This window comes from Exiguobacterium sp., assembly GCF_020832205.1.
GTDB lineage: Bacteria > Bacillota > Bacilli > Exiguobacteriales > Exiguobacteriaceae > Exiguobacterium.
The window spans coordinates 1-57671 of the sequence record NZ_JAFIFD010000026.1; the positions used below are offsets into that span (position 1 = coordinate 1).

Here is a 57671-nt window from a genome sequence, read left to right on the forward strand (position 1 = left end):
GGGATGAACTTCATCAATCGAGCGATACCGAGATAGCCGAGGACGATCTGGATGATCCCCGTCAAAATACCGGCAGCGAGCAAATACTGGAGCCCGTGGTCCGCGACGAGCGAGACGATGACGAGCGCCATCGCACCGGTCGCGGCTGAAATCATCGCCGGTCGGCCACCCGCGATCGAAATGACCATCGCGATGATGAATGAAGCGTAAAGCCCGACCATCGGGTTGACACCAGCGATGAGTGAGAACGCGATCGCCTCAGGGATGAGGGCGAGCGCGACGACGAACCCCGCGAGGACGTCGGCCCGGACGTTGCCGAGCCAGTCTTGTTTAATCGTATTCAATTTTTCCAAAAGAACACACCTCTCTATATATTTTGACTTTGACCTCCGAGTCTCACGAAGATCAAACGCCACATTATATGAAGAAAGAGGTGAGACCGACATATGTTTTCACAACGTGTTTTATCATAGCGAACTTTTTCAGAAAAGACAATTGCAACTCGTTAAAAACTATGGTAATTTCATAACGTAAAGGTTATATAACGGTTTTGTTATACAATAGAGAAGGAGAATGACGATGCATAGCGCAGAAGAATTAAGCAAGGTGCTCAAAGTGCTCGCCGACCCGACCCGGTTGACGATGCTCAAACAGATGCAGGATGGGGAACAGTGTGCCTGCAGTTTCGTCGATTGTTTCGACATCTCACAGCCGGCGATCAGCCGTCATTTGAAGATGATGCGGCAAGCGGGACTGTTGCTCGAGCGCCGGGACAAACAGTGGATTCATTACCGGTTGAACGAGACGAGCCCGTTTTATTCGATTGTCGTCGAGTTGCTCAATCGCGTCGAGACGCTTGAGGCGAGTTGTGACTGTGACGCTGAGTGTGCCATTTAAGGAGGAACTAACGATGAAACTAGAAGTGTTTGAACCGGCCATGTGCTGTCCGACCGGACTGTGCGGCCCATCGATCGACCCAGAATTGACGCGCATCGCGACGGTCCATTACGTGTTGAAGCAACGCGGTTTTGACGTCGCCCGCTACAATCTCGCCTCTGAGCCGAACCGCTTCGTCGAGAACGCATACGTGCAAGCCGAGATCGTGAAAGGGCTCGAGACGCTCCCGCTCACGGTCATCGACGGCGAGATCGTCAAGCGCGGTGCCTATATGACGAACGAAGAGATCGCCGAACTGACGGGACTCCCGGTCGCGGCGTTCGCGAAACAAGATGGAGAGAAGCCGAAAGTGCGCATCACGCTTAAAAAATAAGGAGGACGCTTATGAATCGCTTTGATTTCCATACGATCGAGCCGACCCGATATGTGTTTTTGACAGGGAAAGGCGGCGTCGGCAAGACGTCGACCGCATCAAGTCTCGCCCTGACGCTCGCGGACCGCGGTAAACGTGTGCTGCTCGTCTCGACCGATCCGGCGAGCAATCTTCAAGACGTGTTCGAGATGGAGCTTGACGAAACACCGCGGCTTGTACCGGGCACCGCGCTCTCGATTGCGAACTTCGACCCGGAAGAAGCGGCGAAACAGTACATGGAGCGCATGGTCGGTCCGTATCGCGGCGTGCTCCCGGACGTCGCCATCCAGTCGATGGAAGAGCAGTTGTCCGGCGCCTGTACGGTCGAGATCGCAGCGTTCGACCAGTTCACCGAGCTGTTGACGTCAGTTGAGGCGCGGACGACGTACGACCATGTCATCTTCGACACGGCGCCGACCGGGCACACGCTTCGTTTGCTCACGCTCCCGAGTGCGTGGGATGAGTTTTTAGAGACGAATACGACCGGCGCGTCCTGTCTCGGTCCGCTCGCCGGACTATCCGACAAGCAGGACCAGTATAAACGAGCGGTCGCGACGCTGTCGGACGGAAGCGAGACGACGTTGCTCCTCGTCGCCCGCCCCGAGGCGTCGACACTCGTCGAGGCGGCTCGCGCCGCCGTCGAGCTTCACGCCATCGGCATCGAGCGGATGCAACTCGTCATCAACGGTGTCGTCGCGCTAGACGAAGGGACCGACCGCTATACGAGACGGTTCATCGAACGGCAACAAGAAGCGCTCAAGCAAATGCCGGAAGCCGTCGAGCGTCTCGAGACGTTCACGCTCCCGTATGCGTACGAGAACTTGGTCGGCGTGCCGGCGTTGCGGCGCTGGGTGAACGGGGAGACGGTCACAGTCCCTGATACGACATACGACGCGAGCCGTTACGGATCGATCGATGCGCTCGTCGACGAGATGGAAGCGGACGGACCGAGCGTCATCATGACGATGGGGAAAGGCGGTGTCGGCAAGACGACGCTCGCTTCGCTCATTGCCGTCGCCCTAAGCAATCGGGGCCATGCGGTCCACTTGACGACGACCGACCCGGCGGCGCACGTCGCCTTCACGATCGGGGAAGACGTACCATCGACGTTCACGGTCGACGCGATCGACCCGAAAGTCGAAATCGAGAACTACCGGGCCGACGTGTTCCGGGAAGCGGGCGAGATGACGGACGAGCAACGATTGATGCTCGAAGAAGATCTTCGTTCCCCGTGCACCGAAGAAATCGCCGTCTTCCGTGCGTTCGCCGCCCAAGTCGCGAAAGCGAAAGACCGTTTCGTCGTCATCGACACGGCGCCGACCGGACATACGCTTCTCCTCTTGGACGCGACCGAGAGCTATCACCGAGAGCTCGAACGCTCGACCGGGGTCGTCCCGGAAGCGGTGCGCGAGCTGTTGCCGAAGCTTCGTGATCCGAAACAGACGCACGTCGTCATCACGACGCTCCCCGAGGCGACACCGGTGTATGAAGCCGAACGTCTCGTCACCGACTTAGAGCGGGCCGAGATTCGTCCGTTCGCCTGGGTCGTCAACCAATCGTTCACGCCGCTCGACGTCGAGAGCAAACTGCTCACGGCAAAAGTTGCGAGCGAGTCCGCGTGGCTCGAACGCGTGAACCGCTATCCGCGCCCGACGCTGTTATCGTGGCAAGAACAATTGCCGGTCGGTTATCCGGCACTATCTCAACTACTCAAGGAGGAAGTCAAATGAACGTAACAAATGAAGCAATCGACTTTATGAAAGCAGCACTGATCGAGGAAGAAACGAAGTCGGTCCGCATCTGCACAGAAGCAGGGTGCTGTGGTCCGACAATCGGTCTTCATATCGCCGCTCCAGAAGCGACGGACGACGTGAAAGACTATGACGGCCTCACGTTCGCCGTCGCCAAAGACGCCGAAGCGATGGCTGAGAACGTTACGCTCGACGTCGAATCGACGGAAGACGGCGCGAGCCTCGTGCTCCGCGGTCTGCAACAGACTTGCTAAAAAAATAGAGAATTATTGGAGGAACTCATTGTGCAGTGGATTGCTAGTCTCATCTTTTTAGTGACGCTTTTCCTCATCATCAAGCAACCGAAAGGCCTCGGCATCGGTTACTCGGCGATGGGGATGGCGGCCATTGCCCTCATCACCGGGGTCGTCAATTTTGATGACGTCGGAACGGTGTGGGGCATCATTTGGAACGCGACGTTCACCTTTATCGCCATCATCCTCATCTCGCTCATTTTGGATGAGATCGGATTCTTCGAATGGGCCGCTCTACATATGGCTCGCATCGCGAAAGGCGGCGGCGTCAAGCTGTTCGTCTATATCACGCTACTCGGCGCACTCGTCGCGGCGCTGTTCGCCAATGACGGGGCGGCGCTCATCTTGACGCCGATCGTCCTCGCGATGGTACGGGCACTCAAGCTGCCGGACGCTGTCGTCTTGGCGTATGTCATCGCTTCCGGTTTCATCGCCGACACGGCGAGTTTGCCGTTCGTCGTCTCGAACCTCGTCAACATCGTCTCGGCTGACTTCTTCGGCATCGGTTTTGCCGAATATGCGGCCCGGATGGTGTTCGTCAACGTGTTCGCCGTCGCCGGAAGTCTGCTCGTCTTGTACTTGTACTTCAAGAAAGACATCCCGAAGCAGTACGACTTGTCAAAGCTCGCCGAGCCGGCCTCGGTCATTAAAGACCACCGGATGTTCCGCTTGTCATGGGTCGTGCTCGCGCTTCTCGTCATCGGGTACTTCACGAGCGACATCCTCGGCATCCCGGTCTCGCTCGTCGCTGGCGTCATCGCGTTTTTCTTCTTGATCATGGCGAACCGATCGCCGGCCGTGAAGACACAATCGGTCGTTCGCGGTGCACCGTGGGCGATCGTCTTCTTCTCGCTCGGCATGTACATCGTCGTCTACGGCTTGCAAAACGCAGGGCTCACGCAAGTGCTCGCCAACTTCATCGAATGGTTCTCTGTCGATGTGTTCACCGCGACGTTCGGGATGGGCTTCTTGGCCGCCATCTTGTCATCGGTCATGAACAACATGCCGACCGTCATGATTGACGCGCTCGCCATCGATTTGACGAATACGTCCGGGCAGATTCGGGAAGCACTCATCTATGCGAACGTCATCGGTTCCGACCTCGGGCCGAAGATCACGCCGATCGGGTCGCTCGCGACATTATTATGGCTCCATGTGCTCCGCACGAAAGGGCTCAAGATCGGTTGGGGTCAATACTTTAAAGTCGGGATCATCTTGACGGTTCCGACGCTCGCCATCACGTTGCTCGGTCTGTACATCAGTCTATTACTTTACTAAGGAGTGTACTTTTCATGAAACTAGTCATCATCGGTTCAGTCGCTGCCGGCACATCGGTCGCAGCGAAAGCACGTCGTAACAACGAAGACGCACAAATCACGATTTACGACCGCGATTACGACATCTCATACTCGGGTTGCGGCATCCCGTATTACGTCGGCGGTGAAGTCGAGTCGCGCGACGACTTGACGCCGCGTGACGCCGCGTTCTTCAAGAAGCGCTACAACATCGACGTCATGACGCGTCATAACGTCACGGCGATCGACAAAGACGCACAGACAGTGACGGTCGAGAACCTCGAGACGGGCGAATCGTTCACGGACAGCTATGACAAATTAGTCCTCGCGACGGGCGCTTCGAGCATCATCCCGCCGATTCCAGGTGTCGACTCGGACAACGTCTTCCCGATCCGAAACATCCAAAACGCGGAAGCGACGCGCAACTTCGTCGATGCGACGAACCCGAAACATGCGACGATCATCGGTGCCGGCTTCATCGGCCTCGAGATGGCCGAGCAACTCAAACTTCGCGGCATCGACGTCACAATTATCGAGCGCATCCCGCAAGTGATGCCGCCGCTCGATAAAGACATGGCATGCCGCGTCGAGGAGCACCTCGAGAAGAACGGCATCGAGCTCTTGCTCGGTGAGACGGTGACGGAACTTGTCGGGGACGGCCACGTCGAACGCGTCGTCACGGAAAGCGGGAAGACGGTCGATACCGACCTTGTCATCTTGTCAGTCGGCGTCCGGCCGAACACGGAACTCGCCAAGTCGATCGGTGTCACGATCGGCGAGACGGGCGCGATCGCGATCAACGAGCGGATGGAGACGAACGTCGAGAACGTCTACGCTGCCGGTGACGTCGCCGAGAGCTTCTCCATCGTGACAGGGAAACCAATTTGGCGTCCGCTCGGATCGACAGCGAACAAGATGGGCCGTTCACTCGGTGACCTCTTGACAGGCGGCGAGCTCGAACATCGCGGCATCCTCGGGACGGGCATCTTCAAAGTGTTCGGTCTCGCGGTCGCACAAACGGGTCTCTCGGAGCGTGAAGCGCGTGAAGACGGCTATGACGTGGAAGTGCTCCACAACACGAAGCCGGACAAGCCGGCCTACATGGGCGGGAAAGACATGACGATCAAAGCGGTCGCCGACCGCGCGACGCGTCAACTGCTCGGCGTCCAAATCGTCGGCTTCGAAGGTGTCGACAAGCGCATTGACGTGTTCGTCACGGCGATCACGCTCAAGGCGAAAGTGGACGATTTGTTCCACCTCGACCTCGCGTACGCACCGCCGTTCTCAACGACGAAAGACCCGGTCATGTATACGGGCATGGTGCTCGCCAACAGCATGAACAAAGCGGCGCGCCTGATCACACCGGACGAGTTGCAAAAACGGATCGACGCGGGCGAGGACATGCAAATCATCGACACGCGGAAAGCGGCACAGTTCGAGAAGGCGTGCGTCGACTGCGCGGTCAACGTCCCGCTCGGCGACTTGCGCGCGGCGTCAAACGACATGGACAAAGACAAGCCGACCGTCGTCTACTGCAACGGCGGCGTGACGGGGAACGCGGCACAGAACGTGCTCCGCAACCTCGGTTTCACGGACGTCTACAACTTGTCAGGCGGCAACAAGAACTATCAGTTGTTCAAAAAATACGGGAACTAAGAAGAACGGCGTCCGAGCAAATCGGGCGCCGTTTTTTGGTATGCTGGTATATGAGGTGAAGCAAATGAACCACAAAGTACTCCACGAGAAGTTCGAGCGTCGGAAGCAGTGGCTCGTCTTCGAGAAAGAAGAAGTCGTTCGCCGTCTGCTCGTCCGTTACAAGGCGCGTACCATTCCGAAGACGGATATTATGGACCTCGTGAACGACGATCAGCTGTCGTATCCGCACATCTTCTGTTGCATTACGATTGACGATCCGGCCGTCCTCGTGAAGATTTTCAATGCGAAAGAGCGAGCGGACTTCGAGTGGGAACGTGACGACAACGCGCGGCGGGGCACGGTTTATCGGCACAAGGACGAAGCACATCGGCGCTATAACCAATTGATTCTCGACGAGCAAGAGGGTCGCCGTCTCGACATCGTCCTTGAGAGCCAGGACGGGGTTCACGTAACCCGTTTTTTGACGCGAAGTATGTGTGAACAAGTCGGGTCTTATATTTTGTCGCATGTGGGTGGTGCGCAGTTCACCGGGCGTATCCCACGGGCGCTCTGGGCAAATGATTGGACGGACGAAGAAATCAAGTTAGGCTATCGTTGGTATTTAGAAGCTTTGCACGAGTTCAATAAGCTATAACTAAACCCCGGTGCGCGGCACCGGGGTTTAGTTCGCTTTCAATTCGTTCCATTTGCCGAGCCGGTTGCGGCCGCTCCGTTTGGCGACATACAAACCGACGTCCGCTTTTTTAATCAGTTGCGTCGATGTGACGACTTTCGCCTCTGACGTGCTCGCAATCCCGATCGAGACGGTGACGTCAATCGCTGAGCCGTCCGGCAAAGCGAACGGGGTCTCGGCGATTTGCCGTAAGTAACGCTTGCCGATCACGAACCCTTGCGACAAGTTGCAGTCGGACAAGAGCACGGAGAACTCTTCGCCGCCGTTTCGGCATACCATGTCGTCGGTGCGGGCCGTTTGCGTCAGACGAGCACCGATTTCGACTAAGATGGCATCCCCGGCGTCGTGGCCGTACGCATCGTTGATTGATTTGAAATGGTCGATGTCGAGGAAGAGTAGCGCGACGTCTTGCGGACCGATGAACACTTCTTCGTCGACCCGCCTCATCTCTTCCTCGAAACGACGGCGGTTGCCGAGCCCGGTGAGCGCGTCGGTGAAGGCGGCTTCTTTATATTTCGTGATGAGCCGCTCCGACCGTTGCATCTTGCGCATTCCGCCGTAAACGATATGGAGGACGAAGCCGGCCGAATAGCCGATGACGATGAACGCGCTCAACGATAAGAAGTATGTCGTTGGGTGGTCATAATTATTAAAATTTAACATCGATAATCCACTAATGAACACGAGGCTGATCGCGTTCACGATACGAATGTCACGTGTCGGTTTGATGCGTTCCCGGACATGCATGTAGACAATCGAACCGCCGGCAGCGAGCGTGTAGTCGAGGAACGTGATCAACAGCAGCGTCTCCGACAAGATGAACGGCAAGACGAGAATGCTGGCGACGTATGTGATGCGCACTCCGGGCAGTCCGAAGTAAAGCGCCGCGATGATGAGCGGGACGAAGCCGTATTGGAAGTCAGCTTGGACGTTCCAGAGCACACCGTGCAGCGTGATCAAGATGGACAGTCCGGCCAACAAAAAGGAAATCGTCACTTGGCGCCGGACCGGCAGTTTCGTCGTGAATCCGAGTTTCGTGACGCGGGAGATGATATAGAGGCCGACGAGCAGAAGGCTCGCGTTGGCGATCAAGTTGTTGATGAGATTCGTGAATGACATTAGATAAAAAATCCTCCTCTAACTTCTATATACAGTCCGTAACGATGAAAATGCAATCGTTTTCTAATTGGAAAATGAAGGAGGTCTCCCAACGGTTTCCGTGAAGTGGGAGTTGCTAGGTGTTTGTTTAGAAAAACATTGAATTCCCAAAAGGAAACGTTTACAATTTTTGTGTAAGCGTTTTCTCAAATTTATGCTACAAGGAGGGACCCACATGGTCAACAAACAATGGAAACCCGTATGGGCAGTTGTGCTAACGTTTGCACTAATTCTGTCGATGTTTCCGATGTCAGCGTCTGCCCTCGATAAAGGGAAGTCGACGTTAGTCGTCGTCCACTATCAAGAGGCGCCTGGCAACCAGACGGATTGGAACTTATGGCTTTGGGCGAATAACCCAGATTATTTCCCGAACAAAGGCTTCGCCTTCAACGGTGAAGACGACTTCGGCAAGGTGGCGGCCTATGAATTCCCGGTCGACTCACCGGAACGACTCGGTCTCATCGTCCGCACGGACAATTGGGACAAAGACAAAGGGTCGGAAAACGATCGCTTCATCACGAGCGACATGATCAAAGACGGCGTCGCCGAAGTATGGATCAAGTCGGGTGACTCGAAAATTTACACGTCGAACCCTGACGGCGAGACAGAAGCGACAGACGTCGACATGAAAGTGCATTACTTCCGCTATGACAATACATACACGGACTGGGGTCTTTGGACTTGGCCGGACGGCGGAGACGGGCAGAGCATCGCTTTCGATGAGACGGACGCTTTCGGCGGCGTCGCGAACGTGAAGTTCGCGAACCCTGACGCGAAAAAGCTGATCGGCCTCATCACGAAAAAAGGGGAGTGGACGGAGAAAGACGGTGAAGACCGCTTCGCGCTCAGCACGGCGAAAGAGATTTGGCTCGTCGAGGGCGACTCGACGATCTACTACTCGGAGCCTGAAATCGACCGTTCACCAAAAATCGTCGCGTTCGAAGCGACGACGTTCCGTACGGCGAAGCTCACGCTCAACCGTGCCATCGATGCCTCATTCGCAAGCGAATTGACAATCGACGGAGCTGCTGTGAAATCGGTTGAGGTGACAGGCGACAAGTCGGTCACGATCCACTTCAATGAAGATATCGATTTGACGAAAGTCATCACGGCGACGCACCCGACGTTCGGAGAGCGTGTGCTCCAAGCAGGCGACGTGCTCCGTTCACCGGAGTTCGACGCGAAGTATGCGTATGACGGCAAGCTCGGCATCACGTACCAAAAGTCGAAGACGAACTTCGTCTTGTGGGCCCCGACGGCTCAAGACGTCAAACTCGAGCTTTGGAACATGCCGAAAGACCGTCCGGCGAACGACAAAGACGTGAAGAAGACGATTCAAATGAAGCGTGGCGACCGCGGCACGTGGGTCGCTGAAGTACGCGGTGACCTCGACGGCATCGGATACACGTATAACGTCACGCACGCCTCAGGCAGCATCCGCGCGGTCGACCCGTATGCGACAGCGGTCGGCGTGAACGGGGACCAAGGGGTCATCGTCGACTTGAAAGAGACGAACCCGAAACGCTGGAACAGCATGAAACCAAAACTTCAAAACTCGACGGACGCGATTATCTACGAGACGCACGTCCGTGACTTCTCAATCTTCGACGTCACGTCGAACACGTATGACTCAGGCATTCGCCATAAAGGTAAATACCTCGGTGTCGTTCAACCAGGCACGCGTTTGATCGAGAACGGCAAGAAAACGAACACGAAGACAGGTCTTGACCACGTCAAAGACCTCGGCGTGACGCACGTCCAGTTCATCCCGGTGTACGACTACAACACGGCCTCGGTCGACGAGACGAACCCGGACGCGAAATACAACTGGGGTTACGACCCGAAAAACTACAACGCGCCGGAAGGGTCGTACTCGACGAACCCGTATGACGCGAAAGTCCGCATCACACAGTTGAAAGAGATGATTCAAGGGCTCCACGACCATAACTTGCGTGCGGTCATGGACGTCGTCTACAACCACATGTTCGACGCCCAAGCCTCGAACCTTCATAAGATCGTACCAGGTTACTATTACCGCTACACAGCGGGCGGCGACTTCGCGAACGGAACCGGCGTCGGCAACGACACGGCCTCTGAGCGCAAGATGATGCAAAAACTCATCGTCGACTCGACCGTCTACTGGGCAACCGAGTACAACTGGGACGGGTTCCGCTTCGACCTCATGGGGATCCATGACGTCGACACGATGAACAAAGTCCGTCAAGCGCTCGACAAAGTCGACAAGTCGATCCTCGTCTTCGGCGAAGGATGGGACCTCGGCACACCGCTCGACCCGGCCTTGAAGGCGAACCAAAAGAACGCCTACAAGATGCCAGGTGTCGCACACTTCAACGACAACATCCGGGATGGCTTGAAAGGTAGTGTTTTCATCGATACGGACAACGGCTTCATCAACGGAAAAGATGGGCTCGAGAACCGCATCAAGACCGGCATCGTCGGTGAGATCGACTACAACGCAGAGATCAAAGGCTTTGCGAAAGACCCGACCCAAGCGATTACGTACGTTGAAGCACACGACAACCATACGCTTTGGGACAAACTCGAATTGACGAACCCAGAGACGGCCGAAGCAGACCGGACGAAGATGCACCGTCTCGCCTCAAGCATCCTCTTGACGAGCCAAGGCACGACGTTCATCCACGCAGGCCAAGAGTTCATGCGGACGAAAGAAGGCGACCACAACTCGTACAAGTCGCCAGACCGCATCAACCAGATGGACTGGAAACGCGCCGCCGACCGTCAAGCGGACGTCCAGTACATGAAAGGCTTGATCGAGATGCGTAAAGCCAACCCAGGCCTTCGCATGACGGACGCGAAAGACGTCAAGAAGAACGTCAAGTTCTATCGCTCGGAACCGAACGTCATCACGTACTTAATCGATGACAAGGCACCAGGACAGAAGAAAGATTTGTTCATCACGCATAACGCCAACGCGGAAACGGTCAAAGTGAAACTCCCGACTGGGCAGTGGAACGTGATCGTCGACGGCAACCAGGCAGGGACGAAGACGCTCAAACGCGTCTCGGGCTATGTCGAAGTGCCATCGTACGCGACGGTCGTCGTGAAACAACCGTAACGAGTGAGACCATGGGACGAACGTCCCGTGGTCTTTTTGCATGGATTAATGTGTCGGAATTGTGAACTTGGCTTTGGCGGTCAAATTGGGTTACACGTTGAAATCATGACATTTTATTGAAAATATGTACATAAAAGAGATTATTCACCTTATTTTCAAAAGAATCGGCTAAAATCGCCCGTGCCGTCTTATATAATGAGAGAGAAAAGTATTATGTGTGACATTTATCACACCGGGGAGTGGTGAACATGGGCTTCTTCCGAAACTGGAAGCATGCATTGGAATCGAACGTTGAACAACTAGAGCGCGGTGAACGGATCAATCTTGACCCGTTGCTGTTGGATCAGTATCCGGACGCCGTGTACGTGCTCGATCGGGAATTGAAACTGATTGATTCGAACGAAAAGCTGTCGCTATTGTTCAACGGGGAGGAAGAGCGTTTCCTGCAGACGAAGTCGTGGTTGACCCGAACGGAAAGTGAGCGCGTGTGCGCGTTCCATGGCCGGGCGCTCCAAGGGGAGACGGTCCATTATGAGATCAAAGTGAGTGTGAACGGGAAACAAGCGCACTTCTCGGTGACGAACACGCCGCTTTACGCCGGACGCATCATCACCGGACTATACGGGGTCGTCAAAGACTTGACGACCCAGACCGAGCTCCGAGAAAACTACAACCGCTTGAAAGTGAGCCGGACGTTGTTCGAGCGTATCCCGGGCCTCATCTTGGTCGAGATGAACCTTGAGACGGGGGAGTTTTACCACTCGCCGCAGACGGGGAAACTGCTCGGACTGACGAAGCGGCAGCTCGGCGAGATGAAACGGGAGCATTTCCGGAACTTGATTCACGAGGACGACCGCGGCTCGTTCGCCGCCGCGCTCGAAGTGCTGTTGCACGACCCCGAACAGTTCGAATACGAGACGCAACTGCGCGCCTTCAACCCGAAAGCGAAAAAATATTTGGACCTCATCGTTAAAGTCGGGGTGTCGAAAGACCGGAAAGCGGTCACGTGGGCGATGTTTGACGTGACGAACTTGACGAAAGTGGAAGAAGAGCTGACGAAAGAGCGGTCGAAAGTGAAACAGTTGTGTGAAATCGTCGATTCGGTCATCTTTGAACGGTACTTCGACACGAAACGGTTCAACTTTTTGACGCCTGGTTTCTCGCTCATCTTCGGCTATACGGAAGACCAGTTCAACACGCATCCGGACTATTGGCAAAAAGTCGTCGTCCCGGACGACGTCCCGAAAGTGAATCAAGCACGGGAAGTGACGCTCAGCGGCAAACCGTCGACGTTCTCCTACCGCATCTTCGCCAAGGGCGAGGTCAAATGGATCGAAGAGAACCGCGAACCGATCTTTTCTGAGCACGGGGACGTCGTCGGTTTCCGGACGCTCGTCAAAGACATCACCCAGTTGAAGCAACAGCAAGAAGAGATTTGGCGCCTCGCCTCGCTCGACCCGATTACGAACATGCCGAACACCGAATCAGTCTACCATTTGACGAGGAAGCGCGACCCGTTCACGTTGTTCTCCTTGTCGTTCAACCGGATCGGCGAGATCAACCATACGTTCGGCTACGAGTTCGGTGACAAATGGCGCATCGCGACAGTGAACCAGTTGATCCGCCTGTTGCCGAAAGACGCACTGCTCGGCCATCTCGACGCGGACAACGTGTTAATCGTCTTGCCGCGACGGATGGAGGACCCGGAAGTGCTCGCGCTCGGACAGACGCTCGGGTCGCTATCGAAATACCGCTTCCGCATCGACGTGTACGACTTGTTCGCCCGCGTCTCGATCGGCGTGAGCCGCTATCCGGAAGACGGGGAACAGGCGAGCGAGCTCATCAAGCACGCCTGCATCGCCATGAACCGGGTCGATAAGAAAGTCGGGACGAAACTCGAACTGTACTCGTCGCAGATGGACATCGAGTCGCTCAAGCGGTACGAGTTGCTTCGCGATATGCGCGACGCGCTGAAGAACAAAGAGTTTTATCTCATGTACCAGCCGAAAGTGAACGCCTGGACCGGTCAAATCGTCGGGGCCGAGGCGCTCATGCGTTGGACGCACCCGACGTGGGGGTCGATTTCCCCGGCCGAATTCATCCCGCTCGCCGAGGAGAGCAGTCTTCACCTCGAGCTGACGAACTGGCTGATCGAGGAAGTGTGTCGCTATGTGACGTCGCTCGAGCGGAAAGTGCCGATCTCAATCAACGTGTCGGCCAAATATTTGTACCAAGAACATTTCGAACGCGTCCTCGAGGATATGCTCGACCGCTTCAACGTACCACCAGGCTATCTTGAGGTCGAAATCTCAGAGACGTCGCTGTTAGAGGATGCCCAACAGATCACCGAAGCGTTCAAACGGTTGAACGACCTCGGTGTGCCGATCGCGTTCGACGACTTCGGGAAAGGGTATTCGTCGCTCGCCTATTTGCAGGCGTACAGCGCCCAGACGATCAAGATCGACCGTGTGTTCGCCCATAACGTCAACCAAAGCCGGAAAGCCCAAGGCATCATTCGGAGCCTGCTCCTCATCGCCGAAGAGTTCGGCATGAACGTCGTCGTCGAAGGCGTCGAGATGATGGACGATTTGCTTCGGCTCCGGGAGTTCGGCTGTCACGTCATCCAAGGTTACATCTTCAGCCGTCCGTTAAAAACGGACGAGTTCGAACAGGCGCTCCGACTCGGGACGCTCCCGCCGATCGAAGAGTACGTCGAGACCGTGCAGACGGCGAGCCGTTTGATTCACGCCGGCATCACCATCACCCGACTCCGGAACCAAGATGTCGCCGTCGGAACGTCCCCGATCGTCATCATGCGGCGCGGCTTCAAGACGATCGCCTTTTACGGCTCGATCCGCTTGCCGGTCGACAGTGACATCACGCTCGTCCTCTTGCTCGACGACGGCCACCCGCCGTTCCCGATTCAAGTGAAGCGATTGACCGAGCTCGCGAACGGACTGTATCAATACGAGGCGACGTATGAACAGACTGTCGAGCTCGAGAAGCGGTTGACCGCTCTAGAGAGCGAGAAACCGCGGGGCTTCACGATCCAACAACCGAGAGACTTGGTCGAAGAGACCGAGTGATTCGAGCGAGCCGGCACATCGGCTCGCTTTTTTGTATTGCGTGCGGGTAGAAAAGCGGGACGGGTTTCACTTAAGATGGAATGGACAGACACGAAGAGGAGACAGACATGATGGTACAGGAAGCCCGACACTTTTTTTCACAACTGACAGGTGACCAGACCGAGCGGCTGCGCGCAGTCGAGGCGGAGATCGAACGGACGGGCACGTATACGCTCACGACCGAAGAATTGACGGAAGGAGCGAAACTCGCTTGGCGCAACTCGAACCGATGTATCGGCCGCTTGTTCTGGCAGACGCTCACCGTCCGTGACGCCCGGCATGTGACGACGTTTGACGGCGTGTTCGATCAGCTCGTCGCCCATCTACGTTTCGCCACGAACGGCGGGAAAATCCGTTCGACGATGACGGTGCTCCCGAACGAGTTTCGCCTGTTGAACAGCCAGCTCGTCCGCTATGCGGCGTATGAGACCGAGGACGGCATCCTTGGGGACCCGTTGTCGCTCGCGATCACGCGCCAAGCCGAACGCCTCGGGTGGCGCGGGGCGGGGACGGCGTTTGACGTCTTGCCGCTCCTCATCACGGACGGCCGTGACGTCCGGCTATATGAACTGCCAGAGGACGCGGTGCTCGAAGTGGAGATCACGCACGACGACTACGACTTGTTTGACGGACGGCTCGTCAAGTGGCACGCCGTCCCGGCCATCGCCGATATGGAGCTCGAGATTGGCGGGGTGCGTTTCACCTCGGTCCCGTTCAACGGCTGGTATATGGAGACGGAGATCGGTGCCCGTAACTTGGCTGATGCGGACCGCTACAACTTGTTGCCGCTCGTCGGCGCCTCGCTCGGGCTCGATACGACGAAAGAGCGGACATTGTGGCGTGACCGGGCGCTCGTCGAGCTGAACGTCGCCGTCTTGCAGTCGTTCGAGCGAGCCGGCGTGACAATCGTCGACCACCACACGGCGGCCAAACAGTTCAAGCGGTTCGAGAAGAACGAGACGGAGGCCGGGCGCGCCGTGACCGGGCAATGGAGCTGGCTCATCCCGCCGCTCTCGCCGGCCGCGACGCACGTCTTCCATCAACATTACGACAACGAGATTGTCACACCGAACTTGTTCGCCCGCTCCGGTTGCCCGTTTTCGGCGTTTCAAGCGAAGCCAAAAGAGGAATTGAAAGGCTAGAACCGAAACGAAAGGATGATGAACGTGGCAGTCCCAATTTGGAAACGCGCCGTCGCCAGTCAAATCGACCAACTGATCTTTCAAACCCCGGCCAAACTCGTCGAGAAGGCGATCCGTAAAAAACTTCGGCCTGGTAAAGAAGTGAAGCGGTATTACTTACCAACGCTCGTCATGATCGCCGGAGAAGTGTACTTCCTCTTGAACAAGAACGGGCAGACGATCGGCGACCAAGTCGTCGGCATCAAAGTCGTGAGCCAAGACGGGCGCCCGCTCTCGCTCGAACAAGTCGTGAAACGGACGCTGTATAAAGACGTCGTCTATCCGGCGACGCTCGGCCTTCCGCTCCTCCGGGCGCTCCAACAGATGAAGTCGAACAAAGACGTCGAGCTCCCACACGACGAGTTCGCGCACACGAAGCTCATATCGACGAAGTGACGACAGGCAGGGCGATTCTTATCGCGCTGCTTTTTTCATCGGGGAAGTGACAGGAGAAATAAGGTATAATGAGAGTGGACAAAAACGAACGATTAACGGAGGATTTGTACTTATGACAAAAATCGCATGGATCACAGATAGTATGGCCAACTTTTCAAAAGAGGAAGCGGCCAAGCTTGGGGTCGAGATCGTCCCGATTCAACTGATCGTCGACGGGAGCGGCTACAGCGAGGTCGACTTGTCGCTCGAAGACTTGCATCGTTACATGATCGACCAAAAGAAAGAAGCGAAGACGTCACAACCGATCTTCGGTGATTTCATCGCGCGATATGAGCGTTTGAAAGAAGACGGATATGACTGCGCCATTGCCGTCCACTGTTCGAATGGGCTGAGCTCGACGGTGAAAAATTCGAGCGCTGCCGCCGAAGCGGCCGGCTTCACTGTTCATACGGTCGACTCGCACGCTGCGCTCGAAGCGCAACAAGAACTCGTCCGTCTCGGGCTCGAAGCCGAGAAAGAAGGGAAGACGCCGGAAGAAATCGTCGCGCTCCTTGAAGCGTGGCGCGACAAGAAAAACTTCTTCATGATCATCGGCAATATGGAGACGATGCGCCGTGGCGGCCGCGTCTCGTCCGGCGAGCTATTCCTCGCCAACATTTTGAACATCAAGCCGATCATCACGCTCGACGAGACCGGGAAAGTCATCCCGTTCAAAAAAGCGCGTTCGCTCAAAAAAGCGTACGTGGAGATGGTAAGCGAGCTTGAACGTCGCCATGCGGCGAACGGCGTCCGCGACAACCGCGTCTTCGTCCAGACGGCGCTCGCCCCAAACATGCAAGCAGACCTCGTCGCGCTCATCGAATCGAAACTGCCGGACCTTGAAGTCGTGAAGACGCGCTTCTGCCCGTCAATCGCGGTCCACGCCGGCTTTGAGACGGTCGGGGTACTCTGGCTCGACGCGTGAACGTAAAGGAGGGAACGACATGGAAGCAGTGATGACACTAGACGCCTTGGACGAGCGGGTCGCGAACACGGAGCAGCTGCTCGTCTACGTCTCGCACCCGGGTTGCAGCGTCTGTCATGCGCTCAAACCGCAAGTCGAGGAGATGCTGACGGCGTTTCCTCACATCGCGTCCGTCGCGGTCGATTCGGATGAGGTGCCGGACATCGCCGGTGCCTATTCGATTTTCACGGTACCGGTCGTCCTGTACTTCATCGACGGAAAAGAGATGCTCCGCCGGGCCCGGTTCGTCCCGATCGGCGAATTGACGCACCAGCTCGAGCGTCTTGAACAGATGTGCGAATGATCCACAGACAACCGTCTGTGGATTTTTTGATTGTGGGGGACGGGCACGGGGAATCAGGAAAGTAGCCGCATCACTTTTTCGAATGGAGAAACGAGGGAAACACTGATGGAAATCATCCGTCACTCCGAATGGGAGGATACGAAGCTCACTTTGCATCTGCTGTCGCAAATTTTAGGGAAGCTCAAGCTTGGCTTCGCCCCGCAAGAACCGCAATGGGCACATGTCACGTTGCCGCTCACCGTGACCGGATTTTCGACTGGGCCGCTTTGGAGCGGGGAGATGTTGTTCGAAATCGATGTCGATGTGGCGGCTTCGGTGATCACAGTGCGAATCGACACCGAAACGACCGCCATCCCGCTTACGGCCGGGACGTCGATCAAGTCGTACTATGAGGCAATCGTTGGTGCGCTTCGGGCGTCTGGCGTCGCGATCAGCATCAACCCGGAGTCTCAAGAAATGCCCGACACGTGGTGGCTCGACCGGGACGAGTCCCCGCTCGCCTATGACACCGCCGCTGCGAAAAAAGGCATGCGCTTGTTCCAATACGCAGCCCGAGAGCAAACGGCGTTTCTTGCCCCGCTCCGGTGCCGTAAAGTGAAGCCGGCGTTGTTTTGGGGCACGTTCGACGTCTCGTCGCTCATCGTCTACAACAAACACGAGCCGTTCCCGAAAGACTTGGTCATCGAGAAGGCCGCTTTCGACGAGCCGATGATCGAGTTCGGATTTTGGCTCGGGGATGCGTCTGTCGATGTGCCGACGTTTTTCGTCTTGCCGTATCCGTTCCAATACACGGAACTCCCCTCGGAGCGTATCCAACCGGCGGATGCCTACTACGACGCCGCGATGAGCGAATGTTTCTTGTCGCTCGAATATGTGACGGACCGGGACGTTCAGTCCTTCTTCCGCACGTCGTTCGATCTGTTGAGCGAGCAGTTAGGGTGGGAAGGGTGCGACCATTATTTCTTACCGCTCAAGATGCCCGCACAACCGAAACAAGAGCCCATGGACGAAAGTCCGTGAGCTCTTGTTTTGTTCTAATCTATTATTTGAACCGATTAATAATAATCGATTATAATCGATTATTTTACTCAGCCTTCAGTTGTTTGCGGAACGAGGTAAATCAAACCGAACGGATTGTGGAGCAAGTTATCGATCGACGTCCGCTCGTCTTCGCCCATCTCGACCGTGAACGATTTGCCGTCCTCGAACGCGAAGCTGTCGCCGTCGCCGAACATCGAGCCGCCTGAGATCAAGTGGAAGTTGAACGAGTGGATGACGTGAATCGCATCCTCGACTTCAAGTGTCGACGGGACGGCGACGTCGGCTTGGCCGAACGCTTTCATGCCCCATGACATGTACGACGTCTCTTCTTCCGTGATCGCCGTAAGGAGCGAATAGTCGAGGGCGAGGTCTTCTTCTTTTGATTCTTGCCACTCGTCTTTCGAGTAGGCGACGCCTGCCGTCTCGACCATGACGCCAAGTCCGCCGGCGTTCAAGAGGGCATTCGCTGCACGGCGGGCCGCCGCGATGTCGGACACGTCGTTGACGTCGACGATCAAGTAGACGATGTGCGTGTGACGGGCGAGTCCTTTGGCGACTTTCGGTGTGAAGCCGCTCGTGCTCGCGTGGATCATCGCCTCGGCGAGCGCCGGGTCACGTTCGATGACTTCGACCGTGAACGCCTTGCCGGTCTCGTCTTCTAAGAGCAGCAGACCTGCCATCGTGTAGCCTTCGCTATGTAAGCTGATTTGTTCGTTGACTGCCTCGGCCGATGACCAGTTCCCTGGAATGGCGAGCAACACTTGTGTACGGTTCATATGAATCATCCTCTTCTAAATAGTTGGGCCTCTCTTGAGAGAGGCCCGGTCTCTTCTCTTATTATGCCCTATTTCAAGGCAAATTATTCTTGATACGTCTTCAATACTTCTTGAAGCGGGATTTGGTCGATTTTTCTGCGGCTGACGAACGTGCTCGCGAAGAAGAGCAAGACGACGACACCGACCGTATACAGGACGTAAATCCAGTCAAACTCGAGCGGGAGGACGAAGCCATAATCCTCGGCGAAAATGATGACGATGAGCCGCAGCGTCACGATGGCGATTGGGATGCTGAGGAGCGCCGAGACGAGGGCGTAGACGAAATAGCTGTTGAGGATCATCGAGCGGACCTCGCGGCGATCGTAGCCCATCACTTTCAAGAGCGAGATGACGTAATAGTTCTTCTCGACCGTGAGCGCCGTCAAGACGAACAAGATACTGAACGCGATCAAGGCGGAGGCACCGATCATGACGTTCATCATCAAGTTCATATATTCGTTAAGCGACTGCGACTGCTCGATCAAGCCGTCGCGTGACAAGATCGTCGGATAGTCCGCCTCGTTCGGCCGCTCGTTCGCATATACCCCGTTGAACAAGTCGCTGGAAGCCCCGTCCGACAATTGTTCGCTCAGCGTCGTCCGCGGCAAATAGACGATGTCGCCTGTGAAGTCGTCGGCGACCCCGAGGATCTCATAAGACAACGAGTCACCGTCGAGGGAGACGTCGAGCGTGTCACCGGGCGTGAGCCGTTGCTTCAACGCGAGCGGCTCAGAGATGATGACGCCGTCCGGAGCAGGCCGCAGCTCGTTGCCGTCCCCGTCACGCAATCGATAGAGCGTGTTGTCGTCATCGAGCCCTTTGAGTGTGACGAGCTTGTCGTTGACGAATGCGAACGGATAGGTGAGGAACGGTTCTTGCCCGTCGACGAGTGTCGGGGTCGTCGCTCCGGTATACGCCTCATACGCGTAGTCGACGTCGTTCAACCCGCCGACCGTCATCCGGTCGACGGCACCGTTCATCATGAGAGCGAAGACGATGAGGAGCGTCGAGAACAAAATACCGAAAAAGAAGATGACGAAGCTGCCCGTGCTCTTGACGGCGTACAAATATTTGAACTTCGTCTTGCCGCGGGCGCGGCGCAGCAAGCGGCTGACGATGCGGCTGAGCCGATTGAGGGAGACGTTGTCCCGCGGCGAGAGAAGCGCGAGCGCACTTTCTCCCATCAATTTAAAGATGACGGCGCCGGCGACGAGTGCGAAGAACAAGAGCGGGGCGAACACGGCCGTGAGGAAGACGACCGGACTTTGGGCGATGGTGATGGACGGCAGTAAATAAAAGTCGAGGTACAAGTTTTTAAGCGGTTCGGCGAAATAGAGGCCGAGGAAGTAGCCGATGACGAGCATGACCGTCGCGAAGACGAGGATGAGCACCAAATACGGCGCGGCGATTTGCCGGCGGCTATACCCGATCGCTTTCAGCAGCCCGATTTGTCCGCGCTCGGCTTCGAGCATGTTCGAAATCAAGATGCCGACGATGATGACGGCGATCGAGACGATGAAGAGGCTCAACCCGAGCGCCATCGCCTTGCCGGACGAGATCTCGCTGTAGATGGCGCCGCTGCGCATAATGTTCTCGGTCTCCATGACCGTGATGACGAACGGGAGGTCGACGTCTGCGACCGGTCCGTCCGTCACGCCGGCGATGCGAAACGTCTCTTGGGCCACGGTCGCTTCATACGCCGCGTCCGTCATGAGCAGGAGCGTCTGCGTGCCGGCGTCGAGGTTGAAGAAGTTGTCATCGAAGAGCGGCAGCGTATAGTCCGGGAACAAGACGAAGCCGCTCACGGTGAACGGCGTCCCGAAATCGAGCGTGTCGCCGATCTCGATGCCGTTCTTTTCGGCATACTTCGCATTGATGGCGACTTCATCGTCCGCGTTCGGGCGCTGGCCGGCCTCGAGGTACGACACGTTGATCGTGTCCGCTTCTTTTAAGATGAGCCCGCGATGGTCGGTGCCTTCGAACGAATAGGAGATGAGTTTCGATTCCCGGAGCTCGAGACGGGCGTCCGGCATTTCGGCCTCGAGCGCGTCGATCCGGTCCGAGATCAAGTCATCGAACGTGGCCCGGTCGACTTGCTTCAAGTCCGACAACGTGTACGTGCCCGCGGCGGCGAGCGCACCGATGGCGGGGTCCGCCGCTTCTTGTTCGGTGACGCGGTTCAGCATCTCGACGGCGAAATCCTCTTGGTTGGAAGATCGTAAATAGTCTTCGGTCGGGACTTCGATGCCGCTGATGCCATAGAACATCATCGTGTACGTGAGCGAGCTCATGACGATGATGACGGCGATGGCGACGAGCTGCATCCATTTGCCGGCGAGCGTTTTCCAGACGTTTTTATAAAGCATCGGTCTCACCCCCAGTGGATGTCGCGAGCGGCTTGTCGGACCGGGTTATGCTTCAGCTCGACGATGCGCCCGGAGTTCATTTTAATGACGTCGTCGGCCATCGCCCCGATCCCGGTGTTGTGGGTGATGACGACGATCGTCTTGCCGTACTTCTCGTTCAACCGTTCGAGCAGCTCGAGCACACGCTTCGAGTTATCTTCGTCGAGTGATCCGGTCGGTTCGTCACAAAAGACGATGGACGGATTTTTCGCGAGGCTCCTGGCGACGGAGACGCGCTGTTGTTCTCCACCGGACAATTGATACGGATACTTGTCGCGAGCCGATGCGAGGCCGACCTGCTCGAGCAACTCGTCGATTGATAACGGTTTACTCGACAAGTCGGCGCCGATTTGAATGTTCTCATAGACGGTCAAATTTTGAAGCAAGTTGTATTGTTGAAAGATGAAGCCGAGATGGTCACGCCGAAACGCGGTCATCTGTTCCGGGGTGAGGTCGGTCAGGACGGTCGAATCGAACGTGATGACCCCGGACGTCACCGTGTCGAGCCCGCTGATGACGTTCAAGAGCGTGCTTTTGCCGCTGCCGCTCGGACCTAAGATGACGACGAACGCTCCGTCTTGAATCGTCAAATTGATCTCTTTTAACGCCGCGGTCTCGACGTCTCCTGTCTTGTACACTTTATGGACGTTCTCGAGTCGGATCATGAGAAAAACCTCCTTTGGCCGTTGCTAATTATGTACCCGTTTCCGATCGTTTCCCGTCGGCTACGTTTGAACATTTCTGGAAGACGGGTACATTTTTCAAAAAATAGTGAAACCGTTTCAACTGTGATAAAATAATATTACCAGGTACTAATTTCGATTGAAGGAGAGTCATACTATGAAAATTGCTTACATTACGGACAGTACGGTCGTCCTTCCGGATTCGATCAAACAACATCCCGACATCCACATCGTCCCGCTCTACGTCGTCAAAGGGGATACGCCTTACAAGGACGGCATCGAAGTCGACGCCGAGACGGTATACGAATGGATCGACGCAGGGGAGCGCGTCTCGACGAGCCAGCCGGCGATTGGGGACTTCGTCACTCTCTACGAGGAGTTGAAGCAGACGTACGACATGGGCATCGCCGTCCATTTGTCGTCGGATTTGAGCGGCACGTATTCGGCATCGGTGCAAGGCGCTGAGATCGCCGAGTTCAAATTGCTCGCCATCGACTCGCGAGCGGGCATTTATACGATGGGGCTGTTGCTCGAGGAATTAATCGAGCGCGTCGAGCGCGGTGACGCGTTAGAAGACGTCGAAGCGTATATGAAAGAACGCGTCAAAGACGTCCGCATCGAGTTGACGATTCAAAACTTGACGCAAATGCAAAAGGGCGGCCGCATCTCGAAGTCGAAGGCGCTCATCGGCAACATGCTCCAACTGAAGCCGGTACTCCGCTTCGAAGACGGGCTCATCGTCCCGTATCAGACGGTACGGACGTACAAGAAGGCGCAAGCGCACTTGTTTGAAGTGATTCGCGCCGCCATCGAGTCAGGGGAATGTAAAGACGTCTCGATCTTCCACGGCAACGTGCCGGAACTGGCCGAGTCATGGAAACAGCAGCTCGGCGGCGACGTGCCAATCCGCGTCGACACGCTCGCACCGCTCCTCGGGGCCCATACCGGCTCTGGATCGATCGGCATCTCGTACTTGAAAGCGAAATAAGCTCTTGGCCGTGGCATATGCCACGGTCTTTTCATTGTCACAACTTTCAAACAACGGCTGGAATCTTTCACCAAAACCCTTCATACTGTTAAGGAATGCTAACGAAAAAGGAGGGAAGGCGATGCGATTCCGCAAGTATCTCGTACGCAGTTGGTTGTTGTGGTCGCTCGTCTTTGCCGGAATCATCTATTCCACATGGCAGAGTATGGGAGCGTTCGAATGGACGCTGTTCTGGTTCATCTACACGCTCGGCGCCTTGTTCGTGATGAACCCGCTCAAGCGCCGGCATCTTCACTTCACGTTCCACGAGATGTTCGTCTTCATGACGTTCTTCTTTTACGGGCTCGTCCCGGCGCTCGTCATGGGACAGTTGCTGCTGTTGACGTTTCAGGCGAGATCGTTCACGAAACGGGTCGGGCGAAGGCGGTTCCTCCATTTCTATCCGCTGAACACGCTCATCGAGGCGATGATTCTCCTCGTTCCGGGACTCGTCTATTTGCGGCTCGGCGGACAGATCGGCCCGTCCGTTCACTTGCTTGAACAAGGGACGGCGCTGCTTTCCTTCTTCGCCGTCCTCTATCTCGTCCTCAGTTTCAGTTTCGTCTTGTCCCGCTTTTTGATCGGGGAGCGCATCCCGCTGCCGATCATGTGGCGTTTACTCCGGTTCGACTGGCTCGTCGTCTCGCTCGAGCTGTTGTTCACGATGGTGGCGATCGAGGCGTATCAACTGTTCGGCTACGTCGGCTTGATGGGGACGTTCCTGTTGTTGTCGCTCTTGAAGATGAGTTTGTCGAAAGCGACGGAGACCGAGGAGACGCAGACGAAAATCGACCAGATCGAACGATTGAAAGAACAGCTGTATCGTGTTGACAGCGAACCGCTCCTCATCGAGAAGTTTTGGAACGGGTTGCGGGAAGTCGTCGAAGTAGAACGGGGCTGGCTCCAAGTGAACCGCGGCGGCAACCGGACGTTTTACGATATGACCGGCCGCGTCGACCGCGCCGTCCCCGACGCGTACACACTCGAACGGCATCGTGACGCCGGGGAGACGTATTTTCTTTATGACTCGCTCCACGAGTGGCATCCGGAGCTATTGGCGCACCAGACCGAGCTCCATCAGTCGGCGCTCGTCATCCAGCCGGTCCGCAGTACGACGAACGCCGTCAGCTGCATGATTTCGACGACGGCGAACGGCGCCTATGAAGAAGCGCTCGCGGTCGAGATTCATCGTCTGTTGAAGACGTTGTCCTGGTCACTCGAGCGAATCGACGAGCGTGACCGGTTGCAACATGAGAGTTTGACCGACCCGCTCACCGGTCTCCCGAACCAACGGGCGCTCAGGCGCTGGACGAAAGAACGGATGAACGACGTCGCTTCTTACCCGCTGTCGGTCTTCCTCGTCGACCTCGACCACTTCAAGTCGGTGAACGATACGTACGGCCACGCGTTCGGGGACGAAGTGCTGATCGAGGCGGGGGCGTTGTTCACGCGGCTCGTCCGGACAGGGGACCTCGTCACCCGGTACGGCGGGGAAGAGTTCGTCTTCGTCTTCCCGCGTACGAACGAACAAGCGGCCATCTTGACCGGAGAGAAAATCCGACAGGCGCTGCGGGCCCATCCATTCGGGACGGAAGGGGTGCGCATCCAAGTGACGGCGAGCATCGGCGTCGAGACGATCCATGAATATGAAGAACTCGACACGGTACTCAGGAACGCCGACCGGGCGATGTACGTCGGGGCGAAGTTCAACGGCCGCGACCGGGTCGCCCATTATCGCGATACGTCGACCGAGCGTATCCAATGAAAAAAGGAGAATCCGCTGTGGATTCTCCTTTTCGTATGATGGATTATAATTTCGAACTAAAAATTTCTGATTCGACCGCATGAATCGCGGCCGACCAAGAACCGTAGCGATGCAAGATCGCTTTCGTCGATGGCTTGTTATTGCGTTTCGCCCATTCACGATACGCCTCGAATGAAAGAGAGAAGCCCATCTCATGAATCGCCTCTCGAAGCGCGTTCGAGAGCTCCGACTTCGAATACGTCACGCTCGCTTCAAGTCCGGCTTCAGCGCAGGCATCGTGCCACGAACCGAATGTCTTGACGATATGGTAATGGCTCGGTGCTTTCGGATGAAGCTTCCGCCATTCCTGATACTTCTTGAGCGTGATAATCGATCCCATGTCACGCGAATAGAGTGCGAGCGTCTCGATGATGTCGTCACGTGTGTACTTCGGCATCTTATCCGGAAGCTCGACTGTCGTTTCCCCGTGCCATTCATAGCCGGCAATGGCAAGCGCCTCGGCCCATGATCCGAACTGACGGATAATCGACTCCGGAGACGGCCAGTTCTGTTCCATCGCGAAACGGCGATAGACGGAGCGGCGTGGACGTTCCTTCAGCAAGTCACCGAGGAGGCGAATGCAGTGGACCATCCTCTGCTGTTCGGTGGACAAGTGGTGGGATTTAGTGGGTAGCGTTTGACTCAATGATGGTTCCTCCTTCCATGGACTCATATCTGAACCGACAATGATGAAGAAATTGCTTCTACAATCATACTATCGGCCAATTTTTACAAATCATAAGCCGAATTTTGAAGTTTTTTTAAGTGCGAAATGAAATGGGATAGGACCAAAGACTTATCCATAATTTGAAAAAATGGTAACAGTTCTATTACAAATTAAATATTATTTAATTCCAAATGTAAACAAAAAGTTTTTAAAATGGATTAAATGTAATATTATTGCACAAAAAAGTACCCAACTGGGCGATGGGGTCATCACCGTCGCGTCAGTTGAGTACTCTTCTATAATAAATTTAATTTTCAGACTAATCAATAAAAGTTTTTAAAATATATGATTTTTTTAAAGAGTGGTCAGCACCAGACCGAGTCTGCTAAAATAACCGCATTGAGTGAAAAAAAGAAAAGAGGATAATATGATATGACAATATGGTTATTTTACTTGTTGCTCGGGATGATCCAAGGGTTTACCGAACCGATTCCGATCTCGTCGAGCGGTCACTTGGTTATCTTCCAGGAGCTGCTCAACATTCAATTGCCGGGGTTGTCGTTCGAGATCTTCGTCAACTTCGCCTCGCTTCTCGCCGTCTTGACGGTATATCGGAAAGATGTTGTCCGTCTCGTCGTGAGTCTATGGACGTTTCTCTTTAAGAAAGACCGGAGCGATGACACGATGGTCGACATCAAATTCATCGGGCTCTTGCTCGTCGCGACTGTGCCGGCAGGCGTGCTCGGCGTCTTGTTCGGCGACTGGATCGGCGAGAAGCTGAGCGGCGTCGCGACGGTCGGGTACACGTTGATCATCACAGGTCTCGCGCTCTGGTTCATCCGTAACATGCGCGGGAGCAAAGGCGACGGAGGCATCACGCTCCGTGACGCCATCTTGATCGGTCTCGCCCAGGCGGCCGCGCTCATCCCAGGGATCAGCCGCTCGGGGGCGACGATCGTCATGGCGCTCCTCCTCGGGATCAAACAAGAGACGGCGCTTCGCTTCTCGTTCTTCATGTTCATCCCGGTCAGTCTCGGGACGATTCTTTTGGACGGACCGGTGCTCTTCACCGACCCGGAGACGCGTGATCTGTTCGGACCGCTCATCTTGGCGTTCATCGCCTCGTACGTATTGACGGCCGTGTCGCTCAAATGGTTCCAACATATCATGGCCAAAGGCGAACTCAAGTATTTCTCGTTCTATTGCTGGGCTGTCGGGATTCTCGTCGTCCTCTTCTTGGCTTGATGGAAAGCGCTGCTCCTCGGAGCGGCGTTTTTTTTTTGCACATTTTGTTTTGCCATCGACATATTTTTGCGCTAAAGTAGGTGCGTACAAACAAATATTCCTTCGGGGTCGGGTGAAAGTCCCAACCGGCGGTGATAGGCGAACGCCTTAAGTCCGTGACCCGGGCGCACGTGTGCGAACGGTGGATCTAGTGAGACTCTAGAGCCGACAGTATAGTCTGGATGGGAGAAGGAAAATCGACAGGTCCACGCGACCTGTAGTTTGTCGTCCGTTTTTCTGTAAAGAAAACGCTTATTTGGTCTGCCCAAATGACGACTGACAACTCCCACCGAGACCTTGAGGACATGTCCTTAAGGTCTTTTTGTTTGTACGAAACAAGGAGGGAGACTATGAAACAGTACATGCAACATGCCATTCAATTGGCGGGATTCGCCTCGTCGACCGGCGTCAATCCGCACGTCGGGGCCGTCGTCGTCAAAGACGGCCGCATCGTCGGGTTCGGCGCGCATTTGAAGGCGGGGGAACCACATGCCGAAGTCCACGCCATCCGCATGGCCGGCGCAGCAGCATACGGTTCGACCGTATACGTCACGCTCGAGCCGTGCTCGCACCACGGCAAGACACCGCCGTGCGCCGATTTGCTCATCGAGTCAGGCGTGAGACGGGTCGTCATCGCGATGGAAGACCCGAACCCGCTCGTCGCGGGGCGTGGCATCAAGCGTTTGAAGGCGGCCGGGATCGACGTCGAAGTCGGTCTGCTCGCGGAAGAGGCACGTGCGCTCAATCCGGCGTTCTTGCGCTCACTCGAGACGAAACGCCCATACGTCGTCTTGAAGACGGCGACGAGCCTCGACGGAAAAGTCGCACTCGACTCAGGTGACAGCAAATGGGTGACCGGTACCGAGGCAAGACGCGACGTCCACGAGTTGCGCGCGACGGTCGATGCCATCCTAACCGGCGTCGGCACGGTCATAGCCGACAATCCGGCGCTCACCGTCCGGCTCGACCGTGAAACGACGCAACCGCTTCGGATTGTACTCGACCGTGATTTGCGCACACCGCTCTCGAGTCAGCTCGTCCGGACAGCCACGGACAGTCCGGTACTCATTTACACGACGTCCGACGATCAAGTGAAGCGCGACGCGTTCATAGAACGCGGTGTCGAACTCGCTGACTACACGACGCTCGATGGCGTCTTGAAAGACGTGTACGGTCGCGGCGTCGGTCGCATCCTCATCGAAGCCGGCCCGACGCTCGTGACGTCGTTCCTCGACGGACGATTCGTCGACGAGTGGGTCATGTATCAGTCGCCGCGCGTATTCGGTGGAAGCGGCGGGGTGTATCGGTCGAGTCAAACAGGACTGCTCGACGCGATCGATGCGTTCACCGTGCAAACTGTCGAGACGGTCGGAGCCGATGTGAAGCTCGTCATGCGAAAGGGGGAGACCGATGTTCACGGGAATCGTTGAAGAGATTGGCAGTGTGAAAGCGGTGAAACGGAACGGCCCGTCGCTGCGGCTCACGCTCAGCGGAAAGGTCGTGTTAGAAGACGTGAAGCTCGGCGACAGCATCTCCGTCAACGGCATCTGCCTCACCGTGACGACGTTCGACCGTGACAGCTTCTCGGTCGACGTCATGCCGGAAACGCTCAAAGCGTCGAGTCTTGACGGGGTCCGTCCCGGAACGAGTGTGAACTTGGAGCGGGCGATGCCGGCGAATGGACGCTTCGGCGGTCATTTCGTATCCGGTCACGTCGACGGGGTCGGGCGAATCGTGAAGAAACGGTCGCTCGCGAACGCCGTCTACGTCGACATCAGCTGCGAGCCGTCACTCCTCCGTTACATCGTCCCGAAAGGTTCGATCTCGGTCGATGGGACGAGCTTGACGGTGTTCGAGGTGACCGAACGTGGCTTCACGTTGTCGCTCATCCCCCATACGTACAGTGAGACGGTGCTCGGGATGAAGCAGGCAGGCGATCCAGTCAATTTAGAATGTGACATGTTGGCTAAATATATGGAAAAACTAGTGAATCAAAAACCGATGACGCTCGAATCATTGGCGTCGCAAGGATATGGAAAGGCGGGATGGTGATGTTCCACACGATTGAAGAAGCGGTAGAAGACTTGAAGATGGGTCGTCCGGTCATCGTCGTCGATGATGAGGACCGGGAGAACGAAGGCGACTTCGTCGTCCTCGCCGACAAGATGACGGGCGAGACGATGAACTTCCTCATCACGGAAGGAAAAGGGCTCGTCTGTGCGGCACTCGCTGAAGAAGTCGCCGTCCGGCTCGATTTACAGCCGATGGTCGTAAACAGCACCGACCCACACGGAACGGCGTTCACCGTCAGTGTCGATCACGTCGACTCGACGACGGGCATCTCGGCAAGCGAGCGGGCCCACACGGTGCGCGAACTCGCGAACGGTAACGCCCGACCGGCCGATTTTCAACGACCGGGGCACATCTTCCCGCTCATTGCCAAAAAAGGCGGCGTCTCGGTACGGCGCGGGCATACGGAAGCGTCGGTCGACTTGGCCCGTCTCTCCGGCAGTGAGCCGGTCGCCGTCATTTGCGAGATCATCCGCGAAGACGGGGAGATGGCCCGAGTGCCAGATCTCGAACGCGTCGCGGAACGTCACGATTTGAAATTCATCACAATCGAGGCGCTCGTCCGTTATATGGAGATGGATCTCGTCAGTCGAGAGGCGGACGTCTCTCTCCCCTCGGTGAAAGGGGACTTTCGATTGATCGGTTATCGGAACGTCCTCGACCAGGAAGAGCACGTCGCTTTACTAAAAGGTGAACTCGGCAACGTCCCGCTCGTCCGCATCCATTCGGAATGCTTGACCGGTGACGTGTTCGGCTCGTACCGCTGTGATTGTGGGCCGCAACTCGACACGGCGATGGCAACGATTGAAGCCGAGGGCGGTGTCGTCTTGTACATGCGTCAAGAAGGCCGCGGTATCGGTCTGTTGAATAAATTAAAGGCTTATGAATTGCAGGAAAGCGGGCTCGACACGGTCGAGGCGAACGTCGCACTCGGCCTGCATGCCGATTTGCGTGATTACCGTGTCAGCGCGGCGATGCTCCGTGACCTCGGTGTCACGAACGTCCGGCTCATGACGAACAACCCGGAGAAAGTCGATGCCCTTGAAGCGTGCGGCATCACCGTCATCGAACGGGTACCGATTATCGTCGGGGAGCATGCGGCGAATGAGAAATACCGGTTAACGAAACAACAAAAAATGAACCATTTTGGAGGAGAAGTCAAATGATGCATACAATTGAAGGTAACTTGGTCGGTAAAGGATTAAAAGTCGGAATCGTCGTCGGACGGTTCAATGATCTTATCACGATGCGCTTATTAGACGGGGCGAAAGACGCGCTCAAGCGCCACGGCGTCGAACAAGAAGACGTCGCGCTCGCCTTCGTGCCGGGTGCGTTCGAGCTTCCGCTCGTCGCGAAGAAGATGGCGATGAGCAAAAAATATGACGCCGTCATCACACTCGGCGCCGTCATCCGCGGAGCGACGCCGCACTTTGACTACGTCTGTAACGAGGCGGCGAAAGGCATCGCCCAGGCGAGCTATCAGTCGGAAGTGCCGGTCATCTTCGGCGTGTTGACGACCGAGACGATCGAGCAGGCGATCGAACGGGCCGGGACGAAAGCCGGGAACAAAGGCTGGGAAGCGGCGACATCGGCCATCGAGATGGCGAACATGATGAAACAATTTTAAAAAGAAAGGAGCGCATGTCGCTCCTTTTTAAATTGATTCTTTATACCTATACATAAATAGGATAATAGACTCAATTAATCCTCTCATATAGCCGATACTTATGTATATAAGAATGGTGGAGGGATCCGGATGAGGAAAATCGTTATCGCCCTGGAAGAAGAGCTACGAAAACAAGAAGAATTGCATCATCTAGTCTCGCTTCTGTTGAACCGCTTTTTGACGACTTCGCTGGAAGACTTCTCGGACCGGGTGAATCATTCATTGGAGGAGCTCGGACGTTATTTTCAGACGGACCGCGTCTATGTGTTTGATTATGATTTCGACGAGGGACTTTGCCACAACACGTTTGAATGGTGTGCGCCAGGGGTTTCGGCCGAGTTGGAAAATTTGCAAAATGTCCCTTTGGAGGCATTGCCTGAATGGGTGGAGACGCACATGAAAGGGGAGCCGATGTATATTCCTCAAGTTCATGCGTTGCCGATCGACAGCGGGATTCGGCAAATTCTTGAGCCCCAGCATATCCAAAGTCTTTTAGCGGTCCCGATGATGAGCGGCAACGCGTGCCATGGTTTCGTTGGATTTGATTCGGTGATTCAGGAACGGACGTATTCGACCCATGAACAACGGGTACTAAAAGATTTTAGTAACGCTCTTCTCGGAGCGGTCGAACGACACCGGATCGAAGCGCAGCGCGAAACGATTTATCAACAACTTATCGCGGCAAAACAAGAGGCGGAGCGGGCGAACATCGCCAAAAGCGAATTTCTTTCAAACATGAGCCACGAGATTCGGACTCCGCTGAATGCGATTCTTGGTTTTTCCCATTTACTGAAACGTAGTGGATTCGATCAAAATAGTGAGCGGCGAATCGATGACATTCTTCAGAACGGCGAACATTTGTTGACGCTCATCAATGAAATTTTAGACATGTCCAAAATCGAATCCGGTTATGTACGAGTGGTGAAGCAAACCTTCTCCCTCCCGGTGATGATGCGAGAGGTTTATCGTATGTTTGATATGATGGCACAGCAAAAAGGTGTCGCGTTGACCGTCGAGATGGAACAACAAGTTCCCGAACACGTCACGAGCGATCCGACGAAAGTAAAACAAATTTTGATCAATCTGATGCAGAACGCGTTGAAGTTTACCGAGCAAGGGACGGTCCGGCTCGAGCTTTCCGTTTCTGCAGGTGAACTTCGCTTTGCGGTCACTGATACGGGACGAGGCGTGGATGGACAAGAACTCGAACTGTTATTCGAACCGTTTTACCAAAAAAAATATACCGACCAGCATCAAGGAACGGGGTTAGGGTTGCCGATTAGCAAGCAATACGCGACGTTGCTCGGCGGGGACCTTCAAGTAGAGAGCGAACTTGGACGCGGCAGTCGCTTCGTCTTTACCTTGCCGGTGGAGATAGAGGAAGGGGTGGCACAAGGCGTTCGCGATTTTGAAGAGTGGACGGATGTGCGATTTGCCGACATGCACGTCCTTGTCGTAGAAGACACGCCTGCGCAACAAGACATTATACGGGAACTGCTCGAAGCGGCCGGTTGTAGCGTCAGTATGACTGCTTCTGGTAAACATGCACTCGAACGGACGGCGACTGAGCGGTACGATATGATTTTATTAGATATGAGATTGCCAGATGGGAACGGGGCAGATGTGGCTGCGGAACTCAAACAGCGTGATGATTGTCCGCCGATCATCTTCATCTCGGCGAACGCTTTCGAAGAGGACCGTCAACGAGCGTTTGCTTCAGGGGCGTGCGCGTTCGTCTCGAAGCCGTTTCATCCAAAGCAATTGTTTGATGCGATGTATCGTCATAGAGGGGATATTGTCGTCGATTCCCACGACATGTTGCGAAACGTCCACAACGCGGTTCAAGAGGGAGACGTTGAAACGATTGAGCGATTCATACAAACCTATCAACAAAAGGCCCCTCACCTACAGGTCATTTGGGATGCACTCGATCGGTTCGACTATGAGGCGGCGAGTCGTCATTTGCAACGAGAATTAGGAGCTGATCGTGCTGAGTGAAACAAAAAAGAGAACAATTTTTGTCGTCGATGATACGCCTGCCAACTTGCGTTTGCTCTATGATATTTTAAGCCAAGCCGATTACCATGTGCGCGTCTATCCAAATGGCAAGTTTATGCTACAGGCGATGGAACAAATAGAGCCTGATTTGATTTTATTAGATATTATGATGCCTGACATGGATGGCTATGAAGTATGTGAGACACTCCGGAGACGATATAATCCGAACATCCCTGTTATATTTTTAAGTGCACTGACCGAGTCATACGATAAAGTACGAGCATTCGAAGCCGGTGGGCAAGATTACATTACAAAACCGATTCACCCAGAAGAAGTATTATTACGTCTAAGCGCTCAATTAAAAAATGTGAATGAACGTGAACAATTCTCTTACAATCTCGAAGAAAAAGAAAAACAGTTACAGGAGTATCAAGAAGGCCTAGTTAAAACATTGCTTCGACTATCTGGATTGCGTGACAACGACACGGGTAATCATATCGAAAGAGTCCAAGCGCTTGCGACAAGTTTGGCTGGGATTGTTCAAAAGGAACCGGGGTCACAAGTGAATTCGATGTTTGTCGAAGCGATCCGCTTGGCTGCACCGCTACATGATATTGGAAAGATTGCCGTCCCTGATGCGATCTTGTTGAAGGAGGGCAAGCTGACCGAAGACGAATGGCTGCTTATGAAAGAACATGTTCGAGTAGGGGGAGAAGTGCTTGGTGAGCTACATCACCAGTTTCCGGAAAACTCCTTTATCCAGATGGCTATGGATATCGCATTGTACCATCACGAGACATGGGATGGACAAGGCTATGTCCATGGTTTATCGAAAGAAGCAATTCCGCTTGCGGCGAGAATTGTAAGTATCGTCGATGTGTATGATGCCCTTAGGACTTTACGGCCGTACAAACCAGCGTACACACACCTGGAGACATTGGAGATGATGCGCCAAATGAAAGGCACGTTTGATCCATATTTGTTTGATCTATTCTTGACTCACGATCGGCTTTTCTCTACCGTCTTTGATTCAATCTACGAAGCGGGGCAAGTAGATCGTAACGCTCAACCTCTCCTTATCATTTAATAGAGGCAAACAAGGTTCGGCTCCTCACGAGGTGCCGAACCTTGTTAGTTTATCTTGTCGATCGCTCAAGTCCGCCAAAATGATGTCTGGTCGGCTTTGTCTTGTATATTGAAGGCGATAATGTCGTTCAATAAACCATAGTCGACGGCTTGCCCCCACTTGATGCGAAATAACTGTTTCGTCTGTGTGTAGCCGGCGTCTTTGATGCGCCCGGCGAAATGTTCGAGCGCGACCGCTTCCGGAGCGACGGCGATATGCGCTTTGGCGACGCTAAAGGCGATAATGAACGTTCCGTGATCGGTGAACATCGGTTGGTTCCAGGCGATGCGTTCGTCGAGTTCTGGGAATTTCTCTCTGATCTGATTGAACACGTCGTCAAGTTTCGCCCGTTGCTCCGGGTCGTCAATCGTTGCTAAAAAATCGTCAAATGTCTCCATTATTATTCCTCCTAACGATGAGAAAACCCGGCTCATGTGAGCCGGGCTGTTCGATTAAAATGTCTCAGAAGTCGTTTTCGCTTGCATGTGGAGCTGGATGTAATCCGGTCCGCCTGCTTTCGAGTCGGTGCCTGACATGTTGAAGCCGCCGAACGGTTGGTAACCGACGATGGCGCCTGTGCAGCCACGGTTGAAGTACAAGTTTCCGACGTGGAAGTTTTGACGTGCGTACTCTTGGTTCGAGCGGTCGCGCGTGAGGACGGCACCTGTCAAGCCGTACTCGGTATTGTTGGCGATGTCGATCGCTTCTTTGAAGTCTTTCGCTTTTGTGAAGGCGACGATTGGTCCGAAGATCTCTTCTTGCATGAGACGTGCTTTCGGGTCAACGTCCGCGACGACCGTCGGCTCGATGAAGTAGCCTGTCGAATCGTCGGCTTTCCCGCCGGCGACGATCTTGCCTTCTTCTTTGGCGACGTCGAAGTATGACGTGATTTTCTTGAACGCGGCCGCATCGATGACCGGTCCCATGAAGTGTTCGTTCTTCTCTGTGTTGCCGACCGACAATTCGTTCGTTAATTCGACGACGCGATCGAGCACTGTGTCGTAGACGCTGTCGACGATGACGGCACGTGAACACGCTGAACATTTTTGACCTGAGAAACCGAACGACGATTTGACAATCGATTGGGCCGCGAGCTCGAGGTCCGCTGACTCATCGACGACGATCGTGTCTTTTCCGCCCATCTCGGCGATGACACGCTTGAGCCAGATTTGGCCATCGTTCAACTTCGAAGCGCGTTCGTTGATGCGGAGGCCCACGTCACGTGAACCAGTAAAGCTGATGAAGCGTGTCTTCGGATGGTCGACGAGGTAGTCACCGACTTCTGCACCCGGTCCCGGGATGAAGTTGAGGACGCCTTTCGGGAGACCTGCTTCTTCCATCACTTCGACGAATTTCGCAGCGACGATCGGTGTCGTCGATGCCGGTTTCAAGAGGATCGTGTTTCCGGCAACGATGGCCGCGACGGCCGTCCCTGCCATGATCGCGAACGGGAAGTTCCAAGGGCTGATGACGATCCCGACCCCGAGTGGGATGTAGTCATAGCGATTGTATTCGCCCGGACGGCTCTCGACTTTTTTACCAGGTTTGAGCTCGAGCATTTGACGCGCATAGTATTCCATGAAGTCGATCGCTTCTGCCGTATCCGCGTCCGCCTCGTTCCAAGGCTTGCCCGCTTCTTTCACGAGATAAGCCGAGAACTCGTGCTTCCGTTTGCGGACGATGTTCGCCGCTTTGAACAAGACGTCGGCACGGACGGCCGGGTCGACGTGGCGCCACGTGTCAAACGCTGTGAGTGCTTCTTGCATCGCGCGTTCTGCGAGTTCTTGGTTCGCTTTCGAGACGCGGCCGATGACTTCCTCTTTGTTTGCCGGGTTATAAGACGTGATCTTATCGTCCGTCGTCACTTTTTCCCCACCGATGACGAGCGGATAGTCTTTTCCGAGCTCACCGTTCACTTTCTCGATCGCCGCTTGGATGGCTGAGGCGTTCTCTTTGTTTGTAAAGTCTGTGAATGGTTCATGTTTGTATGGAATCATTCTCGTTCCCCCTTAAAAAGTGATTATGCAGTTAAGCGCTTACGTCTGTATTGTATCGGAAAATTAGCGGAAATCCTAGTGAAACAATTTTCCAGAAAAGCATGTCGTTGTCCCTCGAAATCGAGTCGTGATACGATGAAACCAAGATTGTGTACGGGAAAGGACGGATGGCATGAAAAAATGGATGATCCCGCTCGCGCTCGTGTTCGTACTTGGCGCCTGCGGCAACGGGGAAGAACTACCAACCGAGGAAACGAAACGACCGCTCCCGGAAGCGGTCGAGACAGTCTATACATCGTATCAACAGGCGCTTGAAATAGGAGACGCTGAGGCGCTCGCCGAGGTCGACTACGCGGGCGAACGGACCGACATTCCGGCGACAGGTGCGGTGGCACGCGACCTGGCGCCCGGTGACATCTACGAAGGCTGGGTGAACGAGGCGGGCGACGTCGCCTATATCGTGCATGAGATGGAAGACGGGGATGGGAACGAGCTGCCGAACCGGTTGGCGAAAGTCGCCATTAAAGACGGTGAAGATTGGAAACTCGTCGTCACCCCGGCCGTACTCTCGGCCGATGTGATCGGCGAGGTCGGTGAGCTGTTGACAGGTATCGAGGCGAATGAATACGGTGTCAACACAGAGGCGAACGCCCGGTTGGCCGACGTACCGGAAGACGAGGCCGGACCGATATATGACCGCGTCAACGCCCAGACCGACTACGTCGCGCTCGAAGCCGACAACAACGTGTTCTTGCTGTTGTCGGAGACGCTCACCGTCCCTGAGAACCAACAAGTGATGGTCGAGTACTTCGAAGCGTATGTGAAGTGGTATGATGAACAAGAAGACGGCTTGCGCGAAGCGGCCGCGACCGAAGATCCGGTCGAATATTTGGAAGTGCTCGAACCGCTCAAACAAAAACTAGAACAAGCGATCGACGGCTACGACGAGCGACTCGTCGACCCGTCGTTCGGCTGAGGAGGCATTCACATGTTAGCACCGACCTTCACGTTACCGAACCAAAACGGCGAGATGATCTCACTTGAACAGTACCGCGGCCAAAAAGTCGTGTTGTACTTCTATCCGAAAGACGCGACACCAGGCTGTACGACCGAGGCGTGCGATTTCCGCGACGCGATGCCGAAACTCGAAGGGGCCGTCGTCATCGGCATCTCGGCCGACAGTCAGAAGAAACATCAAAACTTCATCGCCAAGCATGAACTCCCGTTCGACTTGCTCGTCGATGAAGAGCATGAGGTGTCGGAGCTGTACGGCGTCTGGCAGTTGAAGAAGAACTACGGCAAAGAGTACTACGGCATCGTCCGTTCGACGTTCCTCATCAACGAGGACGGCTATATCGAACAAGAGTGGCGGAGCGTCAAAGTGAAAGGCCACGTCGACGAAGTCATCGCAGCCCTCACGTCATAAGTCCGGCCGGTCTCCTGAACAGGAGGCCGTTTTTTTGTAGGTGACGTTTACAGTTTGATGTCAATTCAGCAACGGATAAGCCCATGCGTACGAACGCCTGAGGTGGTTTATGACAACTTGTTTACGCGCCAATCGGCCGATTTGACGGCCGGACGACCTTGACGAGTATGCGAATCTTCTGAAAAATGGGAAAGGCAACGGTACTACATAGGGGGAACGAACAGATGGCACAATTTGAGAACTGGTTAACCACGCTATCGGACCTTGTCTGGGGTCCGCACTTACTTATTTTATTGATCGGAACAGGCATCTTTTTAACTGTCCGACTCGGCTTTATCCAAGTGACAAGACTTGGGTTCGGTTTGAGAGAAGCATTCATCCCAAAAGCAAAAGATGAACAAAAGAAGCATCGCGGGGACATCACGCATTTCCAGGCGCTCATGACCGCGCTCGCCGCGACGGTCGGGACCGGGAACATGGTCGGGGTCGCCACAGCGGTCGTGCTCGGTGGACCGGGCGCCATCGTCTGGATGTGGTTGTCTGGTTTCATCGGCATGGCGACGAAATATGCCGAGGCGATTCTTGCCGTCAAATACCGCGTCGTCGATGAGCGGGGCGAGATTGCCGGCGGACCGATGTATTACTTAGAACACGGCTTGAAAAAACGCTGGCTCGGCATGACGTTCGCCTTGTTCGCGGCCGTCGCCGCTTTCGGGATCGGAAACGGCGTCCAAACGAATTCCATTAGTCTCGCGCTCAACACGTCGTTCGGCGTCCCGTTGTTCGTGACGGGGATCGTTCTCATGGTGCTGACGGCGTTCGTCATTCTCGGCGGCGTCAAGGCGATCGGGAAAGTCGTCGGCGTCTTCGTGCCGGTCATGATTTTTGCTTACGTCGGCGGGGGGGTCACCATCCTCGTCATGAACGCGGAGTTGATCCCGTCCGCTTTCGCGACGATCTTCTCGAGCACGTTCAGCGCGGAAGCGATCGGCGGCGGGGCACTCGGTGCCGCGATTCGATACGGTGTCGCCCGCGGCGTATTCTCGAACGAGGCCGGCCTCGGCTCGGCACCGATCGCGGCGGCTGCCGCCAAGACCGATTTCCCGGGACGGCAAGCGCTCGTCTCGATGACCCAAGTGTTGATCGATACACTCATCGTCTGTTCCATCACGGGGCTGACAATCGTCATGAGCGGTCAGTACGCGAGTGGTCTGCAAGGAATCGAACTGACACAAGCATCATTCGCTTATTTCCTCGGACCGGTCGGGGAACTGATCGTCACGATCTCGCTCGTCTTCTTCGCTTTCTCGACGGTGATCGGCTGGTGTTACTACGGGGAACGGTCGATTTATTACTTGTTTGGCGAGCGGTCGATCGTCCCTTACCGAATCATGTACATCGTTGTCGCCGGACTCGGCGCCATGACGACGAACTTGAATTTGATTTGGGCCGTCTCAGACGTCTTCAATGGCCTGATGGCCATCCCGAACTTGATCGGATTGCTGTTCTTGTCCGGGGTCGTCGTCGCGGAGACGAAGCGATTCGAGCTCGAAATGAAAAAAGAAAGACAACAAGCCGCATGACAAAAGGACGCATTCCCGTGTTGGGAGTGCGTCCTTGTCGTTACACTTTGAACTGGCCGATCAACTCGTTCAATTCATCCATCTTCTGTTGCGACATCTCCGTCGCTCGGTTCAGCTCACCGAACCGGTCGACCGAAAGCGTCACTTTCTCAGCGATGTCTTGCGTGCCGAGGGCGCCGTTGTTCACCGTGACGGCGACGTCTTGGATGACGGAAATCATGTTCGACGTCAACTGTTCGAGCTCGGCGGCGGCGTCCGCGAACTCGGAAGCGGTCGTCTCGAAACGTCCCGCATCCTCGCTGTACTGTTCAGCCGCTTCCTCGAGTTGGTCGTAGTCTTTGACGACGTTCGTGTCGAGGAAAGTGAGCATCTCGCTCGACGTCTCGTTCAAATGGTCGACCGAGTGAAGCACGGTCGTCGAGATCGCTTGGATGCGTTCGACGGTCGTCCGGCTCGTCTCGGCGAGCTTACGGATTTCGTCGGCGACGACGGCGAATCCGCGTCCTGCTTCTCCGGCCCGGGCCGCTTCGATTGAGGCGTTTAACGACAACAAGTTCGTCTGGGCGGCGATATCTAAAATGTCGTTCGTGAGCGTTGCGATCTCACGCACCGCCTTGGCGTCTTGCATCGCCCGTTCGAGCTTGTGCCGCGTCGAATCGAGCACGTCGAGGGCGGACGATTTCGCTTCGACGGCGTGGCCGCGCAAGGCGACCGCACGGGCGTCGACCCGTTTCGCTTCGTCTTTTCGTTCGGCTGCCATCGAGACGATGTGATGGAGCGTGCGTTCCATGTCCGAAGCTGACGCGTTCATCTCTTGAGCGCTCGCGGCCGTCTGTTGCATGCCCGCTGTCAAGTCCTCGGTCGTCGCGGCGGTCGTCGTCATGTACGTGTCAAGCGCTTTCAATTCTTCATACGTGTTGGCAGACTGAGCCGCGACGCCGCGGGAGACGTCGTTCACTTGCAAGATGAGCTGTCGCAAGTTGGCGATGAATTGGTTGAAGTCACGTGCGAGCCCTGAGAACTCGTCGCGGCGTTTCACCGGGATCGCCGTCGTCAAATCGCCTTGGCTCGTCGCGAGTTCGCGCATTTTCACTTTGAACTCGTTCAACGGCTCGAAGATCGAGCGGAAGATGAACAGCATCATGAGCACGGTGAAGATGGCGGCGGCCGCCATGATGACGATGAGTGTGAGCTGGACTTGTTCGAACAGCGCCTCCCCATGGTCGGTGTCGGCGATAATCGCGTCCCGGTTCAAGTTGACGAGGAGGCCGAGCGTGTTCGACAGCGCATCCGCACTCGGCGTCGCCGTGTCGCGGATGTAGCCTTCGGCCGCTGCCGGTCCTTCTTCGTTTGAGATGCGAAGCAACTCCGCGATGTTCGTCTGAAACGTCGACCATTGCGTCATCGCCTGGTCGAACAGTTCACGGTCAGCCTCGGTGATGATCGTCGACTCGTAGCCGCTCATCCGTTGTTCTAAAATCGTGACGCCTGTCTCGACGTCGCGCTCGACGTTTAGTTTCGTCACTTCGTCTTCGACGAGTGCGTGCCGAATCAGATGGCGCCGAATCTCGAGCAACTGTTTATCGACTTGATGAATCTGGTCCATGCCGGGCACCCACGACACGGTCATGTCTTCTTGTGCGGCTTTTGAGGCGTTCAAAGCGTATAACGCATAACCGCTCACGCCGAGCAATAAGACGAGCAAGACGGTGAACGCGGCAATCAGTTTATTCCGGATTGACATAGTGATCCTCCCCATGTATACAGTCTTCTCTATAAGCATAAGGAGATTGGGCCGCTCACCGAATAGCTCTTTTAGGAAACGAGTCAATGTTCGTGTCAGATTTCCCATGTTTGTAAAAAATGAAGCCGATTTTTGCCGGATTGGATTTTCTTTTTTGTCTTATGAAATAGTGGTATGATAAGGAGCGATGTATGAAAACATGTTGGAGGTGTGAAGATTGACTCGAATCACAGAAGATGAAGTACGGCACGTCGCCGGGCTCGCCCGACTTGCGATCACTGATGATGAAGTGACGCACTTCACGGAGCAATTGACAAAAATTCTCGAGTTCGCTGAGCAACTCGATGAGCTTGATACGACGGGCGTCATTCCGACGACCCATGCCCTAGATTTGAAAAACGTAATGCGCAAAGACGAGGTCCGCCCGTCGCTTCCACGCGAGGAAGTCGAACGGATGGCGCCTGATTGGGAAAACGGTCAAGTCCGTGTCCCAGCCGTCTTTGAATAAGGAGGCCCCACATGAGTTTATTCGACCACGGTGTAGCGAAGCTACATACCTTATTAAAAGAAGGCGAGGTCACGGTGACGGACCTCGTCAAAGAATCGTTCGACCAAATCGAGCGCACAGATGAAAAAGTTGGTGCGTTTTTGACGCTCAACGAAGATGCGTTCGAGCAGGCGAAACGGATGGACGACCTTGCCAAGACAGCGGACAATCCGCTCTTTGGATTGCCGATCGGCGTCAAAGATAACATCGTCACGAAAGGGACACGCACGACGTGTGCCTCTAAATTCCTCGAGAACTTCGTACCGGCCCATGACGCGACGGTCGTCGAGCGTCTTCACGACGCCGGAGCCGTCACAATCGGAAAGCTCAACATGGACGAGTTCGCGATGGGTTCGTCGAACGAGAACTCGGCGTTCAAAGTCGTCCGTAACCCGTGGGACACAAACCGCGTCCCAGGCGGTTCGTCAGGCGGTTCGGCGGCGACGGTCGCAGCCGGACAAGTGCTCTTCAGCCTTGGTTCGGATACGGGCGGCTCGATTCGCCAACCGGCCGCATACTGCGGTGTCGTCGGCATGAAGCCGACGTACGGTCTCGTCTCACGTTACGGTCTCGTCGCGTTCGCTTCGTCGCTTGACCAGATCGGCCCGCTCACGCGCACGGTCGAGGACAACGCCTACTTGTTGAACGCGATCGCCGGACATTGTGACATGGACTCGACGTCGTCGACGGTCGACCTTCCGGACTACACGAAGACGCTTCACGGCGATATCCGCGGCATGAAGCTTGCTTTGCCTAAAGAGTTCATGAGTGAAGGTGTTTCTGACGGTGTCCGCAAACAAATCGAACAAGCAATCGAGACGCTCAAATCGCTCGGTGCGACCGTTGAAACGGTATCGCTCCCGACTGTGAAATACGCGCTCCCGACGTACTACTTGCTCGCTTCATCTGAAGCGTCTTCGAACCTCGCCCGTTTCGACGGTATCCGTTACGGACGCCGGGCCGAAGCCGACGCGCTCGAAGAAGTGTTCACGTATTCGCGTGAACAAGGGTTCGGCGAGGAAGTGAAGCGCCGCATCATGCTCGGGACGTACGCCTTAAGCTCTGGTTATTACGACGCGTTCTATAAGAAGTCGCAACAGGTGCGCACGCTCATGAAGCAAGACTTCGCGAAAGTGTTCGAGAACTATGACGCGATCATCGGACCGACAGCGCCGACTGTCGCGTTCAAACTCGGCGACCAGCTCGAAGATCCGCTCACGATGTACGCCAACGACATCATGACGATCCCGGTCAACTTGGCCGGCGTCCCGGCCATCTCGGTCCCGGCCGGTCTGTCAGAAGGACTCCCGGTCGGTCTTCAAATCATCGGGAACCATTACAGCGAACCAACACTCTACCGCGTGGCCCATGCTTTCGAACAAGCAAACGGCGGTTTCAAAATGCCACAGCTTTAAGGAGGACAACGATGAACTTTGAAACGATCATCGGGATCGAGGTGCACGCTGAGCTGAGCACGAAGTCGAAGATTTGGTGTGGCTGCTCGCGCACGTACGGTGCCGAAACGAATACACAGACGTGTCCGATTTGCCTCGGACACCCGGGCGTCTTGCCTAAATTGAACGAAGAGGCGGTCAATCTCGCCATCAAGGCCGCGATGGCACTGAACTGTGAAGTCGCGACCGATACGAAATTTGACCGGAAGAACTACTTCTATCCGGATACGCCGAAAGCGTACCAAATCTCGCAGTTCGACCAGCCGATCGGTTTTAACGGCCATGTCGACGTCGAAGTCGACGGCGAGATGAAACGGTTCCGCATCGAGCGCGTCCACTTAGAAGAAGATGCCGGGAAGATGAACCATACGGGCGAGAAACACTCGGTCGTCGACTTCAACCGGACGGGTTCACCGCTCATCGAGATCGTCAGTGAAGCCGACATGCGCTCGCCGAAAGACGCGGTCGCGTACCTCGAGCGCTTGAAAGAAGTGCTCTCGTTCGCCGGCGTCTCAGACGTCAAGATGGAAGAAGGGTCGCTTCGTTGCGACTGCAACATCTCGGTCCGTCCGTTCGGGCAAGAGCCGTTCGGCACGAAGACGGAGCTCAAAAACTTGAACTCGTTCTCGAACGTGTTGAAGGCGCTCGAGTATGAGGAAGAACGTCATCGTAAACTGCTCATCACGGGCGGCGTCATGCGTCAAGAGACGCTCCGCTTCGATGAGGCGGCGAAGAAGACGATCCTCATGCGTGTCAAAGAAGGCGCGGCCGACTACCGCTACTTCCCAGAGCCGGACCTCGTCCGTCTTGAAATCGATGAGGAATGGAAGGAGCGCATTCGCGCCACGCTTCCGGAACTCCCGGTCGCACGCCGTGAACGTTACATGAACAACTATGGCTTGTCTGCGTATGACGCGAAGGCACTCACGTCGACACGTGAGTTCTCAGACTTCTTCGAGGCGACGACAGCCGCAGGTGCCGAGCCGAAAGCCGCAGCCAACTGGCTCATGGGCGAAGTGCTCGGACATTTGAACAAATCGGATGAGACGATCGAGACGATGAAGCTGACGCCGGGCGCGCTCGCGGAGTTGATTCGTTTGATCGGAGACGGTACAATTTCTTCGAAGATCGCCAAACGTGTGTTCACAGCGATGATCGAGGAAGGCGCCGAACCGAAAGCGTATGTCGAAGCGAACGGACTCGCCCAAATCTCGGACGAGAACTTGCTTCGCGGCTACATCGTGGACTTGTTCGAAGCGCATCCGCAAATGATTGAAGACTTTAAGAACGGGAAAGACCGGGCTAAAGGCTTCATCATCGGTCAGATCATGAAACAGACGAAAGGGATGGCGAACCCGGCACTCCTCGATGGCTTGTTCCACGAAGAGATTGCCAAACGCTAACGAAGCGGCGAGGCACTTGTGTCTCGCTTTTCGCTCGACATGAGCAAAGGGAGAGAATCAGTATGCAACGGAAACGTGCGCGGGTCATCTATAACCCGACATCAGGAAAAGAAGTGATCAAACGGGAACTCCCGTATATCTTGAACCGCCTCGAGGATGCGGGTTATGAGACGTCGACGTACGCGACGAAAGCAATCGGTGACGCGACGCTAGAAGCCGTCCGCGCCGCCGCGGCCGAGTTCGATTTAATCGTCGCAGCCGGTGGGGACGGTACGCTGAACGAGGTCATCTCTGGACTCGCGCCGCTCGAAACGCGTCCGACGATCGGACTCATTCCGGTCGGGACGACGAACGACTTCGCCCGGGCGATGCGAATCCCGCTCAGCGTCGTCGGCGCGCTCGACGTCATCTGCGACGGGTTCGAGATGCCGGTCGACCTCGGAGAGATCGAAGGCGAGAAAGGTGACATCCACTACTTCATCAACATCGCCGGCGGCGGCATCATGACGGAGCTGTCGTACGAAGTGCCGTCGAAACTGAAGACGGCGCTCGGTCAGCTCGCTTATTACGTCAAAGGGATGGAGAAACTGCCGCTCATCAAACCGACGTATATCGAGCTCGAGCACGACGAAGGGACGTTCAGCGGCGAAGTAATGATTTTCCTCACGTCGAACTCGAACTCGGTCGGCGGATTTGAGAAGATCTCACCGCACGCGTCATTGAACGACGGCTTGTTCGACTTGTTCATCTTACGGAAATGTAACTTGTTCGAGTTCATCCACGTCGTCCGTCTGCTCTTGCGCGGCGAACACTTGTCGAGCCCGCTCGTCGAACATTTCAAGACGAGCCACGTCAAGATGAAGACGACGGAGCCGATGAGCCTCAACATCGACGGCGAGTACGGCGGGGAATGTACCGGCGAGATGCGCAACTTGTTCCGTCACTTGACGGTGCTCGCGCCGAACGCCCGTATTCGCGAGATGGAAGAGTTGAACGCCCAATATGAGCGCGAACAGATGATCAAACAGCTGTTCAACGTGTCAATCGAGAAAGCAGAATGAGTCGGCTCGGCGTGGCGCACACGTCGAGCTTTTCGTTCGCCTCGAACGGGTAAACGATCTATACAGGAATCTTTGAATCGAGAAAGGAGAGGCATATGCTACCAGTGAAAAAGAATGACCGTCTTGACGTCGACATCCACGACCTCACCCACGAAGGGGCTGGCGTGGCGCGCGTCGACGGCTATACGTTGTTCGTGCCGAACGCGCTCCCCGGTGAGACGGTCGAGATCGTCGTCACGAAGACGAACAAACAGTACGGGTTCGCCCGATTGATTGATGTGAAACAAGCGAGCGCGGACCGCGTCGAACCGCCGTGCCCGATCTTTTATCAGTGCGGAGGCTGTCAGCTTCAGCACTTCAGCTATGACGGACAACTCCGTCAAAAACGCGCCCGCGTCGTCGACGCGCTGCAGCGGCTCGGCCAGTTCGACGTCCCGGTCCACGAGACGATCGGCATGCCGGAACCGTGGCGCTATCGCAATAAGGCACAAGTGCCGTTCAAAGACGAAGCGGGACGCCTTGTCGCCGGCTTCTATCGTCCGCGTTCCCACGACATCGTCGAGATGAAGGAATGCCTCATCCAAGACGAGCGCAACGACGAGGCCGTCCAAGTCGTCCGTGACGTGCTCGCGGCGCATGATGTGCCCGCATACGATGAGAAGACAGGCCGTGGCGTCATCCGCCACGTCATGGCTCGCTATGGATACCATTCAGGAGAGTTGATGATCGTCCTCATCACGAAGACGACGAAAATCAAAGGCGTGAACGAGATCGTCGCTGACATTTTGAAACGTCTCCCGGACGTGACATCGATCATGCAAAACGTTAACCCTGACAAGACGAACGTCATCTTAGGATCGACGAACAAACTCTTGTACGGTCATGAGACAATCGAGGACAAGATCGGCGGACTGACGTTCACGATTTCCCCGCACTCGTTCTTCCAGGTCAACCCGGTCCAAACGGAAAAACTTTACGGCAAGGCGCTTGAGTATGCGCAGTTGACCGGGACCGAGCAAGTCGTCGACGCCTATTGCGGCATCGGGACGATCAGTCTGTTTCTCGCGCGGAAAGCGGCGCACGTGTACGGCGTCGAAGTCGTACCGGAAGCGATCGAGGACGCGAAACAGAACGCGCTCGTCAATGAGATCGATAACGTGACGTACGCGTGTGGTGCGGCGGAAGATGTGTTGCCACAGTGGAAGAAAGATGGCATCAACCCGGACGTCATCGTCGTCGACCCACCGCGGAAAGGCTGTGCCGAGTCGTTCCTCGAGACGATGGTCGAGATGAGTCCGAAGCGGATCGTCTACGTGTCGTGTAACGTCGCGACGCAAGCGCGCGATATGCGTTACCTCGCAGACCGTGGCTACCGCCTCGTCGAAGTGACACCAGTCGACATGTTCCCGCATACGGCGCATGTCGAGACGGTGGCGTGGATGGAAAAAGTATAATAAAAACCCTTAGCTTTTCCGTTTTCATACGGTTCAGCTAAGGGTTCTTTTATACTTCTAAATTGAAGTATCCTTATTTATTTTGAATGGGAGCTTAAGGTTTATCGTAATCCGTAGAGAAGGGCTTTTCTTCATAGCAAAATAGACTCTAAGTTTGTTCGAATATGCCAAGGATTACTATAAATCGTAGACAAGTCGCTCAGGATTCGCTCATGTTTATAAATATTGGATGAGCTGTGCTTCAACAGTAATCAATTGTTGTTCGTCAGTAATCTCAAGCTTATTTGAGGATCCATTAGGATTGACGTGCTTTCGTGTACTGCTCCATAATGGCTTGCTTAAACTGGGATGAAGTGATTTCGCCATCTTCATATCGCTCCAGCAATTTTTGTGTAAAAGGACTTGGTTTTCCCCCATCGATTGCGGCCATACCAACTGCAAATTTTACTTGTTTTTGACGTTCGATATATGAGTTCTGATCCATTTTTTTCACCCTTTTCACTTCGATTAACTTATTAGTAATTATATCATACACGACGAACTATAAAATCGTGTGCAACTTCTCGCGATTAGTATGAACTCGAAGGCAGCGGACGAGGCTTTGTGAAGAAAGTGCTGTGTTTCAATTGACGAATGTCTGAAAAGAATAACAATCATTCAGCGTGAACAAGGGAATAAGATAACGATTGAACGTCATATGGAGAAGGGGGCGGGTTATAAAATTGATCAGCGAAGGAGGGCACTCGGTTTGAAACCATTGACTGAGTTGATTCAAGCATATACGTCGACCGTCAAACAAGGAGACATGCCGCTCGCGTATCGAGGTATCCTTGAATTTCTAGGGCACCTGCGATCTCGTTTCATGAAGAGTGGATACGAGGTGAGCGGTCTGTACCCAGGCTATATGGATATGTCTTACGTATCGGTAAACACATCGTCTTTGAAAGAGAGAGGGCTTAAAATCGCAGTTGTCTATCTCCATGGTACAGGGTGCTTTGAGGTGTGGTTGTCCGCTCGCAATAGGACACTGTCGGAACAGTACGCGACCACGTTTCAAACAGTACAAGGCTTCCATAACGATGAAAATCTAGATGCCATTCTTGAGCGCACATTGACATCTTCTCCCGATTTTGATGAGCCGGAGCAGTTGGCTGAATTGATTGAGCGGGAAGTCGAACGGTTCATTCAAGATGTGGAAACAATACTCGAGGGAGGGCGCTGATGGATTGGATGGCCGAAGTAGAAATGAGACTGAAGCGAGGTAATCAACTTCTGTGTGCGAAAGACAATACGTTTTTGGAAACATCCGGCAGACGGGTATTTGATTCCTATAGGAGCGACAAATCTCTATAACCTGGTTTTGTCGCACGCTGTCAGTCAACGTAAGGCGCACCAGTAGAAGCAGCAAGGAAGGGTTGGTCAAAAACAGGATATGAGGAGATCGTGTAAATGATGAAACAGACTAAAATGACAACTGTAGATGAATACATTTTACAATTTCCTGTTGAGGTTCAAGCAATCCTCCAGACGCTGAGGAAGTTAGTAAAAGACATCTCCCCTGAGGCAGAAGAAAAGATGAGTTACCAAATGCCCACGTATTATTTAAAAGGTAATTTGGTGCACTTTGCAGCATATAAAAATCATATTGGATTTTATCCAACTCCAGCAGGCATCGACGCTTTCAAAGATGAGTTATCCGACTACAAAAGTGCAAAAGGTTCTGTTCAGTTTCCGATTGATAAACCGATTCCTTTCGAATTAATAAAGAGGATAGTTGAGTTTAGAGTGAGTGAGATGAACGGTGACGCCGTAAAAAATAAAGAGTGACCGAGATATCGGCTTTATTTCCTGCCCACGAGATCGAAGTCGGTTGAAGTTACTAGAGAACTACGCGAAAACATGCAAAAAGACGGGCATTGAGGCCCGTCTTTTGTTTACAACACTTTACCGATCGCGGTTTCCCGTTCAGGAACTGCATCTTCACGCATCGCGTTGATTTCTTTATACTCGTTCGTATCTTTCCACAACTCGTCTTTCAACGGATTGAGTTTGTATTTGACGATCCGTGTCACTTGCCAGACGGCGAGGACGACGTTCAGTGCTAGACTAACAAGGGCAAGGGTCCAGTTCGCTGCCGGATTATACGACACGCTGACGTTAAACGTGCTGCCGACGGCGAAGAAGTAAGGGAACGTCATGACCCACATCATCCAAAACGATAGCGTTTGGGCACGGTTTTGCATCCATGTCCCTTTCGCCCAAAGAAGGACAGGGACCGTCGCGGCGATGTTCAAAGCGAAGCCTGAGTAGAACGCGTTGCCCGGTGCGCATGAATAGACGTAAGCGATATTCCAAATGCCGTACGCGACAATCCAAAGTTTCGTCTGATCCGGCCAAAGCATGTCTTTCTTCTTACCTGATGTGGCGAAGATGCCGACCCAGCCACAGATGAGGAGCAAGTTCAAAATTCCGGCGACGGCGTTCACGTAATTCCAACCGCCTGAGATGTAATACATCCCATCGACCATACCTTCAAATCCCATGATGCCGACTTGGAACTCTCGGAGAACGGCCTCGGCAATGTTAAGTGCCAAAATACCTGGGACGAGGATCAAGTACCATGGATGTTTCTTATGGTAGTCGGTGAAGCGGATGACCATGTAAATCAAACTTCCGGCTAATGCTGAATACACTTTCACCCAATGGAACCATGAGGTGATTTCAGGATCGGCAGTGAAAAACCAAATCGGGGTCAAGGCGATTGGTACGGCCATGAACATGAAGATACTCGCTTTTTTGCTAGATCGGACGATTTCATTTAACCCGATCAATAGACCGAAGACGACGAACCACATCGCGACATTGTACCAAGGGATAGACTCAAAGAAGAACATACGATAACGCCCCTTTCATTTCTAAAGGATAGTAACGGAACAACGATAAAAAATATGATGTCAATAAACATACCGAACGTTCGTTATGTTTATGTGAAAATTGTAACAAACTAATGAAAGCGATGTCAATACGGTTTGGTACGTCACACGGACATGTCATAAATCCGACAAATCATTATGATATAATTAGCCATTATTACGTGAGGAGCGTCGGGCATATGATGAACGAAGGAAAACAAAAGATATTAGAAGCGGCGCGAGCGACGATTATTGAACATGGCATCCAAGGCACGACGCTTCGAGGAATTGCTAATCGAGCCGGCTTGAGCACAGGAGCCATCTACCACTACTATAGTTCGAAAGAAGCGATTCTTTATGATGTGATGGATGAGGGGCTAGGCGAGATTCGCAGAATTGCGACGATTTCGATTGAAGACAAGAAAGAGGCTAGCGAAATCATTCAAGAAATCTTTGATGGGATGCAAGACCGACTTAAAAAAGATGCGGAAAGCCGCTTGCAGTTTTATTTAGCCCATGAGGCGATGCTCGGGAACGCGGAGTTACAAAATAAGTTCAAAGAAAAATACGAGGATTGGATCAATCGAGTCGAAGCCATCTTCGTGCGGGCGTATGGCGTCGAACGCGGTCCCTCGACGAGAGCGGTCGCCGCGTGGACGATGGCGGCCATCGATGGGATGGTGCTCCAAACGTTGTTGAATGTTCAAGTTGTCGAATCGGTTCATACGAATCGGGTACTGGAGTATTTACTACAGGACGGGTTTACGCACTTCTTTAAGATCATCCAAAATGATCAGCGCTGAGATTCTTAAAGTATTGTCAGTTGATACAACCGGTCGAACATAATAGAATGGATAAAGTGATTTGTTGGACCAGATAGGAAAGGGAATGATTTGACATGAACGAAAACTTCTGGCGCGATTTGCCGCGTCCATTCTTTATACTTGCCCCGATGGAAGACGTCACCGATGTCGTCTTCCGCCACGTCGTTGCCCACGCGGGACGTCCTGACGTCTTCTTCACCGAGTTCGCTAACTCGGACAGCTACTGCCATCCGGAAGGGAAAGGCAGTCTGCGCGGACGTTTGACGTTCACCGAGGATGAGCAGCCGATCGTCGCCCACATATGGGGAGACAACCCGGACTACTTCCGTGAGATGAGCATCGGTATGGCCGAGATGGGCTATAAAGGGCTCGACATCAATATGGGTTGCCCGGTGCCGAACGTCGCCAAACGCGGGAAAGGGAGCGGACTTATCCTCCGTCCTGACGTCGCGGCGGAACTCATTCAAGCGGCGAAAGCCGGCGGCATCCCGGTCAGCGTCAAGACACGACTCGGCTTTGCAAAGCTCGACGAGTGGCGCGACTGGTTGACGCATCTCTTAAAGCAAGATATCGCCAACTTGTCGATTCACTTGCGCACACGCAACGAAATGAGTAAAGTCGACGCGCATTGGGAGATGATCCCAGACATCGTGAAACTGCGCGACGAAATCGCACCAGATACGCTCATCACGATCAACGGCGACATTCTCGACCGTCAAATGGGATTAGAACTTGTCGAGAAGTATGGTGTCGACGGCGTCATGATCGGCCGCGGGATTTTCAAGAACCCGTTCGCGTTCGAAAAAGAGCCACGCGAGCACTCGATGGAAGAACACCTCGACTTGCTTCGTCTCCAACTCGATTTGCAGGACAAGTTCCAAGAAGAGGTGCCACGTTCGATTTCGAACTTGCATCGTTTCTTCAAGATTTACGTGAAAGGGTTCCGCGGGGCGAGCGACCTCCGTGTGAAGCTCATGGATACGAAATCGACGGATGAAGTGCGGGCACATCTCGATGCGTTCGTTGAGAACTACCATAAAGAAGAAGCGGCACTCGCCGAGGCGGCGTTGACAGTCGAATAAGGGATGATGGGATTCAGCAGATGCTGGGTCCTTTTTATATGGGACGATGGAAAAATGAAACATGTATTGAATTCGATGCGTATGAAATGAATGGAAGGGGAGGATGAACATGAATGAATGGCGTGAATCAGCGGTCGGGCTTGGTCTTGTGTTTGGAACGGCTGGCGGGTTGGTCATCTCTTTATTATTCGATTTTCCGTCTGTATATGGCATCGTCATCGGTTCAATCATCGGATATTGGATTGGACTGCTGATCTCCATCCGTGCGATGAAACGATGACGCCCCATTGATTAAAACATGAGGAGGTTTCCACTTGAGTGAATTTCAATTTATAACGAGTACACAACCATTACAAGAAGTTGAAAATCCATATATCGAGTTCTTATCGATCAACGAGGCCATCAAAAAAGGTGTCATTTTTCCTGAGATGCTCACAGACGACGAGGACCTCGATCGTGATGAGAAGATTTTGATGAACGTCGAGTCGGAAGAGCAGCTCGACGAGATTGAGATGAAGCGAGATCTCTATTATGACGTGGAGAACGTCGAGGCGTATTCTTCAAAACTGCACGTCGTTGAATTGCGCTGGCGCTATTCCGACTCGAGAGCCGAACAGCTTGTCGAGTATATAACCAACCACTTGCAGACAGCGGATGAGGTTGAGATTTGGAAAGTATGGGTCGATGAACAGACGGAACCAAGCGTCAAGACAATCACACGCGACGAGTTGACGATTGATTCGTTGCGATTTTTAGGGGACGTCGGATTTGAACGACCGGAGTGCCTTCGGGTGACAAAAGCATAATCTGACCGAACGAGTCCTTTCGTTCGGTTTTTTGTTTTGTCTCCTCACTTGAAAAAGACTGCTATATTATGAGAAGAAGAGTCAGGAGGGAACAGCATGCACATTTTAATCGTTGAAGACGACCGGACAATCGCGTCCGGTCTCCAATATTCGCTTGAACAAGAACAATTCACGACGACGTTATGTCAAAACGTGGCCGACGCGACACGTTTGATTGAACAACAGTTACATACGATCGACCTGTGCCTCTTTGATTTGTCGTTGCCGGATGGGAGCGGCTATGACTTGTGTCGGCTTGTGAAGCAAAAACACGATATGCCCGTCATTTTTTTGACGGCGTTTGATGACGAAGTCAATGTCGTCATGGGACTCGACATGGGCGCGGATGATTACATCACGAAACCATTCCGGGTCCGTGAGCTTATCTCACGGATCCACTCGGTACTGCGTCGCTACAATAAGCAGGCCAGTTCGCCCATTCTGACAATCGGGTCGGTCGAAATCAATCCGCAAGACGCCAAAGTCAAAAAGGACGGACACGAGATCTTGTTGACGGCGCTCGAATATCGGTTATTGCTCATCTTCGGGAAACATACGGGACAAGTGTTGTCACGCGCCCAGCTGCTCGACCAGATGTGGGACGTGGGTGGGGACTTTGTGAATGACAATACATTGACCGTCTATATCAAACGGTTACGCGAAAAGCTTGAGGACGACCCGCAGCACCCGACGTTGATTAAGACAATCCGCGGGATCGGCTATAAGGTGGAGGGGTAAGATGCTGCGAAACCGAGAAATCCGTATCTATTTGCTGAGTCTCTTTGTGATGATCAGTTTAGCTGTGGGCGCGGCGCTGTTCATTTCGATGGAGGTCATACTCCTCGTTGCCGTCCTATCGATCGCATTCGTCGCCGTGACATATCGGTTCACGACGTGGCGGTATCGCGAAATCGAACAGCTGTCGAGCTACCTCCAAGAGATTAGCAACGGCAACTATAAACTCGACGTTCGCGATAACCGCGAAGGCGAGCTCAGTCTGTTGAAGAGCCAAATCTATAAAGTGACGAAGATGTTGTCGGAGCAAGGGACGCATCTCGAAGAGGACAAGCAGAAACTGACGGATGCGATTTCTGACATCTCTCATCAGCTGAAAACGCCGCTCACGTCGATGACGGTCATGGCTGACTTGCTCAGTGACCCGCGGCTGTCAGATGACAAGCGTCAAGAGTTCACGCATAACGTGCAAGTGCAGCTCGAGCGGATGGAGTGGCTCGTGTCGTCGCTCCTCAAGCTGTCTAAAATCGATGCCGGGACGATTCATTTTAAACGGGAACCGGTGTCCGTGCCCGCACTTGTTCAAGCCGTGACGGAACCGATGCTCGTGCCGATCGATATAAAAATGCAGCGGCTTCAGATTACGGGTGAGCGTGACGTCACGTTTGAAGGTGATTTGAAGTGGACGATTGAGGCGCTCATCAACATTTTGAAGAATTGCGTCGAACATACACCGGAAGAAGGGGAGTTGTTCATCGAGTTCAGTGAGAACACACTCTACACGGAAATCATCATCCGCGACACGGGGAGCGGAATCGACAAACAAGACGTCCCGTATATCTTCCAGCGTTTTTATAAAGGTGTGAATGCGAGTGACGACAGTGTCGGAATCGGGCTCGCCATGGCCCACAGTATCATCACGAGCCAGCAAGGTGAATTGACTGTCCGCAGTGAACGTGGAGTCGGGACCGCGTTTCAAATTCGATTCTACAAAGCAATCGTCTAATCGTGTAAGTGACAAAATAGTCACTTTCGAGTCACGGACGTGTCACACTCGCTCGGTACACTCGAAGTAGATCAAGTACTGGAGGGTGCAACCATGAACATATTAGAAGTGAAACATTTATCGAAAGTGTATGGGAAAGACGAGATGGAAGTGCGGGCGCTCGATGACGTGTCGTTCACCGTGAAAAAAGGGGAGTTCGTCTGTATCGTCGGACCATCGGGTTCAGGGAAGTCAACGTTGTTGCATTTGCTTGGCGGTGTCGACGTCCCAACGAGCGGACAGGTTTTAATCGATGACACGGATATTTACAAGTTAGACGAGACGCAGCTCGCCATCTTCCGGCGTCGTCAAATCGGCTTGATTTATCAATTTTACAATTTGATCCCGATTTTGACGGTCGAGGAGAACATCACGCTGCCGATGCTGTTGGACGAGCAAAAAGTCGACGCCGCCCATTTGGAGCGTATCATCGGCATCCTCGGGCTGTCGAACCGATTGACGCATCTGCCGAACCAACTGTCGGGCGGGCAACAGCAACGCGTTTCGATCGGACGAGCGCTCATCAGTAATCCGGCCATCATCTTGGCCGACGAGCCGACAGGGAACTTGGACAGTCAAAATAGCGAAGAGATTATGAGCCTTTTAAAACTGTTCAACAAGAAGTTCAATCAGACACTCATCGTCATCACCCACGACGAGCGAATCGCGTTGCAGGCGGACCGAATCATCTCGATCGAGGATGGGAAGATCGCGAAGAATGAGGTCGTCCGCTCATGAATATCATCCAAAAAATGACGATGCGGCATTTGCGTGAGAATAAACGGCGTTCGCTCGTCACCATCATCGGTGTCATCATCTCGGTGTCGATGATCACGGCCGTCACGACACTCGGCTCGTCTTTTCTCGACTTGATGATTCGTCAAGATATCGCAGACAACGGGGAATGGCACGTCAAATATGTCAACACGAATGCCGAGCAGGTCGAGGCGATTCGTGGCGACGCGGCGACCAAAGACGTCATCCTATCAAGTGATGGTTATGCGGAACTAGAAGGTTCGCAAAACGCATATAGACCGTATGTGTACATCCGGAACTATAACACGTCGGGTTTGAAAAACTTTCCGGTCGATTTGACGGAAGGACGCTTGCCGAAACGAGAAGGAGAAGTCGTCATTTCCGAGGCGATCCGTCAAAACGCTCTCGTCACGTACAACATCGGTGATCAGTTGACGCTCGATATCGGGGAGCGCATGGACGACACGTCAGGTCGTGAGTTGACGCAAAACGATGGGTTGATTCGTGAAGGGGAAGATGTCCTCGAACGTTTGAAAGTCGAGGACACGGTGACGCTGACTGTCGTCGGAACGATGGCGCGTCCGGCATGGGAGCCGACTTGGGCGCCGGGTTACACGGTCGTCGGATTCATCGATGACAAGGCGCTGAATGGGTCGACCGTCGATACGTTCGTCGCTTTGAACGATGTCAGCAACTCGATTTATGAAAAGACGGATCGATTGATGAAAGAACAAGGGATTGAAGGAGTTGCCTATAACACATCACTCCTTCGCTATTATGGGGTGACGGACGATGGCGGTCTACGCAAAACGCTATACGGATTCGCCGGGATCATCATGGCGGTGATCGTCATCGGTTCGATTTCGCTCATTTATAACGCATTCGCCATCAGCGTGTCCGAACGTTCGCGTTATCTCGGGATGCTCGCAAGTGTCGGGGCAACGAAGCGACAAAAGCGGAACTCGGTCTATTTTGAAGGACTCATCATCGGTGGGATCAGCATCCCGATCGGTATCCTTGCCGGGGTGACCGGCATCGGGGTCACATTCCTATTCATCAACGCGTTTGCTGAGAAAGCACTCAACTTGACGGAGAAGTTTGAGGTTGTCGTCACACCCGTCACGCTCATGCTGACGATTTTGATTTCGAGCGTGACGATTTTCATCTCCTGTTATCTTCCGGCCCGTCGCGCTTCTAAAATTTCAGCCATCGATGCGATTCGTCAGTCGCAGGACGTTCGATTGACGTCGAAGAACGTGAAGACGTCAAAACTTGTCCGGCGTATCTTCGGTTTGGAAGCAGAAATCGGATTGAAAAATACGAAGCGCAACCGGAAACGGTATTTAGCGACGGTGTTCTCGCTCGTCATTAGCATCGTGCTGTTTTTAGTCGTCAGTTACTTCACGGACCGGCTCGAACAATCGCTCGAGATGTCGCAAGGCACGTACGAGTTCGACATCCTCGTGAACGGGGCGAATCTTAATACGGATGACTTACGACGCTATGAGACGTTGGACGATGTGACGAACGGGACGTACTTCGAGAACACGACGGTTCGTACCTTAGTCAATCAAACACGGCTACCCGATACGATTTTGGAGCAAGAAGGTGTGACGGATTCATTTGTCGATGGAGAATATGACTACTACGTGTCGCTCTATCAGTTAGACGACAAAAGTTTTGACGACTATTTGAAACAGATTGGGGCATCCGCTAGCGATTTTGCAGACGGAGAAATCCCGAGTGCCGTCTTGATTGATGAAGTATCCTATCAAGACTTCGATAAGAAAAAGTTCGTCACGTCAAAAACGATTGAGACAAAACTCGGCGATACGCTCGAACTACGGGACGAGAATGCAACGGATGAGGCGGCACCGCTCAAAATAATCAAAATCGCCGCCATGACCGACGTCGCCCCGACCGGTGTGATGACTAGTTCCCTCGGATGGCTCGATGTGATCGTTCGAGAAGGGACGTTTGGAGAGGATGCGATCGGTAATTTGTTGAAACAATCGAGTCCGTCGATTGCGTTGAACACGAATGACCCGGATGCGACGCAACAAGTGATTGAAGCGGAGCAAAATATGGATCAATATATCTTCAACGTGTCGGAACAGCGTGAACAACAAGAGCAAGTGTTATTGCTGCTATCGATTTTCGTCTATGGATTCATCGTCTTGATTTCGCTCATCTCGGTTGCGAACATCTTCAACACGATCTCGACGAGCGTCTCGCTCCGGCGCCGCGAATTCGCGATGCTGCGATCGGTCGGGATGACACCGAAAGGGTTCAACAAGATGGTGTACTATGAGAGCATCTTCTACGGCGTGAAGGCGCTGGCATATGGACTGCCAATCAGTGTGCTCATCATGTACCTCATTTACCGCGCGCAGATCAACACGTTCGAAGCACCATTCTCATTGCCATGGGGCGATATCTTGTTCGTCACGGTCGTGATCTTCCTCATCGTTGGTTCTTCGATGCTGTATGCCATCTCGAAAGTAAAATCGGATAATATCATCGACCGATTGAAGCAAGAAAATAACTAATATGAATGCATGGGGATTCAGTGTCTACTGGGTCCCTTTTTTTGTAAAATGAGAATGAGAAAAGAGGTGGGAGAATGGATATCCGAGAATTATTGAACGGAGGGGATTTGCGATCAATTGGCCATGTCGATGAGGTTGTTCAATTCGTTGGGGATGACGCGGAACGATTCGATGAATTGATGAGCGGTTTGACCGATGCACGTCCTGTCGTCCGAATGCGGAGCGCGGATGCGCTGGAAAAAGTGACACGAGGTCATCTAGAGCTGCTTCGACCGCACCAAGCGACCTTGTTCCAACAGCTACATCTCGCCACCCAACAAGAAGTGAGGTGGCACTTGGCCCAGTTGATGCCACGGCTGACTTGGGCGGAAGAAGAGGCAACTGAGATTGTCCGTGTGCTCACCGGATGGATCGATACCGAGACGAG

The 57671-nt window shown here is 54.1% G+C and carries 52 protein-coding genes, 1 pseudogene and 1 riboswitch (1 of these 54 running past the window's edge); of the genes and pseudogenes, 42 read left to right on the top strand and 11 right to left on the bottom strand.

Annotated features, from left to right (window positions below):
* The coding region (locus JJU47_RS06075; protein WP_300997509.1) for a SulP family inorganic anion transporter at nt 1–353 on the bottom strand (353 nt) is incomplete at its 3' end.
* 226 nt (nt 354–579) lie between these two features.
* Here JJU47_RS06075 and JJU47_RS06080 point away from each other — a divergent pair.
* The 7 genes from JJU47_RS06080 (at nt 580) to JJU47_RS06110 (ending at nt 6938) form a co-directional block, all read left to right on the top strand.
* Nucleotides 580–897 (top strand): ArsR/SmtB family transcription factor, encoded by a 318-nt coding sequence (locus JJU47_RS06080; protein WP_228617156.1) that lies wholly within the window; start codon nt 580–582, stop codon nt 895–897.
* A 13-nt stretch (nt 898–910) separates the two neighbouring features.
* Entirely contained in the window at nt 911–1270 is a 360-nt protein-coding gene (gene arsD / locus JJU47_RS06085; RefSeq protein ID WP_228617158.1) for an arsenite efflux transporter metallochaperone ArsD, read from the top strand.
* Nucleotides 1271–1281: 11 nt separating this feature from the next.
* Nucleotides 1282–3039: an arsenical pump-driving ATPase gene (arsA, locus tag JJU47_RS06090; protein ID WP_228617160.1), complete on the top strand. Its 1758-nt coding sequence runs from the start codon at nt 1282–1284 to the stop codon at nt 3037–3039.
* Entirely contained in the window at nt 3036–3314 is a 279-nt protein-coding gene (locus JJU47_RS06095) for a Fe-S cluster assembly protein HesB (protein WP_228617163.1), read from the top strand. Before arsA ends, JJU47_RS06095 begins: the two co-directional genes overlap by 4 nt.
* 30 nt (nt 3315–3344) lie before the next feature.
* The gene (locus tag JJU47_RS06100) at nt 3345–4631 is read left to right on the top strand and encodes an arsenic transporter (protein ID WP_228617165.1); all 1287 of its coding nucleotides are present in this window, start codon (nt 3345–3347) and stop codon (nt 4629–4631) included.
* A gap of 14 nt (nt 4632–4645) precedes the next feature.
* Nucleotides 4646–6304 (top strand): FAD-dependent oxidoreductase, encoded by a 1659-nt coding sequence (locus JJU47_RS06105; RefSeq protein WP_228617167.1) that lies wholly within the window; start codon nt 4646–4648, stop codon nt 6302–6304.
* A gap of 64 nt (nt 6305–6368) precedes the next feature.
* On the top strand, nt 6369–6938 hold the full coding sequence (locus JJU47_RS06110) for a hypothetical protein (RefSeq protein ID WP_228617170.1): 570 nt from the start codon (nt 6369–6371) through the stop codon (nt 6936–6938).
* A 27-nt stretch (nt 6939–6965) separates the two neighbouring features.
* Here JJU47_RS06110 and JJU47_RS06115 read toward each other — a convergent pair whose 3' ends face one another.
* The gene (locus tag JJU47_RS06115) at nt 6966–8096 is read right to left on the bottom strand and encodes a GGDEF domain-containing protein (RefSeq protein WP_228617173.1); all 1131 of its coding nucleotides are present in this window, start codon (nt 8094–8096) and stop codon (nt 6966–6968) included.
* A 214-nt stretch (nt 8097–8310) separates the two neighbouring features.
* Here JJU47_RS06115 and pulA point away from each other — a divergent pair, with 214 nt between their 5' ends.
* The 7 genes from pulA to JJU47_RS06150 all read left to right on the top strand — a co-directional run bounded on the left by pulA (nt 8311) and on the right by JJU47_RS06150 (nt 18261).
* Nucleotides 8311–11232 carry a type I pullulanase gene (gene pulA / locus JJU47_RS06120; RefSeq protein WP_228617175.1) on the top strand — a complete coding sequence of 974 codons (2922 nt, stop codon included), beginning with the start codon at nt 8311–8313 and terminating at the stop codon, nt 11230–11232.
* 248 nt (nt 11233–11480) lie between these two features.
* Nucleotides 11481–14318 (top strand): sensor domain-containing protein, encoded by a 2838-nt coding sequence (locus JJU47_RS06125; protein ID WP_228617177.1) that lies wholly within the window; start codon nt 11481–11483, stop codon nt 14316–14318.
* Between the two features lie 107 nt (nt 14319–14425).
* The gene (locus tag JJU47_RS06130) at nt 14426–15499 is read left to right on the top strand and encodes a nitric oxide synthase oxygenase (protein WP_300997516.1); all 1074 of its coding nucleotides are present in this window, start codon (nt 14426–14428) and stop codon (nt 15497–15499) included.
* Between the two features lie 18 nt (nt 15500–15517).
* A complete protein-coding gene (locus JJU47_RS06135) occupies nt 15518–15934 on the top strand; it encodes an RDD family protein (RefSeq protein WP_228617182.1) in 417 nt (138 codons plus the stop codon).
* Nucleotides 15935–16046: 112 nt separating this feature from the next.
* Nucleotides 16047–16898: a DegV family protein gene (locus JJU47_RS06140; protein WP_228617184.1), complete on the top strand. Its 852-nt coding sequence runs from the start codon at nt 16047–16049 to the stop codon at nt 16896–16898.
* A 19-nt stretch (nt 16899–16917) separates the two neighbouring features.
* Nucleotides 16918–17241 (top strand): thioredoxin family protein, encoded by a 324-nt coding sequence (locus tag JJU47_RS06145; RefSeq protein ID WP_228617187.1) that lies wholly within the window; start codon nt 16918–16920, stop codon nt 17239–17241.
* 105 nt (nt 17242–17346) lie between these two features.
* Nucleotides 17347–18261 (top strand): DUF5996 family protein, encoded by a 915-nt coding sequence (locus JJU47_RS06150; protein ID WP_228617189.1) that lies wholly within the window; start codon nt 17347–17349, stop codon nt 18259–18261.
* A gap of 68 nt (nt 18262–18329) precedes the next feature.
* On the opposite strand, the gene JJU47_RS06155 is transcribed toward JJU47_RS06150, so the two are convergent.
* The 3 genes from JJU47_RS06155 to JJU47_RS06165 all read right to left on the bottom strand — a co-directional run bounded on the left by JJU47_RS06155 (nt 18330) and on the right by JJU47_RS06165 (nt 22167).
* A complete protein-coding gene (locus JJU47_RS06155) occupies nt 18330–19058 on the bottom strand; it encodes a hypothetical protein (protein ID WP_228617191.1) in 729 nt (242 codons plus the stop codon).
* A gap of 83 nt (nt 19059–19141) precedes the next feature.
* Complete coding sequence (locus JJU47_RS06160; RefSeq protein WP_228617194.1) at nt 19142–21463, bottom strand: ABC transporter permease; 2322 nt, start codon at nt 21461–21463, stop codon at nt 19142–19144.
* Nucleotides 21464–21468: 5 nt separating this feature from the next.
* Nucleotides 21469–22167, bottom strand: a complete 699-nt coding sequence (locus tag JJU47_RS06165) for an ABC transporter ATP-binding protein (RefSeq protein ID WP_228617196.1) — start codon at nt 22165–22167, stop codon at nt 21469–21471.
* A gap of 175 nt (nt 22168–22342) precedes the next feature.
* On the opposite strand from JJU47_RS06165, the gene JJU47_RS06170 reads away from it, so the two are divergent.
* Nucleotides 22343–23173, top strand: coding sequence for a DegV family protein (locus JJU47_RS06170; RefSeq protein ID WP_228617199.1), 831 nt, complete (start codon nt 22343–22345; stop codon nt 23171–23173).
* Nucleotides 23174–23294: 121 nt separating this feature from the next.
* The gene (locus tag JJU47_RS06175; RefSeq protein WP_228617201.1) at nt 23295–24977 is read left to right on the top strand and encodes a GGDEF domain-containing protein; all 1683 of its coding nucleotides are present in this window, start codon (nt 23295–23297) and stop codon (nt 24975–24977) included.
* Nucleotides 24978–25020: 43 nt separating this feature from the next.
* Here the strand turns inward: JJU47_RS06175 and JJU47_RS06180 are convergent, their stop codons facing one another.
* Nucleotides 25021–25662 carry a homing endonuclease associated repeat-containing protein gene (locus JJU47_RS06180; protein ID WP_228617204.1) on the bottom strand — a complete coding sequence of 214 codons (642 nt, stop codon included), beginning with the start codon at nt 25660–25662 and terminating at the stop codon, nt 25021–25023.
* Between the two features lie 453 nt (nt 25663–26115).
* On the opposite strand from JJU47_RS06180, the gene JJU47_RS06185 reads away from it, so the two are divergent.
* The 7 genes from JJU47_RS06185 (at nt 26116) to JJU47_RS06215 (ending at nt 33788) form a co-directional block, all read left to right on the top strand.
* Nucleotides 26116–26928 (top strand): undecaprenyl-diphosphate phosphatase, encoded by an 813-nt coding sequence (locus JJU47_RS06185; RefSeq protein WP_024370573.1) that lies wholly within the window; start codon nt 26116–26118, stop codon nt 26926–26928.
* 94 nt (nt 26929–27022) lie between these two features.
* Nucleotides 27023–27165: riboswitch (FMN riboswitch) on the top strand.
* 152 nt (nt 27166–27317) lie between these two features.
* Nucleotides 27318–28397: a bifunctional diaminohydroxyphosphoribosylaminopyrimidine deaminase/5-amino-6-(5-phosphoribosylamino)uracil reductase RibD gene (ribD, locus tag JJU47_RS06190; RefSeq protein WP_228617206.1), complete on the top strand. Its 1080-nt coding sequence runs from the start codon at nt 27318–27320 to the stop codon at nt 28395–28397.
* Nucleotides 28378–29019 carry a riboflavin synthase gene (gene ribE, locus JJU47_RS06195; RefSeq protein WP_228617210.1) on the top strand — a complete coding sequence of 214 codons (642 nt, stop codon included), beginning with the start codon at nt 28378–28380 and terminating at the stop codon, nt 29017–29019. The genes ribD and ribE overlap by 20 nt, the downstream gene beginning before the upstream one ends.
* On the top strand, nt 29019–30203 hold the full coding sequence (ribB, locus tag JJU47_RS06200; protein ID WP_228617212.1) for a 3,4-dihydroxy-2-butanone-4-phosphate synthase: 1185 nt from the start codon (nt 29019–29021) through the stop codon (nt 30201–30203). Before ribE ends, ribB begins: the two co-directional genes overlap by 1 nt.
* Nucleotides 30200–30664 carry a 6,7-dimethyl-8-ribityllumazine synthase gene (gene ribH / locus JJU47_RS06205; protein WP_300997523.1) on the top strand — a complete coding sequence of 155 codons (465 nt, stop codon included), beginning with the start codon at nt 30200–30202 and terminating at the stop codon, nt 30662–30664. The genes ribB and ribH overlap by 4 nt, the downstream gene beginning before the upstream one ends.
* Before the next feature lie 129 nt (nt 30665–30793).
* Entirely contained in the window at nt 30794–32701 is a 1908-nt protein-coding gene (locus JJU47_RS06210; protein ID WP_228617216.1) for a GAF domain-containing hybrid sensor histidine kinase/response regulator, read from the top strand.
* Complete coding sequence (locus JJU47_RS06215; protein ID WP_228617219.1) at nt 32691–33788, top strand: HD-GYP domain-containing protein; 1098 nt, start codon at nt 32691–32693, stop codon at nt 33786–33788. The genes JJU47_RS06210 and JJU47_RS06215 overlap by 11 nt, the downstream gene beginning before the upstream one ends.
* 65 nt (nt 33789–33853) lie before the next feature.
* Here JJU47_RS06215 and JJU47_RS06220 read toward each other — a convergent pair whose 3' ends face one another.
* Nucleotides 33854–34225 (bottom strand): iron chaperone, encoded by a 372-nt coding sequence (locus JJU47_RS06220; protein ID WP_228617221.1) that lies wholly within the window; start codon nt 34223–34225, stop codon nt 33854–33856.
* 54 nt (nt 34226–34279) lie between these two features.
* On the bottom strand, nt 34280–35824 hold the full coding sequence (gene pruA, locus JJU47_RS06225) for an L-glutamate gamma-semialdehyde dehydrogenase (protein WP_228617223.1): 1545 nt from the start codon (nt 35822–35824) through the stop codon (nt 34280–34282).
* 172 nt (nt 35825–35996) lie between these two features.
* Here pruA and JJU47_RS06230 point away from each other — a divergent pair, with 172 nt between their 5' ends.
* The 3 genes from JJU47_RS06230 (at nt 35997) to JJU47_RS06240 (ending at nt 38833) form a co-directional block, all read left to right on the top strand.
* On the top strand, nt 35997–36800 hold the full coding sequence (locus tag JJU47_RS06230; RefSeq protein ID WP_228617226.1) for a nuclear transport factor 2 family protein: 804 nt from the start codon (nt 35997–35999) through the stop codon (nt 36798–36800).
* Between the two features lie 12 nt (nt 36801–36812).
* The gene (gene bcp / locus JJU47_RS06235; RefSeq protein ID WP_228617228.1) at nt 36813–37250 is read left to right on the top strand and encodes a thioredoxin-dependent thiol peroxidase; all 438 of its coding nucleotides are present in this window, start codon (nt 36813–36815) and stop codon (nt 37248–37250) included.
* A gap of 224 nt (nt 37251–37474) precedes the next feature.
* On the top strand, nt 37475–38833 hold the full coding sequence (locus tag JJU47_RS06240; protein ID WP_228617231.1) for an alanine/glycine:cation symporter family protein: 1359 nt from the start codon (nt 37475–37477) through the stop codon (nt 38831–38833).
* Nucleotides 38834–38873: 40 nt separating this feature from the next.
* Here JJU47_RS06240 and JJU47_RS06245 read toward each other — a convergent pair whose 3' ends face one another.
* Nucleotides 38874–40577: a methyl-accepting chemotaxis protein gene (locus tag JJU47_RS06245; protein ID WP_228617233.1), complete on the bottom strand. Its 1704-nt coding sequence runs from the start codon at nt 40575–40577 to the stop codon at nt 38874–38876.
* Between the two features lie 217 nt (nt 40578–40794).
* On the opposite strand from JJU47_RS06245, the gene gatC reads away from it, so the two are divergent.
* The 5 genes and pseudogenes from gatC to rlmD all read left to right on the top strand — a co-directional run bounded on the left by gatC (nt 40795) and on the right by rlmD (nt 46496).
* Entirely contained in the window at nt 40795–41085 is a 291-nt protein-coding gene (gene gatC / locus JJU47_RS06250; RefSeq protein ID WP_228617237.1) for an Asp-tRNA(Asn)/Glu-tRNA(Gln) amidotransferase subunit GatC, read from the top strand.
* A gap of 11 nt (nt 41086–41096) precedes the next feature.
* Nucleotides 41097–42539: an Asp-tRNA(Asn)/Glu-tRNA(Gln) amidotransferase subunit GatA gene (gene gatA / locus JJU47_RS06255; protein WP_228617240.1), complete on the top strand. Its 1443-nt coding sequence runs from the start codon at nt 41097–41099 to the stop codon at nt 42537–42539.
* An 11-nt stretch (nt 42540–42550) separates the two neighbouring features.
* Nucleotides 42551–43981, top strand: a complete 1431-nt coding sequence (gene gatB / locus JJU47_RS06260; protein ID WP_228617243.1) for an Asp-tRNA(Asn)/Glu-tRNA(Gln) amidotransferase subunit GatB — start codon at nt 42551–42553, stop codon at nt 43979–43981.
* A 38-nt stretch (nt 43982–44019) separates the two neighbouring features.
* Nucleotides 44020–45042: pseudogene (locus tag JJU47_RS06265) on the top strand (diacylglycerol kinase); the annotation flags it as partial.
* Nucleotides 45043–45137: 95 nt separating this feature from the next.
* Nucleotides 45138–46496 carry a 23S rRNA (uracil(1939)-C(5))-methyltransferase RlmD gene (gene rlmD / locus JJU47_RS06270; protein ID WP_228617248.1) on the top strand — a complete coding sequence of 453 codons (1359 nt, stop codon included), beginning with the start codon at nt 45138–45140 and terminating at the stop codon, nt 46494–46496.
* Nucleotides 46497–46791: 295 nt separating this feature from the next.
* Here rlmD and JJU47_RS06275 read toward each other — a convergent pair whose 3' ends face one another.
* A complete protein-coding gene (locus tag JJU47_RS06275) occupies nt 46792–46980 on the bottom strand; it encodes an antitoxin VbhA family protein (RefSeq protein ID WP_228617250.1) in 189 nt (62 codons plus the stop codon).
* Nucleotides 46981–47244: 264 nt separating this feature from the next.
* Between JJU47_RS06275 and JJU47_RS06280 the strand changes: the two genes are divergently transcribed.
* Nucleotides 47245–47718, top strand: coding sequence for a DUF7000 family protein (locus tag JJU47_RS06280; protein ID WP_228617252.1), 474 nt, complete (start codon nt 47245–47247; stop codon nt 47716–47718).
* Between the two features lie 230 nt (nt 47719–47948).
* Nucleotides 47949–48323, top strand: a complete 375-nt coding sequence (locus JJU47_RS06285; protein WP_024370552.1) for an iron chaperone — start codon at nt 47949–47951, stop codon at nt 48321–48323.
* 107 nt (nt 48324–48430) lie between these two features.
* Here JJU47_RS06285 and JJU47_RS06290 read toward each other — a convergent pair whose 3' ends face one another.
* Nucleotides 48431–49390, bottom strand: a complete 960-nt coding sequence (locus JJU47_RS06290) for a DUF5692 family protein (RefSeq protein ID WP_228617255.1) — start codon at nt 49388–49390, stop codon at nt 48431–48433.
* 218 nt (nt 49391–49608) lie between these two features.
* Here JJU47_RS06290 and JJU47_RS06295 point away from each other — a divergent pair, with 218 nt between their 5' ends.
* The 9 genes from JJU47_RS06295 to JJU47_RS06335 form a co-directional block, all read left to right on the top strand.
* Complete coding sequence (locus JJU47_RS06295; protein WP_228617257.1) at nt 49609–50211, top strand: TetR/AcrR family transcriptional regulator; 603 nt, start codon at nt 49609–49611, stop codon at nt 50209–50211.
* 95 nt (nt 50212–50306) lie between these two features.
* Entirely contained in the window at nt 50307–51314 is a 1008-nt protein-coding gene (locus JJU47_RS06300) for a tRNA dihydrouridine synthase (RefSeq protein ID WP_047374524.1), read from the top strand.
* A 109-nt stretch (nt 51315–51423) separates the two neighbouring features.
* Nucleotides 51424–51594, top strand: coding sequence for a hypothetical protein (locus JJU47_RS06305; RefSeq protein ID WP_156111491.1), 171 nt, complete (start codon nt 51424–51426; stop codon nt 51592–51594).
* Between the two features lie 34 nt (nt 51595–51628).
* Nucleotides 51629–52120 (top strand): hypothetical protein, encoded by a 492-nt coding sequence (locus tag JJU47_RS06310; protein ID WP_228617259.1) that lies wholly within the window; start codon nt 51629–51631, stop codon nt 52118–52120.
* A 96-nt stretch (nt 52121–52216) separates the two neighbouring features.
* Nucleotides 52217–52897, top strand: a complete 681-nt coding sequence (locus JJU47_RS06315) for a response regulator transcription factor (protein WP_228617262.1) — start codon at nt 52217–52219, stop codon at nt 52895–52897.
* 1 nt (nt 52898) lies between these two features.
* Nucleotides 52899–53900 carry a sensor histidine kinase gene (locus JJU47_RS06320; RefSeq protein WP_228617265.1) on the top strand — a complete coding sequence of 334 codons (1002 nt, stop codon included), beginning with the start codon at nt 52899–52901 and terminating at the stop codon, nt 53898–53900.
* Between the two features lie 93 nt (nt 53901–53993).
* Nucleotides 53994–54677: an ABC transporter ATP-binding protein gene (locus JJU47_RS06325; protein WP_228617268.1), complete on the top strand. Its 684-nt coding sequence runs from the start codon at nt 53994–53996 to the stop codon at nt 54675–54677.
* Complete coding sequence (locus JJU47_RS06330; protein WP_228617271.1) at nt 54674–57244, top strand: ABC transporter permease; 2571 nt, start codon at nt 54674–54676, stop codon at nt 57242–57244. Before JJU47_RS06325 ends, JJU47_RS06330 begins: the two co-directional genes overlap by 4 nt.
* A 74-nt stretch (nt 57245–57318) precedes the next feature.
* Nucleotides 57319–57671, top strand: the 5' portion of a protein-coding gene (locus tag JJU47_RS06335) for a hypothetical protein (RefSeq protein WP_228617274.1). It continues 157 nt past the right edge of the window; only the first 353 of its 510 coding nucleotides appear in the window; it begins with the start codon at nt 57319–57321; its stop codon lies off the right edge, out of view.

Excerpts from the sequence above, each read along its gene's own strand:
- JJU47_RS06325 (WP_228617268.1), top strand. The coding sequence starts at position 53,994 with ATGAACATATTAGAAGTGAAACATTTATCGAAAGTGTATGGGAAAGAC.
- ribD (WP_228617206.1), top strand. The coding sequence starts at position 27,318 with ATGAAACAGTACATGCAACATGCCATTCAATTGGCGGGATTCGCCTCG.
- JJU47_RS06170 (WP_228617199.1), top strand. The coding sequence starts at position 22,343 with ATGAAAATTGCTTACATTACGGACAGTACGGTCGTCCTTCCGGATTCG.
- pulA (WP_228617175.1), top strand. The coding sequence starts at position 8,311 with ATGGTCAACAAACAATGGAAACCCGTATGGGCAGTTGTGCTAACGTTT.
- JJU47_RS06175 (WP_228617201.1), top strand. The coding sequence starts at position 23,295 with ATGCGATTCCGCAAGTATCTCGTACGCAGTTGGTTGTTGTGGTCGCTC.
- JJU47_RS06130 (WP_300997516.1), top strand. The coding sequence starts at position 14,426 with ATGATGGTACAGGAAGCCCGACACTTTTTTTCACAACTGACAGGTGAC.
- arsA (WP_228617160.1), top strand. The coding sequence starts at position 1,282 with ATGAATCGCTTTGATTTCCATACGATCGAGCCGACCCGATATGTGTTT.
- JJU47_RS06165 (WP_228617196.1), bottom strand. The coding sequence starts at position 22,167 with ATGATCCGACTCGAGAACGTCCATAAAGTGTACAAGACAGGAGACGTC.
- JJU47_RS06185 (WP_024370573.1), top strand. The coding sequence starts at position 26,116 with ATGACAATATGGTTATTTTACTTGTTGCTCGGGATGATCCAAGGGTTT.
- JJU47_RS06330 (WP_228617271.1), top strand. The coding sequence starts at position 54,674 with ATGAATATCATCCAAAAAATGACGATGCGGCATTTGCGTGAGAATAAA.
- JJU47_RS06245 (WP_228617233.1), bottom strand. The coding sequence starts at position 40,577 with ATGTCAATCCGGAATAAACTGATTGCCGCGTTCACCGTCTTGCTCGTC.
- JJU47_RS06305 (WP_156111491.1), top strand. The coding sequence starts at position 51,424 with ATGAATGAATGGCGTGAATCAGCGGTCGGGCTTGGTCTTGTGTTTGGA.
- ribH (WP_300997523.1), top strand. The coding sequence starts at position 30,200 with ATGATGCATACAATTGAAGGTAACTTGGTCGGTAAAGGATTAAAAGTC.
- pruA (WP_228617223.1), bottom strand. The coding sequence starts at position 35,824 with ATGATTCCATACAAACATGAACCATTCACAGACTTTACAAACAAAGAG.
- ribB (WP_228617212.1), top strand. The coding sequence starts at position 29,019 with ATGTTCCACACGATTGAAGAAGCGGTAGAAGACTTGAAGATGGGTCGT.
- ribE (WP_228617210.1), top strand. The coding sequence starts at position 28,378 with ATGTTCACGGGAATCGTTGAAGAGATTGGCAGTGTGAAAGCGGTGAAA.
- JJU47_RS06285 (WP_024370552.1), top strand. The coding sequence starts at position 47,949 with ATGAAACAGACTAAAATGACAACTGTAGATGAATACATTTTACAATTT.
- JJU47_RS06125 (WP_228617177.1), top strand. The coding sequence starts at position 11,481 with ATGGGCTTCTTCCGAAACTGGAAGCATGCATTGGAATCGAACGTTGAA.
- JJU47_RS06115 (WP_228617173.1), bottom strand. The coding sequence starts at position 8,096 with ATGTCATTCACGAATCTCATCAACAACTTGATCGCCAACGCGAGCCTT.
- JJU47_RS06080 (WP_228617156.1), top strand. The coding sequence starts at position 580 with ATGCATAGCGCAGAAGAATTAAGCAAGGTGCTCAAAGTGCTCGCCGAC.
- JJU47_RS06320 (WP_228617265.1), top strand. The coding sequence starts at position 52,899 with ATGCTGCGAAACCGAGAAATCCGTATCTATTTGCTGAGTCTCTTTGTG.
- JJU47_RS06210 (WP_228617216.1), top strand. The coding sequence starts at position 30,794 with ATGAGGAAAATCGTTATCGCCCTGGAAGAAGAGCTACGAAAACAAGAA.
- JJU47_RS06155 (WP_228617191.1), bottom strand. The coding sequence starts at position 19,058 with ATGAACCGTACACAAGTGTTGCTCGCCATTCCAGGGAACTGGTCATCG.
- JJU47_RS06110 (WP_228617170.1), top strand. The coding sequence starts at position 6,369 with ATGAACCACAAAGTACTCCACGAGAAGTTCGAGCGTCGGAAGCAGTGG.
- JJU47_RS06315 (WP_228617262.1), top strand. The coding sequence starts at position 52,217 with ATGCACATTTTAATCGTTGAAGACGACCGGACAATCGCGTCCGGTCTC.
- JJU47_RS06140 (WP_228617184.1), top strand. The coding sequence starts at position 16,047 with ATGACAAAAATCGCATGGATCACAGATAGTATGGCCAACTTTTCAAAA.
- gatA (WP_228617240.1), top strand. The coding sequence starts at position 41,097 with ATGAGTTTATTCGACCACGGTGTAGCGAAGCTACATACCTTATTAAAA.
- JJU47_RS06290 (WP_228617255.1), bottom strand. The coding sequence starts at position 49,390 with ATGTTCTTCTTTGAGTCTATCCCTTGGTACAATGTCGCGATGTGGTTC.
- JJU47_RS06230 (WP_228617226.1), top strand. The coding sequence starts at position 35,997 with ATGAAAAAATGGATGATCCCGCTCGCGCTCGTGTTCGTACTTGGCGCC.
- JJU47_RS06300 (WP_047374524.1), top strand. The coding sequence starts at position 50,307 with ATGAACGAAAACTTCTGGCGCGATTTGCCGCGTCCATTCTTTATACTT.
- JJU47_RS06220 (WP_228617221.1), bottom strand. The coding sequence starts at position 34,225 with ATGGAGACATTTGACGATTTTTTAGCAACGATTGACGACCCGGAGCAA.
- rlmD (WP_228617248.1), top strand. The coding sequence starts at position 45,138 with ATGCTACCAGTGAAAAAGAATGACCGTCTTGACGTCGACATCCACGAC.
- JJU47_RS06295 (WP_228617257.1), top strand. The coding sequence starts at position 49,609 with ATGATGAACGAAGGAAAACAAAAGATATTAGAAGCGGCGCGAGCGACG.
- JJU47_RS06095 (WP_228617163.1), top strand. The coding sequence starts at position 3,036 with ATGAACGTAACAAATGAAGCAATCGACTTTATGAAAGCAGCACTGATC.
- JJU47_RS06145 (WP_228617187.1), top strand. The coding sequence starts at position 16,918 with ATGGAAGCAGTGATGACACTAGACGCCTTGGACGAGCGGGTCGCGAAC.
- JJU47_RS06160 (WP_228617194.1), bottom strand. The coding sequence starts at position 21,463 with ATGCTTTATAAAAACGTCTGGAAAACGCTCGCCGGCAAATGGATGCAG.
- JJU47_RS06135 (WP_228617182.1), top strand. The coding sequence starts at position 15,518 with ATGAACGTGGCAGTCCCAATTTGGAAACGCGCCGTCGCCAGTCAAATC.
- JJU47_RS06240 (WP_228617231.1), top strand. The coding sequence starts at position 37,475 with ATGGCACAATTTGAGAACTGGTTAACCACGCTATCGGACCTTGTCTGG.
- bcp (WP_228617228.1), top strand. The coding sequence starts at position 36,813 with ATGTTAGCACCGACCTTCACGTTACCGAACCAAAACGGCGAGATGATC.
- JJU47_RS06105 (WP_228617167.1), top strand. The coding sequence starts at position 4,646 with ATGAAACTAGTCATCATCGGTTCAGTCGCTGCCGGCACATCGGTCGCA.
- arsD (WP_228617158.1), top strand. The coding sequence starts at position 911 with ATGAAACTAGAAGTGTTTGAACCGGCCATGTGCTGTCCGACCGGACTG.
- JJU47_RS06275 (WP_228617250.1), bottom strand. The coding sequence starts at position 46,980 with ATGGATCAGAACTCATATATCGAACGTCAAAAACAAGTAAAATTTGCA.
- gatB (WP_228617243.1), top strand. The coding sequence starts at position 42,551 with ATGAACTTTGAAACGATCATCGGGATCGAGGTGCACGCTGAGCTGAGC.
- JJU47_RS06150 (WP_228617189.1), top strand. The coding sequence starts at position 17,347 with ATGGAAATCATCCGTCACTCCGAATGGGAGGATACGAAGCTCACTTTG.